The organism is Mesorhizobium sp. P3_A10, assembly GCF_056403175.1.
Genome location: NZ_JBFUFZ010000010.1, coordinates 1 through 57,671 on the forward strand (window position 1 = coordinate 1; position 57,671 = coordinate 57,671).

The following is a 57,671-nucleotide window of genomic DNA, read 5'->3' on the forward strand; positions in this document are numbered from 1 at the left end:
ATCCTTGGCCACATCGATGCCGACACGAAGCGCGATTTGTGTCATCTTCTGATCCCTTCCTTGCTGGTGCGGGGTCGAACCCTGGCAACCGTTCGGGCTATGGAAGATGCGGTCGGAGCTCCTTGCTCACCTGCGGACTCAAACCAAGGGGCACGCGGGCTTCCGCCGCAGCGAGTGACCCGGTCGTGACCCGGGTCACTCGCCAACCCGATCCTGCATGATTCGAAAGACACAAGGGGCAGCGCCGACGCTCGAAAGTCTTACTTCTTCAAGCTCGCCCCGATCAGCAGGTCGGCATTACGCGCCACCGACTGTGCCGGGCCACCGAGCCCGAACAACTGGCCGCTGATGTAGGCGCCCTCGATCAAAAGCAGCAGCCCGTCGCCTAAAGTGTCGGCGTCCTGCGCGCCCATCGCACCCGCCATGGCGCGCAAGCGGCGACGCAATTCCTGCTTGTTGGCCTCGCTCACCACGCGAGCCGGGTGGCCGTGCTCGGGATACTCCACCGCCGCATTGGTCATGCCGCAGCCGCGATAGTCGGGTCTTTGCGTGCGTTTGCCGACGCGGGTCAAGAAAGCCTTGATCTGCGCGCGCGGGTCGCCGGGATGGGCGGCTACCGCCTCGTCGAAGCGATCCCAGAATTCGAGGTCGTATTGCCTGAGATAGGAGGCTGCCAGCTCGTCCTTGGAGGGAAAGCTGCGGTAGAGGCTGGGCTTGGTGACGCCGGCGCGTTTGACGATCTCGTCGACGCCGATTGCTCTGATGCCGCGCCGGTAGAACAGATCGTATGCCACGTCGAGGATCTTGTCAGCAGCCTTCGGCGCCGATGCGTGAGCGTCCTTGATGGGTGGTTCAATATTTTTGTCCGATGGCATCCGAAGACTCGCTTGACAGTGTTACCGATCGGTACGTATACCTTCGCCTCAACTGCAACGTACCGGTCAGTAACATGATAACTCAATCTCGTCCCTTTGGCCAGCGCTACGCTTTCGTCGTGGTCGGTGTCATCTTCCTCTGCCTGCTGATTGCGGCCGGCCTGCGCTCGGCGCCCGCCGTCATGATGTTGCCACTGGAGGAAAGTTTTGGCTGGCGGCGCGATGTGGTTTCGCTGGCCGCTGCCGTTGGCATTTTCCTCTATGGCATGACCGGGCCATTTGCCGCGGCGTTGATGGAGCGGATCGGCTTGCGCCGCACGCTGCTTGCCTCGCTGGTGGTGATGTCGGGCTCGACGGCGCTCAGCCTGCTGATGACCAAGCCGTGGCATCTGCTCATCACCTGGGGTGTGTTTTCCGGCATCGGTTCAGGCGCGGTCGCCACGGTGCTTGGCGCCACCATCGTCAATCGCTGGTTCAAGACCAATCGCGGCCTGGTGATGGGGCTGATGTCGGCCTCCAGCGCCACCGGCCTGCTGGTGTTCCTGCCGCTGCTGGCCGCGCTTGCCCAGTCGGGCGGCTGGAAGCCGGTCGCCATCGCCATTTCCGTCGCCACCGCTTGCCTACTGCCGCTGGTCTGGCTGCTGGTGCCGGAGCGTCCGGCCTCGATCGGCATGGTGCGCTACGGCGCCGAGCTCGACGACGTGCCGCCGGTGCCACCGGCATCGCAAGGCAATTTCCTCGCGCATACGCTGAACACGCTGCGCCGCGCCGCCGGCACCCGCGTCTTCTGGTATCTGTTTGCCACCTTCTTCATCTGCGGTTTCACGACCAACGGGCTGGTCGGCACGCATCTGATTTCCTTCTGCAGCGATATGGGCATCGGTGAGGTGCAGGCCGCCGGCCTGCTGTCGCTGATGGGCATATTCGACCTGATCGGCACGACGCTGTCGGGCTGGCTGACCGACCGTTTCGATCCGCGCAAGCTGCTCGGCGTCTATTACGGGATACGCGGTCTGGCACTGATCTACCTGCCCTATTCCGGCTTTTCGGCGATGAGCCTGATCATCTTCGCCGTGCTCTACGGTCTGGACTGGATCGCCACCGTGCCGCCGACTTTGCGGCTCGCCAACGAGGCGTTCGGCGATCGCAGCGGGCCGATCGTGTTCGGCTGGATCGTTGCCGGCCACCAGATCGGGGCGGCGTCCGCGGCTTTCTTCGGCGGCACCATGCGCGAGCTGCAGGGCAACTACGAACTGGCCTTCCTGATCGCCGGCATGACGGCGATCGCGGCTGCGTGTATCTCGTTGCTGATCAACACCAGCCAGCCGGCGTTTGATCCGGAACCGCAGGCGGCTTAAGGCGCGGCGGCGGAACTGCCAATCTCCCCCCCCTCGTGGGGGAGATGCCCGGCAGGGCAGAGGGGGGCGTGAAGGATCGCCAGCCTTTGGTCCTACCTACCGTTCTGCCGCAAAGGCTGCGCTCCGTGAATTGCTACGTCGGCGGGACAGCGCCCCCCTCTGGCCTGCCGGCCATCTCCCCCACGAGGGGGGAGATTGGCAGCTTGCCTGTCCGTTGTTATCAAACCTTCATCATCCCGAGATGCGCCTGAAACATTGAAGCTGGACTCTGGTGGCACCGTTCGAAGCCATCCAGGAGACAGCCATGAACAAGATTTCCCGCCGCGCTTTCGTCACCTCCGCCAGCGCCGTAGGCCTGGTCGGCGTCTCGGGGCTGGCGATGCCCTATTATTCGCGCGCCAACCAGCGGCCGGCTTTCACCCACGGCATCCAGTCCGGCGACGTCGACGCCACCAGCGGTGTGGTGTGGACGCGCACGGATCGGCCGTCGCGGGTCATGTTCGAGGTGTCGTCGACCGAAAATTTCGCCAATGCCACCCGGCTGGCGCCGCTCGATACGTCGCCGGCCAGCGATTACACGGTGAAGCGGCTGCTCACCGACCTCGCTTCCGACCAGGACATTTTCTACCGCATGGTCGCGGCCGATCTCTCTGACATCAATGCGGTGTCCGAGCCGATCGTTGGCCGCTTCCGCACAGCACCAGCCTCCAAGCGCGACATCAAGTTCGCCTGGTCGGGCGATACCGCGGGCCAGGGCTGGGGCATCGACGAGACCGGCATGAAGACCTACGCCACGATCGGCAAGCATACGCCCGACTTCTTCCTGCATTCGGGCGACACCATCTATGCCGACGGCGCCATGAAGGACGAGGTCGACCTGCCCGGCGGCGGCAAGTGGAAGAACGTCGTGCTCATCGACGGCAAGCGCAAGGTTGCCGAGACGCTGGACGAGTACCGCGACCAGTGGAAATACAACATGATGGACAAGAACGTGCTCGGTTTGAGCGCCATCTGCCCGACCTTCTACCAGTGGGACGACCATGAGGTGCTGAACAACTGGTCGGATTCAAAGGACCTGAGCGCCGACGACCGCTACAAGGAAAAATCCATCCATGTGCTGGCGGCCCGCGCGGCCCGCGCCTTCCATGAGATGACGACGATCCGCTACGAGCCGTCCGAGCCCGGCCGCGTTTACCGCAAGATCGCCTACGGGCCGCTGCTCGACGTGTTCTTCCTCGATATGCGCTCCTATCGCGGTCCCAACGGTCCGGACATGCAGGATACGATGACGCCGGAATCGCGCATGCTGGGCGAACAGCAGACGAAATGGCTGAAGCGCGAATTGGCAAACTCGAAGGCGACCTGGAAGATCATCGCCGCCGACATGCCGCTCGGCCTCGTCGTCTGGAACGACGGCGCCAAGAAGGTCGGGGCCGAGGCGGTCAGCAATGGCGACAACGGCTTGCCCAAGGGCCGCGAGCTCGAGATCGCAGATCTGCTGCGCTACATCAAGAATGCCGGCATCAGCAACACCGTCTGGTTGACGGCCGACGTGCACTACACGGCGGCGCACTACTACAGTCCCGAAAAGGCGCAGTTCCAGGATTTCAATCCATTCTGGGAATTCGTCTCGGGTCCGATCCACGCCGGCACGTTCGGTCCGAACGATTTCGACATGACCTTCGGTCCGGAACTGAAATTCATCAAGGCGCCGACCGCCGAGCAGGGCCAGAACCTGCCGCCATCAGCCGGCTTGCAGTTCTTCGGCCTCGTCGACATTTCCGGCGCCACCGAGCAGCTGACGGTGCGGCTGATGGATCGCGACGACAACGAGCTCTACAAGGTGACGCTGGATCCGGTGCGGTCGGCGTAAGAGCCGAGGCTAGTTCGGATAGCAAACCGTCGGAATGTTGGGCCAGACCGCGTTATCGCAGTTGGCGGCTTCCTGCCGCTGCTTGAAGGCGGCGCTGACCGGCCCGGTCACCATCGGGTCGACGCCATCGGGGGCGTCGGCAAAAAGCTGCTCTGCGGTCGGCGTATCGGACGCTAGCGCGGGCTGCGTCTGTTTCAGCGTCGCGGCCGACTGGGCGGCGCCAGCGGCAAGGACGACCGCGAGGGCGGTCCACACGAAGATTTGCCGGAATCTGATGACTTGATCGGTCATAGAGGTCGAACTGCCCGGGCCCCGAAAGGTTCCCGCCTTGGTTAATGAAATCATTTCACACGCGGATGTTTAAGATTTGATGAGTATTTGGTGACGAGCCGCCTCTTTCGCAATTGCGAAAAACCCTGTATGAGCCGCCCAACCGAAAGAGGCAGCGCCTTTTGGCCTGCTGCCTGCAACGCTCCCGAGACCACAACATGAAAATTCGTAACATCGCGATCATCGCGCACGTCGACCATGGAAAAACCACCCTGGTTGATCAATTGCTCCGGCAATCCGGCTCCTTCCGCGACAATCAACGCGTCGCCGAGCGCGCCATGGATTCCAACGACCTCGAAAAGGAACGCGGCATCACCATCCTGGCCAAGGCGACCTCGGTCGACTGGAAGGATACCCGCATCAACATCGTCGATACCCCCGGCCACGCCGATTTCGGCGGCGAGGTCGAGCGCATCCTGTCGATGGTCGATTCGGCCATCGTGCTGGTCGATGCGGCAGAAGGGCCGATGCCGCAGACCAAGTTCGTCGTCGGCAAGGCGCTCAAGGTCGGCCTGAAGCCGATCGTCGTCATCAACAAGATCGACCGGCCGGACGCCCGCCACGTCGAGGTGGTCAACGAAGTGTTCGACCTGTTTGCCGCACTCGATGCCACCGACGACCAGCTCGATTTCCCGATTCTCTACGGCTCAGGCCGCGACGGCTGGGTTTCGGAAAGCCCCGAGGGACCGAAGGACCAGGGCCTGGCGCCGCTGTTCGACCTCGTCATCAAGCATGTGCCGGCACCGACCGTTCATCCCGGCCCGTTCCGCATGATCGGCACCATCCTGGAAGCCAATCCGTTCCTTGGCCGCATCATCACCGGCCGCATCGAATCCGGCACGCTGAAGTCCAACCAACCGGTCAAGGTGCTGCACCATGACGGCACGCTGGTCGAAACCGGCCGCATTTCCAAGATCCTCGCCTTCCGCGGCCTCGAGCGCCAGCCGATCGAAGAGGCGCAGGCGGGCGACATCGTCGCCATTGCCGGCCTGTCGAAAGGCACCGTCGCCGACACGTTCTGCGACCCGGCAGTGACCGAGCCGCTGCATGCGCAGCCGATCGATCCGCCGACGGTAACGATGTCGTTCCTGGTCAACGATTCGCCGCTAGCCGGCACCGAGGGCGATAAGGTGACCAGCCGCGTCATCCGCGACCGCCTGCTGCGCGAAGCCGAAGGCAATGTCGCGCTGAAGATCGAGGAATCGCCGGACAGGGATTCGTTCTTCGTCTCCGGCCGCGGCGAATTGCAGCTGGCCGTGCTGATCGAGACGATGCGCCGCGAAGGTTTTGAAATCGCCGTCTCGCGGCCGCGCGTCGTCATGCAGAAGGCCGAAAATGGCGACCTGCTGGAGCCGGTCGAGGAAGTCGTCATCGACGTCGACGAGGAGCATGCCGGCATCGTCGTGCAAAAAATGTCGGAGCGCAAAGCCGAGATGGTCGAGCTGCGCCCGTCGGGCGGCAATCGCCAGCGCATCGTCTTCCATGCGCCGACGCGTGGCCTGATCGGCTACCAGTCGGAACTGTTGACCGACACGCGCGGCACCGCCGTCATGAACCGGCTGTTCCATGCCTACGAGCCCTACAAAGGCGAATTGCCGGGCCGCACCAACGGCGTGCTGATCTCCAACGAGCAAGGCGAAGCGGTGGCCTATGCCATGTGGAACCTGGAAGACCGCGGCCCGATGGTTATCGATCCGGGCGTCAAGGTCTATCAGGGCATGATCATCGGCATCCACTCCAGAGACAACGACCTTGAGGTCAATGTCCTCAAGGGCAAAAAACTGACCAACATCCGCGCCGCCGGCAAGGACGAGGCGGTGAAGCTGACGCCGCCGATCCGCATGACGCTGGAGAAGGCTCTGGCCTGGATCCAGGACGACGAGCTGGTCGAGGTGACGCCGAAGACCATCCGCCTGCGCAAGCTCTATCTCGACCCGAACGAACGCAAGCGTTTCGAGAAATCGGCCAAGGTGGTTGGCGCGGCGTAATCATTTAATTTTCCAGACTTTTGAGGGGCGAAGCACCGATGTGCTTTGCCCCTTTTCGTTTATCCGCCGGCCGCTGAGATGATGGCCACATGGTCGGCTTCGCCGGCGAGATCGATGTGGATCGTCGTGCTGTCGCGGGCCGACTTGCGCAAAGCTCTGGCGCCGTCGGGAACGACAACCAGCAATCCTTTCTCGTCCAGCGCCTGAAGGCGCGACCGCGAGATGCCGAGTTCGCCGGCGAGCAGCCGGTCGAGCCGCAGTGATGTTGGTGCCTCAAGCGCGAGCCGGATTTCAAGCGCGGTTGCGCCTTCGTCGCCGAGCCGGTGCTTGTGAACGGCAACGTCCGAAAATTCCTGGACGCGCCCGACCCGGTTTCGCAGTGCCACGACATCGAAGGCGTGGCGGCGGGCGAGCATGGGATCGTTGCTTTCGAGGGATGCTAGCAGCGTCGGTCCGATGTCGCGGCGATTGCAGCGCTCGAGAATGCCGAAATTCCAGGAATTGTCGCAATCGACGCAGCGATAGATCAGCCAGACGTCGATGCGTTTGCCGTTGGCGTTGACGCGGAATTTCGAGCTGCAGCGATAGGCTTTCACCGTACCGCAGCGGTTGCAGTTGATCAGGGGGCTAGGTGCGGTGACGGGCGCGACCGTCCAGCGAACAGCGAGATGTTGAGACAAGCCGAAAACCTTCCAATGTGGAAGTTCTTCAGGCCGGCAATGACGAGATGCCCATGCGGGCACGGCGTGGCGAGAGCTAGCTATGTCGGAAGTCAGGTGTCACGGGCGACAGCCACGCGACAGCGGTTCAGCAGTGCCAAACCGGTCTCGAACCGCCGCCTGAGGAACACATGAAAATAGAGCAGACACCGCTTATGCGGCGCCCTGCCAAGTGTGATCAGGGGAGTTGGCGAGACCGGCGGTTACTGGGGCAAAGTGAAGCTCGAAATTGTTTCGCGGCGGCATTTCTAGCTGGGACCGATGAGGACGACAAGGGTGGCAATTGTCGAGGTCGGCGCTGCCCCTCATCCGCCTGCGGCACCTTCTCCCCGTATAGTGACGGGGAGAAGGGGGCTAACCGCAACGCCGCGCCTATCTGCGGAGATTGGCGAAACCATTCGTGCAGCGCTTTTTTCTCCCCGTCACTATACGGGGAGAAATGTCCGGCAGGACAATGAGGGGCGGGGCTGACCAAAGCGATTGTCGTTCCGTCTTTGCCAGCGCCGCCGCCGCTGGTTAGTATGCCTGCCAAACCTCAAATCTGAGATCACCCATGCACCTCACCTCGCTTCTGATCTTCGCCGCCGCCCTTTTCGTCGCCGCCGGTTCGCCCGGCCCGTCGATCGCGGCGCTCGTAGCGCGCGTGATCTCAAAGGGCTTTCGCGACGTGTTCCCGTTCCTGCTCGCCATGTGGATCGGCGAGGGCATCTGGCTGTCGCTGGCAGTGTTCGGGCTGGCCGTGGTGGCGCAGACCTTTCACTTCGCCTTCGTCGCGGTGAAATGGGTGGGCGTCGCCTATCTCGCGTACCTCGCCTGGAAGATGTGGACGGCGCCGGTCGAGGCAAAAGAAGGCGAGATGCCGCGCGAAGATTCGCCGGCGAAGCTGTTCTTCGCCGGCATGGCGGTGACGCTCGGCAATCCCAAGATCATGATGTTCTATCTGGCGCTCCTGCCGACGATCATTGACCTCGCATCGGTCAGCCTCATCGGCTGGGTCGAGTTGACGGCGACAATGGCGGTGGTCCTGGTCGCCATCGATCTCGCCTGGGTGCTGGCCGCATCGCAGGCGCGCAAGCTTCTCAGGAGTAAGCGGGCGATGAAGATCGCCAACCGCATCAGCGCCGGCACCATGGCCGGCGCCGCGGCAGCGATCGCGGCGCGGTCGTAGAGCGTTTCACCGTTTCACGGAAACGGCGAACCGCTCTATCTCTTTGTTTTTTTCGCAATTTCGGACGGAAAACCGATTACACTTTTCCTGAAATTGCTCTAACGGCGCGTTACATCATTTCTATGATCGGCGCGATTTCGACGGTAAACGCCGGGTCCATCAGGATCGGGCAATCCTTGGCCTTGGCGACGGCATCGTCGATGTCCTTCGCCTCGATGATCGTGTAGCCGGCGGTCGGATTGCTGCCGCCATTGTTCTCGACCTTGCCGCCGGGCAGCACCATCTTCGACCTGCCGACGGGATTGCCGCCGTCGACGACGGACTTGCCGAGCTTGCCGTACCAGCCGGTCCAGGCATCGGTTGCGGCCTTCCGCTCGGCCTCGCCGGTCGGCATCTTGCCTGAGCCGTGATAGACGTAGAGAAACTTTGCCATGTTCTCCTCCCTTGATCAGCGGCATCGAACCGGCATGCGGTCATGCCGCCCGGCGATCATCGGACCAAATCGGCAAACAAGCAACGAGAATGCGCAGTAGCTAATATACGGACGCAACGGGGATCGCTATCGCGCCATGGCGTGATATTCATGGTTCGGGCGCATGTCGATTGCCGCCGCCACCCGGTTCGACATGTTGAAAAAGGCGGCGGTGGAGGCGATGTCCCAGATGTCGCGGTCGGAAAAGCCGGCCTGACGCAAAGCTGCCCGGTCGGCCTCGATGATCTTTGCCGGCTCTTCCGTCAGCTTCACGGCGAATTCGAGCATCGCCGTCTGTCTCGCCGACAGATTGGCGGCACGGAAATTCATCACCATCATCTCGCCGAGCGACGGGTCGCCGGACAGCTGGCGCACCGCCGCGCCATGCGCGGTCAGGCAATAATAGCAATGGTTGATCGAGGAGACGGCGACCGCGATCATCTCGCGCTCCAGCTTCGACAGGCCGGATTCCCCCAGCATCAGCTCGTTGTACATGTCGGTGAAGGCGCGCAGCTTCTTCTCGTCGAAGGCGTAGGCCTTGAGCACATTGGGAACGAGGCCGAGCTTTTCCTCGCATTTGGCAAAATAGGCTTTTGTTGCGTCGCTGAGCTCCGCCTGGGCGAGGTCAAGCGCGGAAACCTTGCCGGACATGGGGCATTTCTCCTCGTTGGGCGGCGATCTGTCGCGGAATGCCGATATTTCTTCGCAAGCCGTCAAACCTTTGTCGCCAAATACCGGTCATCTGCTACCATAGTCGCAAAAGCATGTGACGGGAGGGAATTAGCGTCATGGCCAGCCTGAAATCCGCAAGCAGCCCGAAAAAGACCAGTCCGATAAAGGGAGGTGCGGCAAAGGCGGGCGAAAAGCCCGGCAGGCTCGCCGACTATCTGCTGGCCCGCGCGCCGGCCGAAGATGTCGCCGCCTATGATGCCACCGATCTCGAACGTGCCGCCGATCTGGCCGGCCGGGCCGTCGCCAGGCACAAAAAGGGCGATTGCGTCGTTGCCATAGACGTCGATTCCGGTGTCGTGCGAGAAGGCCGGCCGATGACCGTCATCACCGTCGTCAACGACAACATGCCGTTCCTGTTCGATTCCATCCTCGGCGAGATCACCGAGAGTGCCGGCGAGCCGCTGCTCGTCACCCACCCGGTCATCGTCGTCAAGCACGGCAAGGGCGGCGTCGATGAAATCCTCGGCGATGGCGGTTTCGCCAAGGGCGACCACAGCCACGACCGGCTGAGCGTCATCCACGTCCATATCGGCCGCCTGTCGGTCGATCAGGCCGAGGCCATGGCCGGGCGGCTAAAGAAGATGCTGGGCCAGGTGCGCGCCGCGGTTACCGACTGGAAGCCGATGCTGGCCCGTCTCGACCAGGCGATCTCGGAGTTCCGTTACGCGCCGGTGCCGCTCGACAAGGCCAGCGTCACCGAGGCGATCGCCTTCCTCGAATGGCTGCGCGACGACAATTTCACCTTCCTCGGCATGCGCGAGTTCAAATACACTGGCGGCGAGAAGAGCGGCACGCTGGAGCGCGCCGACAAGCCCGGCCTCGGCATCCTGTCCGATCCCGATGTGCTGGTGCTCAGGCGCGGCACCGAAGCGGTGACGACGACGCCGGAAATCCGCGCCTTCCTGCATGGGCCGGAGCCGCTGATCGTCACCAAAGCCAACGCCAAGTCTTCCGTGCACCGCCGCATCTATCTCGATTACATCGGCGTCAAGACCTACACCGCCAAGGGCGTGCTGTCGGGCGAACTGCGCATCGTCGGCCTGTTCACCTCGACCGCCTACACGCGCTCGGTGATGAAGATCCCCTATCTCAGGTCGAAGGCCGAAACCATCATCGCCAAGTCCGGCTTCAATCCCGGCGATCACTCCGGCAAGGCGTTGATCAACGTGCTGGAGAGCTATCCGCGCGACGAGCTTTTCCAGGTCCCGGTGCCGATCCTGCGCAAGCACGCCGAAGCCATTCTGGGACTGGTCGAGCGGCCGCGCGTGCGCGCTTTGGTGCGCGTCGACCAGTTCGACCGCTTCGTCTCCATCCTCGTCTTCGTGCCGCGCGACCGCTACGACAGCGTCGTGCGCGAGAAGGTCGGCGCCTATTTGAAGACGGTGTTCGAGGGCCGGCTGTCGGCCTATTACCCGGCTTTCCCGGAAGGCGGGCTGGCGCGCGTGCATTTCATCATCGGCCGTTCCGGCGGCAAGACGCCGAAGGTCGAGCAAGCGACGATCGAAGCGGCGATCCGCGACATCGTGCGCACCTGGGAAGACGCGCTGCGCGAAACCGCGGCAGAAACCGGCGCCGACGCGGCGTTGACGGCAATTGCTTCGCGCTTTTCGGAAAGCTACCGCGACAGTTTCCCGCCGGCGGTGGCACTGGCCGACGCCGGTCGCATCGCCAAAATTGCCGAGGCCAATCCGATCGCCATCGACTATTACCGGCATGCCGACCAAAAACCGCATCAGGCGGCGCTGAAGATCTATCACCACGCCAGTCCGGTGGCATTGTCGCGGCGGGTGCCGGTGCTGGAAAACATCGGTTTCCGCGTCATCAGCGAGCGCACTTTCGAGGTCGGCGACGAAGCTTCCGGCATGGTCTTCGTCCACGACATGGAGCTGGAGAACAGCTACGGCAAGCCGATCGACCTTGCCGATGGTGGCGCGCTGTTCGAGGACGCCTTCCTGTCGGTGTGGCGCGGCGATGTCGACAATGACGGCTATAACGGCCTTGCCCAGACCGCCGGCCTGTGGTCGGGCGAGATCACCATCCTGCGCGCCTATGGCCGCTATCTGCAGCAGGTCGGCATCCCCCAGAGCCAGGATTTCATCGCCGCAGCACTCAACCGTTATCCCGAGATCGCGCGCGGCCTGCATGCGCTGTTCATCGCCCGCCTCGGCCCGACGGCCGAAGGGGAAGGCTTGGTGGCGGCAAAGCATCTGAAGGCCAAGATCAAGGATGCGCTGGAAGACGTCCCCAACATCGACGACGACACCATCATCCGCCGCTATCTCAATCTGATCGAAGCCTCACTGCGCACCAATCATTTCGTCGCCGAAACGAAAGCGAAGGGCCAGTCGCTGGCGATCAAGCTCGATTCGCACGCGGTCGACGGTTTGCCGGCGCCGCGGCCGTGGCGCGAGATCTTCGTCTACGGCTCCGAGGTCGAGGGCGTGCATCTGCGCTTCGGTCCGGTCGCGCGTGGCGGCCTGCGCTGGTCGGACCGCGCCCAGGATTACCGCACCGAGGTGCTCGGCCTGGTCAAGGCGCAGCAGGTCAAGAACGCCGTCATCGTGCCGGTCGGCGCCAAGGGCGGTTTCTTCCCCAAGCGTCTGCCGGTGGGTGGCAGCCGCGACGCGATCTTCGAAGCCGGCACGTCGGCCTACAAGAACTACGTCTCCAGCCTGCTGTCGATCACCGACAATATCGGCCTGGACGGCATCATTCCGCCGGCCGGCGTGGTGCGGCGCGACCCGGACGATCCCTATTTCGTCGTTGCCGCCGACAAGGGCACGGCGACCTTCTCCGACACCGCCAACGCCATTTCGGAAAAGCACGGCTTCTGGCTCGACGATGCCTTCGCCAGCGGCGGCTCGGCTGGCTACGACCACAAGAAGATGGGCATCACCGCCAAGGGCGCCTGGGAAGCGGTGAAGCGGCATTTCCGCGAGATCAACCGCGACATCCAGACCACGCCGTTCACCGTCGTCGGTGTCGGCGACATGTCGGGCGATGTGTTCGGCAATGGCATGCTGCTGTCGCCGCAGACGCGGCTGATCGCCGCCTTCGACCATCGCGACATCTTCATCGATCCCGATCCGGACATGGTGGCGTCGATGGTCGAGCGCGAGCGCATGTTCACCCTGCCGCGCTCAAGCTGGCAGGACTACGACAAGGCCAAGCTGTCAGAAGGCGGCGTCATCGTCTCGCGCAGCCAGAAGTCGATCACGCTGCCGGCGGCGGCGGCAGCGGCAATCGGGCTTGGCAAGACGACCGCGACACCGGTCGAGATCATGAACGCCATCCTCAAGGCGCCGGTCGACCTTTTGTGGTTCGGCGGCATCGGCACGTATCTCAGGGCATCGACCGAAACCAATAGCGATGTCGGCGACCGCGCCAATGACGCCATCCGCGTCACCGCGCTCGACGTGCGCGCCAAGGTGATCGGCGAGGGCGCCAATCTCGGCGTGACGCAGCGCGCCCGCATCGAGTTCGGGCTGAATGGCGGCCGCTGCAACTCCGACGCCATCGACAATTCGGGTGGCGTCAACTGCTCCGACGTCGAGGTCAACATCAAGATCGCGCTGGCCTCCGCCATGCGCAAGGGATCGCTGACCCGCCCGGCGCGCAACAAATTGCTGGCCGAGATGACCGGCGAGGTCGGCGGCCTGGTGCTGTCCAACAATTACGAGCAGACGCTGGCGCTCTCCATCGCCCGCAAGCGCGGCCTCGCCGACATCGCGCACCAGAGCCGCTTCATGGCGGCGCTGGAGGCGCGCGGTCTGCTCGACCGTGCGGTCGAGACGTTGCCGTCGCCGGCAGCCCTTGCCGAGCGCGAAGCGCGCGGCGAGCCGCTGACCAGGGCCGAACTTGGCGTGCTGCTCGCCTATGCCAAGATCGTGCTGTTTTCCGACATCGTTGCCAGCGACGTGCCTGATGACGCTCATTTCGACCGCGATCTGATGGGCTATTTCCCCGATCGCATGGCGAAGAAGTATGGCGACGAAATCCGCAACCATCGCCTGCGCCGCGAGATCATCGCCCGTGTCGTCGCCAATGATCTGGTCAACCGCGGCGGCCCGTCCTTCGTCAACCGGCTGCAGGAAGCCACCGGCCGCAGTGCCGCAGACGTGGTGCGCACTTTTGCCGTGGTGCGCGACGGCTTCGCGCTGCCGGCGCTCTATCGCGAGATCGATGCGCTCGACAACCAGATCGACGGCCAGGTGCAGCTCGATCTCTACCAGTCGGTTAGCCGGCTTATCTTTATGACGAGCGGCTGGTATCTGAAGAACGATGCCGGCACCGCGCCGCTCGGCCAGCGCATCGCCGAATTGCAGGAGGCACGCAAGGCGCTGGAGCCGAAACTCGGCTCGCTGCTGCCGGCCTTCTCGCGCGAGCGGATCGAGGAAAGGCGGCATGGCCTGTTCAAGGGCGGCGCGCCGGAGAAACTGGCCGAGCAGCTGGCGCTGGCTGACATGGCAGAACTCATCCCCGACATCGCGCTGACGGCGCGGATGGCGAATGCCGATATCGTCGCTGCGGCGAAGGCCTTCTTTGCGGTCAGCGATGCCTTCCGCATTCCACGCGTCGAGGACGCGGCGCGCTCGATCACGCCGTCGGACTATTACGACCAGTTGGCGCTGTCGCGCGCCACCGACACGATCGGTGCGGCCCGGCGCGGCATCGCGGTGGCAGCACTCACCGGCCACGCCAAGGCGGCGGGCCCGGTGGCGGCATGGCTTGAGGCCGGCGGTGAAAGGGTGGCGCGCATCCGCGAGCGGCTGCAGGCGCTGACCGAAGGCGGCGACATCACCGTATCGCGGCTGTCGGTGGCATCGGGCCTGATGAGCGATCTCACGGGGATGTGATCATCTTCGCAAGGCTGGCGCCGCCCCTCCTCCGGCTGTGCACCTTACCCTCCCCCTTGTGGGGAGGGTCGCTGCGAAGCAGCGGGGTGGGGGTGCGGCACCGACCCCACCCGGACCTGCGGTCCGACCTCCCCACAAGGGGGAGGTAGGGGTTGGCGCTTGTTATTTGCATGAGCATTCGAAACATGCAGACATGGCGCCCGATACGGGCGGAGCAGGGACTTTCAGCATGGCGGCGGTAGAAACAGTGCAGCGGGCATCGGGACGCGGCATTTGGGGATGGATGTTCTTCGACTGGGCGGCGCAGCCGTTTTTCACCGTCGTCACCACCTTCATCTTCGGCCCGTATTTCGCCTCGCGCATGGTCAGTGATCCGGTCATGGGCCAGGCAATCTGGGCCTGGGGCATCGCCGCCGCCGGACTGGTCATTGCCGTTTTGTCGCCCATTCTCGGCTCGATCGCCGACCAGACCGGGCCGCGCAAGCCGTGGATCGCTTTTTTCGCAACGATCAAGATCACCAGCCTTTGCCTGTTGTGGTTGGCTGCGCCCGGCTCGAATGCATTCCTGATCGTGGCGTTGTTCTCGCTGGCCTCCGTCGCGGCGGAGTTCTCAACCGTATTCAACGATTCGATGATGCCGCGCCTGGTGCCGAAGAGCGAGATCGGCCGTATCTCCAACATCGCCTGGGGGTTGGGCTATCTCGGCGGCATGGTCGCGCTGATCTTTGTCATTGCCTGCATGGCCGGCTCGCCGGAAACCGGCAAGACGATCATCGGCCTCAATCCCATCTTCGGGCTCGACCCGAAGCTCGGCGAGGATGCGCGCGCCACCGGGCCGCTGTCGGCTGGTTGGTATTTCCTGTTCATCCTGCCGATGTTCTTTTTCACCCCGGATGCCGTCAAAGGCATCCCGATCGGACCGGCCGTACGCCAGGGCCTGTCTGAACTGAAGTCGACACTGGCCGAAGCCCGCAAGCGCGTCGGCATTTTCCGCTTTCTTGTCGCCCGCATGATCTATCAGGACGGCGTCAACGCGCTGTTGACGCAGGGCGGCGTGTTTGCCGCGGCGATGTTCGGCTGGTCGATCACCGAGATCGGCATTTTCGGCATCATCCTCAATGTCGTCGCCATCTTCGGCTGCTGGATTGCCGCCCGCGTGGACACCGCCTTCGGCTCCAAAGTGGTGGTCATGATCGCGCTCGTGATGCTGACGGTGGCCACCGCCGGCATCGTTTCGACCGGGCCGGGGTTCACCCTGCTTGGCCTCATACAGCTCTCGACCACCGATTCGGGCGGCCTGTTCGGCACGGCGGCGGAGAAGGCCTATATTCTCTACGGGCTTTTGATCGGACTGGCCTTCGGGCCGGTGCAGGCGTCGTCGCGCTCCTACATGGCGCGCAGCGTGACCGCTGCCGAATCAGGCCGCTATTTCGGCATCTATGCTCTGTCCGGACGGGCGACCAGTTTCCTGGCGCCGTTCCTGTTGGCAACGATCAGCTGGGCCACCGACTCGGCGCGGCTCGGCATGGCGGTGATCATCCTCTTCCTGGGCATTGGCATCGCGATATTGATCAAGACGCCTTATCCGGCGGACCAGCCGGTGGAGTGACTTACCCTCCCCCTTGTGGGGGTAAGAAGCGGTTCGCGCAGCGAACGAAAAGCCAATTGCTTGGCTTTTCGAGCTTCGAACGCCCTGAGCCATGCGAAGGGCTAGCGATACGCATACGTCCTGCCGGGTCCCCGCTGCTTCGCAGCGTCCCAGCGTTCGCCGGCCTTTCATCGTGCCACTGGCACGATGAATTCGCCTTCGGCGAACCGGCTGCTCACCCCCACGAGGGGGAGGTAAAAGGCGCTAGTGCCTAAAATGCCTCACGCCGGTAAACACCATGGCGATGCCATGCGCGTCGGCGGCGGCGATGACGTCGTCGTCGCGCATCGAGCCGCCGGGCTGGATGACGGCGGTGGCGCCGGCTTCGATCGCCGACAGCAGCCCGTCGGCAAAGGGGAAGAAAGCGTCGGAGGCGATGACCGAACCCTTGGTCAGCGGCTCGGCCAATCCCGCGGCCTCGGCCGCATCGAGCGCCTTGCGGGCGGCAATGCGCGAGGAATCGACGCGGCTCATCTGGCCGGCGCCGATGCCGACGGTGGCGCCGTCTTTTGCGTAGACGATGGCGTTCGATTTCACGTGCTTGGCGATGCGGAAGGCAAACTCGAGATCGGCCATCTCAGCCGCCGTCGGCGCGCGCTTCGTCACCACTTTCAGGTCGAGGTCGTCGACGACGGCATTGTCGCGGCCCTGGACGAGCAATCCGCCGGCGACGGATTTGACGGTGGTGCCGGCGGTGCGCGGGTCTGGCAGGCCGCCGGTGACCAGCAGGCGCAGATTCTTCCGGGCGGCGACGATGCGGATCGCTTCTTCGCTGGCGTCCGGCGCGATGATGACCTCGGTGAAGGTTTTGACGATTTCCTCCGCCGCCTCGGCATCGAGGATGCGGTTCATGGCGACGATGCCGCCGAAGGCGGAGACCGGGTCGCAGGCCAGCGCCTTGGCATAGGCTGCCGCCAGCGACGCGCCCTCGGCGACGCCGCACGGGTTGGCATGCTTGATGATGGCGACGGCGGCGGAGCGCGCCGGATCGAACTCGCCGACCAGTTCGAAGGCGGCGTCGGTGTCGTTGATGTTGTTGTAGGAGAGCTGCTTGCCCTGCAACTGGCGCACGGTGGCGACGCCCGGCCGCTTGTCGCCATTGACGTAGAAGCCGGCGCTCTGGTGCGGGTTCTCGCCATAGCGCATGACGCTCTCCAGCCTGCCGCCGAAGGCGCGCCAGGTCGGATGCTCGATCTCCAGCGCCTCGGCGAACCAGCCGGAGATCGCGGCGTCATAGGTGGCGGTGCGGGCAAAGGCCTTGGCGGCCAGCTTCTTGCGGAAATCCAGCGAGAGGGAACCGATGTTCATCTCCAGCGCATTGAGCACCGAGGCGTAGTCGCCGGGATCGGTGACGATGGCGACATAGGCGTGGTTCTTGGCCGAGGCGCGGATCATTGCCGGGCCGCCAATGTCGATGTTCTCGACGATCGAGGCGTAGTCGGCGCCGGAGCGGCGCACCTCCTCGAACGGGTAGAGGTTGGAAACCAACAGATCGATCGGCTCTATCTTGTGGTCTCGCATCGCCTTGGCATGGTCGGGATCGTCGCGCACGCCCAGCAGCGCGCCATGCACCGACGGGTGCAGCGTCTTGACGCGGCCATCCATGATCTCGGGAAAGCCGGTCAACTCCGAGACGTCACGCACCGCCAGGCCCGCTTCGGCGATCGCCTTCGCCGTGCCGCCGGTCGAGACAAGCTCGACGCCTGCGGCGGCCAATCCCCTGGCGAAGTCGATCAGGCCGGTCTTGTCGAAAACGGAAAGCAGTGCGCGGCGGACGGGAACGAGGTCGGGCGCGGGAATGTTCTTGGCGGCGACGGCCATGGGCTGGCGGCCTTTCAAGGCTTGATTTGAAGCGTCCGCGGGCCGTAGCACATGAGATCAGGAAATCAAGCGCCGCACGCCACTCCAAGGTTTCGTATTTGCTCACCTGGGGTGTAGGCTTGACCATCTCGGAGGAGCAAAATCATGGCATTTGTGCGTATTGGCCAGTTCAAGGCGTTGCCGGACACGACCGAGCAATTGCGGGCGATCTACGAAACCGAGGCGATTCCCGCCATCCGCGCCGCAGACGGCAACATCAGCGCCGTGCTGCTGCAGCAGCATCAGGCGCGCGACACATTCATGGCGATCACCGTGTGGAGCACTGTCGAGGACGCCGAGCGCTATGACCGAAGCGGCCAGGCGGCGATGGTGGACAAGATCCGCTTCGCCTTCGCCGGTCCGCCGTCGCTGAGCACCTACGACGCCTTCGGTGTTTCGCAACAGGCCTGAGCTGACCGACTGATTGCCCGCAGAGCAGCGGTCAGTTGTTTTCCGGGTAGCCGGCGATGGTCGTGCGCGTCAGCTGCCAGTGGACCTCCGATATCTCCGAGGCCTTGAAGGCAATCACGATCTGGCGGCTGCGGCGCGGGCCGCCCAGGCCGGCGAAGTAGATCGATTCGTCGACTTCCGGCACCACTTCGGCGCAGGTGAACACCCAGGTGTCGGCACCGTCGGCGGCCAGCACCAGCCGGTCGTGTTCGTCCTGAAGCACGTTGATGTCGGGATGGATGTGGAAGCGCAGCGTGACGAAATCGCGGCCGTTGTTGCGGATCGCTGCATTGCCGGGCCGCTGAATGCGGTCCCTGCCGGCAAGCACATTGCCGTCCGACGACAATTTCAGTTCGCGTTCATGCAGGAAGCCGAAGCGTGCGACATAGCCGTCGTGGCGGGCGATGAAGCCCTGCATGCCCTTCTGGTCGATGCGCTTGCACGGCACGTGCTGCGGGCCGCCGATCAAGGGTGTGCCGAGCAGATCGTTGACGCGCAGCGAATGGCTGAAGCGCGCCGACGACGTGTCGTTGATGGTGGCGGTCGAATGCGCCGCGGTGGCACGCGCCAGCGGCCGGAATTCAGCGGCGCCATAGGTGTCGATGCCGGCATTGACGACATAGTGCTGGCGGCCCGAGGACATTTCGAAGGCGAGGCAGCCGGCATGCGCCGCGTTGGACACGTCGACAGGCGGCGGCAGGCCGGTATCGGCGATCACCGTCACACCGCCCATGGACAGGCGCTCATAACCTGAATGCGGGGCGTGCAGCAGCGGCGCGCCCGCGGTGTCGTCATGGCGCAGAATGGTGGCGATACGATCATGGATGGTCGCGCCCATGCCGTTGAAGCGGGCGAGGCTGCCGTCCTGGTGGCGAAAGAAGCGCAGCGCCGGCAGCATGCGGTCGATGGCGCCCATCAGGGCGGCAGGCGGTGTCTCCGCCTGGTTGGCATAGGTCTGGCGCAAGGGAAGAAGGTCGGCGAGCAGCTCGAGAACCGTCATCGGATTGCGGGAGATATGGCCGCCGTCGGCAAGGATCTGGCGGTCGAGCTCCTCGGCGAGATTGCGGGTGGCGCCGCGCAGCGCCGATGCCGGCGCCGGCAGCGACAGAGCGGCAAAGGCCAGCGCAATGCGGGCGCGCAGCCTGTCCTTGCCGTCCGGCATTTCGCGCGCCATCGACCTGAGATAGCGGATCTGGACGGCAAGCGATTTCAGGAAGGCGCGGTAGAAGGGAAACTCGGCGCCCTGCAGCACAACCGAGGAATGCTGCAACCAGGCGATGACGCGCTTGGCCGTGGTGCCCGGCTCCCAGGCGACGCCGGAAATATTGCCGCCATGGATAGCGATCCAGTCGGAAACCAGCGCGCGGGCGTTGGCGGCGGCAAGCTCAGTGCCGGCGGCGCGCATATGGCGCAGCCAGCGAAAGCCGTGCAGCGTCTTCAGCCAGCCGCGGTTGGAGACCCCGATCTGGAACGGCGACTTGCCGCCGGTCTCGACCAGATGTCCCGACAGCGGATAGCGGCCATAGTAAATCTCGAGCGCAATTTGCGGGTCGGCGAGGCGCAGATCCGGCGGCGCGATCAGGACGCGTTCGGGCGTGCGGCCGGAATAACGCCAGCGATAGACAGGCCCGGCACGCAGGCGCCGGCGCGCCTTGCGCCAGAACTCCTTCGCGACAAGTGTCCAAAGACGCGTCGTGCTGCCGGCAGCCAGTGCCAAAACCCCTCCTGATCGTCATTTGCCCCGATACAAGTTTATATGATTCAAGAACTTATGCGAAGGCGAATTCCACCGGCGTGAAGGAGTTCACGCTGTTGCCGCCGGATCAACCCCAAAAAAGTCAGCACATTTCGGAGATCAAGTCCCTGATCTCCCGATACTCATACCCGCCTGTGGCGACCACGGAACGCGCTGGGCGAACAATTCTCGCGATCGCGAAAGAGCCGGGAAAAATAAAACGCATCGTGGATACCGACCGCAGTCGCAACAGTTTCCACTGGGGAATCGGAGGCGACCAGCAATTGCTTGGCAAGGTCGAGCCGTATGCGCAGCTGGAATGCCTTGGGCGACATGCCGGTGGCCAGCGCAAACTTGCGGCGCAGCGTCGCCGGCGACATGCCGAATTTTGCTGCGAACGCGTTGAGGTCGAGTGGATCGAGCGCGCAATTGCGCAAGTTGTCCACGACGTGCTGAAAATCGGGGGCGCGCCGAAAATCGGGACCTCGTTTGCGGTTGTTCCATTGGGCCGCCTGCCGGGCGGCCCGTACAACGATTGCGTGCATGGTGGCAGCGGCTTCCGACTGGCTGAGCACGGTATCCAGCGACAGTTCGGCATGCAGCCTGTCGAACAGGCGCTGCATTTCGCCAAGGTCGTGCAAGGCAATGACAGGTTCGTCTTCGACGATGAGCCGCAGCCGCGTGAAATCGCGCGTCATGGCGCCGTCGAAGAGCGCCCAGCGTTCGGTCCATCCCGACGCGTCCGGTCCGTAGGAATGTGTCTTGCCGGGAAACAGCCAAAACAAGGCCGGCGCCGCGATCGCCTGCGGGCCGCCAGCCCTGGTTTCAAGCCAGCCTTGCCCCTCCTCGACGAGCACGACGGCAAAATCCGGCAGCCTGCGATTGGTGATTGCCTGGGTGACGCGATGCCGGCCGACGCCCGTTGCCGACAGGCCGCCGGCAGCGGCCGGCGGCGATCTGTATAGCGCGAAGTCCCGGTCTGGCATGAGCGAAAAGTCCAGCTTTGCTTTCTGTCCATGGGCAAAGTGAGGAACCTCATGGCACCATTCGTCAAAATGACACGCCATGGATGATCGAAATGTCAAGCCTTGCCGCCGGCGGACAACGCGAAGCCGCCGTCCTTCCTGTCGATCTGATCGCCAACGGCAAGGTGTTGTCGACAGCGCAAAACCGGCTGGGATATCTCACCCCGACCGATCCTTCGGTCGGCATCGAGACGATCCGCAAGCTCTTTGCGGCGCAGGGTTACGTCTGGCTGAAGGGTCTGCTGCCGCGCAGCGACGTGGTCGATTTTCGCGGCTTTGTGTTTTCGCATATGGCGGATACCGGTCTGCTCAAACCCGGGCTCGATCCGTCGCTCGGCATAGCGGCAGCCAACGCCTTTGACCGCCAGCTCACCGACCGCCGCCTGATGTCGCTGGTTCGCTCTGCCGCCTATGAAGGTTTTTGCGCGCAGCCGCCTCTGTCCCGCTTCATGGACAAATTCCTGGATGGGCTGTCCTACCTGCACAAACGGAAGATCATGCGCTTCACCCAGCCAGGATCGCCGGTCGCGACGCCGGCGCATTACGATCTTGTCTATCTGCGTGGCGGCACCAGCCGCATCGTCACGGCCTGGATACCGCTGGGCGATATTTCAGTCGACATGGGCGGCCTGGTTTACCTCGAGGGGTCGCATGCGATCGGCGCTGGCATGGAAGCCCGGTTCAACAGGGACAATGCCGGCATGGACGCCCAGGAGCGCATCAGCGCCTACAACCGCAACATGGCCGAGGGCGGCTGGGTGTCGAAGGATCTGCCCGAAATGGCGGAGCGTTTCGATGCGCGCTGGCTAATCGCCGATTTCGAGGCCGGCGATGTCGTGCTTCACTCGCCCTACATGATCCATGCCTCGACGACCAACCGGAGCATGGACGGGCGCATCCGGCTTTCCACCGATATCCGCTTTCAGAACGTCGACGATGAAATCGATGCGCGGTGGGGCAATCATTGGTCGCTGGACGACATGCTCTAGGATGTATCGATATTCAGGTGAGGCCGGCCTGCGAGTGCCGGTTTCCTGCGCTTCCGGTGCTCACGTACTTAAGTACGCTCCGCTCCGGTTCTCGGAAACCGACGCTCTCGGCTCGGTCTGACCTGAATCTCGACACATCCTGACGGCGCGTTGCACCTTAGACTAAGCGCCGCATGCGGGCGGCGAAGAAGCCGTCGAGACCGGAAATCCCGGGCGAGCCGAGGTCGAGGTCGGCGGGCGTGGTGCGCAGCGTGCCTTGCGGTGTCAGGAAGGCATCGAGGCCGGCGATCTCGCCTGGCTGCAGTGGATCGTCGGTGACGCTCTTGTTGCCGGCCAGGAAGCCTCGATGAAGCTCCTCGCCTTCGAGCGGGTCGAGCGAACAGTTGGAAAAGACGATGCGTCCGCCCGGCTTGACCAAAGTGACGGCGCGGGCGAGCAGCTTTCGCTGCAGGTCGGCGAGTTTCTCGACATCGGCCGCCGTTTTGGTCCAGGGCACGTCGGGGTGCCGACGCACAGTGCCGGTGGAGGAGCAGGGCGCGTCGAGCAGCACGGCGTCGAACAGTTCCGCCGGCTGGTATTTCAGCAGGTCGGCCTGGACAATCTCGGCGGCGAGGCCGAGGCGTTCGAGGTTTTGCGTCAGCCGCGCCAGCCGGTTCTTGGAAGTGTCGACGGCAGTGACTTTGGCGCCGGCAAGGATCAGCTGCGCGGTCTTGCCGCCGGGTGCGGCGCAGAGATCGGCAACGCGAAGCCCTTGCACATCGCCGAACAGGCGCGCGGGAAAGCTGGCTGCCGCATCCTGCACCCACCAGGCGCCGTCCGCGAAGCCGGGCAGTTCGGTGACCGAGGCACTGAGCTTTTCCACGCGCACGGTGCCGGTCGGCAGCACGATGCCGCCGAGCTTTTCAGCCCACAGCGAGGGGTCGGATTTGACCGAGAAGTCGACCGGCGCCTCGACACGGTGGGCCGCGAGAATCTGCCTGGTCTTGTCGGCGCCATAGGCGGCCTTCAGCCGGTCGGAAAACCATTTTGGCGCCTCGTCGGTGGCGGCAAGGGCGGCAGTCAGTTCGGCTTCCTTGGCGCGTGCCAGCGTGCGCAGCACACCGTTGACGAGGCCGGAGAAACGCTGCGTGCGTGGATCGGACTTGGCGTGGGTCACGGCAAGGTCGACGGCGGCGCTGTCGGGAATGTCGAGGAAAAGGATCTGCGCCGCCGCCACGTGCAGTATGTGCGACAGCGCCGTGGCGTTGGGCGGCAGCGGCTTTTCCAGACGCCGCGCCAGCAGCCCCGAAATGGTCATGCGGTAGCGCAGTGCGGTGACCAGTATGGCGCGCACCAGGCCACGGTCGCGCAGGTCGAGCGCCTTGTATTGCGGATGGCCGTTCTCGTGATCGGTCAGCCCGTCGAGCGGCGTCCTGGCGTCGATGACGGCGGCAAGCAGACGCGCGGCGGCCTTGCGGGCGGCGAGGCCGGCCACCGGTCCGTCGGCGTCGCCTGTTTCACGATCGGCTGAAATTGCGGGCCGGGGTCTGGCTCCGCTCACGACCACGGACCTTTTGGTCCGGTCGGATTGCGGCCCCAGGGATTGGATTTCGACCTGGCCGGTTCAGTTGGCTGCTCGGGCTGCGCTGCCTTCTCCCATGGGCCGGACGGCCGCTGCTCGTCCGCCTGCCGTGGTGCTGGCCGTGGCGCCGCGGCCGTCTCAGTTATCTCCCGCGCCATGGCCTGCAGAGCGGCGATACGGTTGTCGGTGTTCGGGTGGGTGGAGAACAGACTGTCCATGCGCTCGCCGGAAAGGGGATTGATGATGAAGAGGTGGGCGGTCGCCGGATTGCGCTCGGCATCCGGGTTGCGGATGCGTTCTGCGCCGCGGGCGATTTTGTCAAGGGCAGACGCCAGCCATAGCGGGTTGCCGACGATCTCGGCGCCGCGCCGGTCGGCCTCGTATTCGCGGGTGCGGCTCACCGCCATCTGCACGATCATGGCGGCGAAAGGCGCCACGATCATCGCCACCAGCACGCCGACAAAGCCGAACGGGTTGTTGTTGTCGCGGTTGCCGCCGAAGAAGAAGGCGAAATTGCCGAGCATCGAGATCGCGCCGGCAAGCGTGGCAACGATGGTCATGGTCAATGTGTCGCGGTGCTCCACATGGGCCAGTTCATGCGCCATGACGGCGGCGACTTCCTCACGCGTCAGGGCCTGCAACAGGCCGGTGGAGGCGGCGACCGCGGCATTTTGCGGATTGCGGCCGGCGGCGAAGGCATTGGGTTGCGGGTTGTCGATCAGATAGGTTTTCGGCATCGGCAGGCCGGCCCGATTGGCGAGGTCGCGCACAATGGCGTAATATTCAGGCGCGTTCTTCTCGTCGACCTCGACGGCGCGGTTCATCGACAGCACCATCTTGTCGGCGTTCCAGTAGCTGAACAGATTGGTGCCGGCGGCGAACAGCAGCGCGATCACCATGCCGCCGGTCCCGCCGATCAGAAAGCCGACGCCCATGAACAGTGCCGTCATCGCGGCGAGAAGCATGGCGGTGCGCAAAGTGTTCATCGTCTGCTCCGTCTTTGCTCGTGGCTAGGTTTGGGGCGGCGGTAAAAAGGGGTCGATCCTCGTGGGCTCATCGCTATATGATGGGAAACGCCTGTGCTCGTTTCAATCCGCCGGACATATCGCATGATCGACGAAACCAGTAAAACCGACGCCGTTCTGGGTAGCGATACGCCAGAAAAACCACTGTCGCCGGCAGCCAGCCGCGCGCTGGCCGAAGCCAAGGCGCGCCGCGAAGCCTATCGCGAAAATGAGGCCGCGCTGCCTAAGGAAATCGGCGGCCGTGGCGGCAAGGAACCCGGCCGCTATGGCGACTGGGAGGTCAAAGGCCTGACCAGCGACTTCTAAGGATATGCCGGGATTCAGGTGATGCCGGCCTGCGAACAACCGATTCCTGCGCTTCCGGTACTCACGGACCCAAAAGTCCGCTCCGATCCGGTTCTCGGCATCGATTATTCTCGACTCGGCCTGACCTGAATCGCGACCTATCCTAGGCGGCGCTACGTTGCGGCTCGAGCGCGACCCAGCCGTTTTCTTCAACGGTGATGCCGACCCCCTCGTAGCCGCCTATCGACGCGTGCTGCGTCGGCAGTGGGTGCTGGTGGGTGGCGCTGATCACCATCACCGGGGCGCCCGCGGCCTCTGCTGCCGCGATACCGGCCGGGGCATCCTCGAAGATCAGGCAGTCGCCGATATCGACGCCGAGCTGTTTTGCCGCCAGCAGGAAACAGTCGGGCGCCGGCTTGCCGTGGGAAACGTCCTCGCCCGCGACCATCAAGGCGGGAACCGGGATGCCGGCCGCCTGCATACGCAACAGCGCCAGCGAGCGCGGCGCCGAGGTGACGATCGCCCAGCGCTCGGGCGGCAGCGACGCCAGGAACGCCGCGGCGCCGGCGATTGGAACAATGCCATCCAGATCGGCCGCCTCGGCCTGTAGCAGCAAATAGGCTTCGTGGGCGGCATCGACGCCGGGAAGCGCCAGCCGGCCGATGGTCTCGATCGCCCGCACGCCATGGATCGTCGGCAGGAATTTCACGACGTCGAGACCTTGCCGAAGCGCCCACGCGGCCCAGACCCTTTCCGCTGCGGCAATCGAGTTGATCACCGTGCCGTCCATATCGAACAGGAAGGCCGCGAATTTTCTGCCTGCAAACATCTGAAATCCTGGGAGCGCTTGGGGAGGGAGAGGTGTCACTGACCGTAACGGTGCGGCAGCCGGATGGGAAGGCGCGCGGCTGTCTTTTCGATCAACCCCGGGGAACCACTGCCCGCCTCTTGCGTTTGACCAACTGTTTTCCACGATGACCAAAGGGGGGACTGCGATGCTGATCCGGCTCGGCTATGAAATCGCCATCGACTGTGTTGCAGCCACGCCGGTCGTCTCGCTGCTCGAGATCCACAAGGACAGGCAGGCCGACATCAAGCGGCAGACGCGGGTGCTGACCTCGCCATCGGTGCCGACCAAGGTCTATCACGACCTTCATGGCAATGCCTGCCGGCGGTTCACAGCGCCTGCCGGCAATTTTCGCATCCTCTACGACGCCGTCGTCGAGGACAGCGGCGAGACCGACGCGGTCAACACGCTGGCCAAAGAAGTGCCGGTGGCGGAGTTGCCGGACGAGGTGCTCTTCTATCTCCTGGGCAGCCGCTACTGCGAGACCGATCATCTCAGCGGACTGGCCTGGCAGCGCTTCGGTTCGCTTCCATCCGGCTGGGCGCGGGTGCAGGCGATCGTCGACTATGTCCACAACCGTCTGTCCTTCGGCTACGGCTATGCGCGCTCGACCCGCACGGCGGCGCAGGCGCATGAGGAGCGCGTCGGCGTTTGCCGCGATTTTGCGCATCTGGCGATCACGCTGTGCCGCTGCATGAACATTCCGGCCCGCTACGTGAATGGCTATCTTGGCGACATCGGTGTGCCACTTGACCCGGCGCCGATGGACTTTTCTGCCTGGATGGAAGTGTTCCTCGACGGCAAATGGTACACGTTCGACCCGCGCCACAATCGCCCGAGGATCGGCCGCGTCGTCATTGCGCGCGGACGCGACGCCACCGATGTGCCGCTGTTGCACAGTTTCGGCCAGCACCAGCTCTCATTGTTCAAGGTGTGGACCTACGAGCAGGAAGGCAATCTGTTCAACCCGCCCTATCACGGCATCGACAGGACGGTCAGCGCACAGATGCTGGCCTGAAGGGCCGAAAACGGAAAAGGCCGCCGCTTCTTGCGAAGCCGGCGGCCTTCCGTGTTTCCGTCCGTGGCGCGGCCCATGGCGGTGACCGAAGTCACCCGCCGCGCATTTCGCGCCTTAACGGGAAGACTGCTTCCCGAAAGTGCAATCCGCTGAGGCCACGTTCTGGAAAACGAAATCACTCGACATCGGATCACCTCCTTTCGATTTGTTGAACACACCATGATGATGGGGTGCGTCGCAGCAAAAGACAAGGGGCGGCTGAAAGCAGACAAGGGGCTGCTTCAAAAACCAGCTACGCCGCGTCAGACAAACCGCATCGCTGCGCCGATCTCGACGCGGGCGGGCTGGTCGACCGTGCAGTAGACGCCGAGATTGTGGGCGTTGTGGCGGACCAGGTTGCGCAGGATGGCCGGATCGTGGTCGAAGCCATCCTGGGCGATGATGGTGAAGCCGCAGCGACGGCACGGCTCGGAAATGGTCAGCTTGAGGTCGCCGATGGCCAGCTTCTTGCCGATCCATTCCGTCTCGGGGAACGATCCCTCAACCGCCGCCATGTCGACGACGATGTTGGGGCGGAAGCGGCGCGGGTCGGCGGCACCTTCCGGATGCAACGCCTTCAGGCGCGCCAGCGACGCCGTGGTCAGGAGATGGATGGGCGCCTTGCGGTAGCGCGCCGCGGTCAGCGGGCCGGAATAGCCGGGCGCGGCATTTTCAGGGTCGAACGGCCGGATCGAGGCTTCGAAGCCGAGATAGGCTGATACGGCGCGGTCGCTTTCGGCGCCGGGTGCCGCCAGCCAGTCGCCGCCGGGAATGGCGACCTCAAGCTGGCGAGCTTGCGAAAGCCGGGTGCGGATGCGCGGCACCTTGTGCCATTTCACATCGCGATCGGGCCGCGCGATCTCGTTGTCGGAGACATCGACGAGGCCGAACATACGGTCGCCGTCGATGCTTTCCTCGCCGACCGAAATCGCATCCAGCCGTTCGCCGGCGAGCGAACTCGCCGGATAACGCCAAAGCTCGGTGACGGACCCGACTGTCGGCTGCATCAGCTCTTCTTGTTCTGCCGGTTGGCGACGAGGTCGTCGACGACTGCCGGGTCGGCCAGCGTCGAGGTGTCGCCGAGCGCGCCGAAATCGTCCTCGGCGATCTTGCGCAGGATGCGGCGCATGATCTTGCCCGAGCGGGTCTTCGGCAGGCCGGGGGCGAACTGGATCTTGTCGGGGGTCGCGATGGCGCCGATCTCCTTGCGGACATGGCCGACCAGTTCCTTGCGCAGTTCCTCGCTGGGCTCGACACCTTTCATCAAGGTGACATAGCTGTAGATGCCCTGGCCCTTGATGTCGTGCGGATAGCCGACGACCGCGGCCTCGGAAACCTTGTCATGGCTGACCAGTGCTGATTCGACTTCCGCCGTGCCCATGCGGTGGCCGGAGACATTGATGACGTCGTCGACGCGGCCGGTGATCCAGTAATAGCCGTCGGCGTCGCGGCGGCAGCCGTCACCGGTGAAGTATTTTCCCTTGTAGGTGGAGAAATAGGTCTGGATGAAGCGCTCGTGGTCGCCATAGACGGTGCGCATTTGGCCCGGCCATGAATCGGTGATGCAGAGATTGCCGTCGGCCGCCCCTTCCAGCACCTTGCCTTCGCTGTCGACCAGCTGCGGCTTGACGCCGAAGAAGGGCCGCGTCGCCGAACCGGGCTTGAGGTCGGTGGCGCCCGGCAGCGGCGTGATCAGGATGCCGCCGGTCTCGGTCTGCCACCAGGTATCGACGATCGGCACCTTGCCGTTGCCGACGACGTTGAAATACCACTGCCAGGCTTCGGGATTGATCGGCTCACCGACCGAGCCCAGCACGCGCAGCGACTTGCGCGATGTCTTCTTCACCGGCTCATCGCCGGCGCCCATCAGGGCGCGCAGCGCTGTCGGCGCGGTGTAGAAGATGTTGACCTTGTGCTTGTCGATGACTTCCCAGAAGCGCGACTGCGACGGGTAGTTCGGCACGCCCTCGAACATCAGCGTCGTGGCGCCGTTGGCCAGCGGCCCGTAGACGATGTAGCTGTGCCCGGTGACCCAGCCGACATCGGCGGTGCACCAGTAGATGTCACCATCATGGTAGTCGAAGACATACTGGTGCGTCATCGAAGCATAGACGAGATAGCCGGCGGTGGTGTGCAACACGCCCTTCGGCTTGCCGGTCGAGCCCGAGGTGTAGAGGATGAACAGCGGATCCTCGGCCTTCATCTTCTCGGGCTTGCAGTCGGCTTTCACCGAAGCGACTTCGTCGTGGTACCAGACGTCGCGGCCCGGCGCCCAGCCGACCTTGCCGCCGGTGCGGCGCACGACGACAACCTTGTTGACCATGACGAAGTTCTTGGCGGCGATATCGATCGCCTTGTCGGTGTTTTCCTTCAAGGGAATGGCCTTGCCGCCGCGCAGGCCTTCGTCGGCAGTGATGACGAAGGTCGATTCGCAATCGACAATGCGCCCGGCCAGCGCATCCGGCGAAAAGCCGCCGAAGACGATCGAATGGATGGCGCCGATGCGCGTGCAGGCGAGCATCGCGTAGGCCGCTTCCGGGATCATCGGCATGTAGATGGTAACACGGTCGCCCTTCTTGACGCCGTGCTTCTTCATCACATTGGCGAGGCGGCAGACATGCTCGTAGAGCTCATTGTAGGTGATCTTCTTGTCGTCATAGGGGTTGTCGCCTTCCCAGATGATGGCGGTCTGATTGCCACGCTTCTTCAGGTGCCGGTCGATGCAATTGTACGAGACGTTGGTCAGGCCGTCCTCGAACCATTTGATCGAGACCTTGCCGTCGAAGGAGGTGTTCTTGACCTTGGTGAAAGGCTTGAACCAGTCGATGCGCTTGCCGTGCTTGCCCCAGAACCTGTCCGGATTTTTCACGCTGTCGGCGTACCATTTGAGATAGGTGTCGTTGTCGATCAGTGCGTTTTTCTTCCACGCCGGCTGGACGCGATGGACATGAACCTCGGACATTTCTTCATTTCCTCCCAAACCAATCCGCCGGCTTGAAACGCCAGCGGGATCGCGGCGACGCGGCCGCGAATTCGGCGGCATTATTACCAGTTCCGCGGTGACGGCAATATTAGACGTTGGGTTTGCGTGGCGGGATGACGCAGGGGTACTACCCATCGCTGTCAGCACTCGATCAAGCTCGCTGCTAACTACATGTTTTCGCGAGGAAAAGCCTGCTTCGATCAGGAAAAATCAATAGACAGTTAAGCAACGGCGCGCACAATGTTGCGTGGGAGGCGAGGTTAATCAACCTGGGGGCTGCAATGCGCGACCATGCCGAAATGGACCTGATGCTCAGGGGTTATGGCCTGACGACGGCCAAGATTCTCTATCACTTTCCCGACCACCCGCATCTCCTGCAGAGCTTCATCTGGCAGGACTATGACCTGGCGCCGAAGTTCCCGGTGCTGGTCCGCTTCATCGAGTTCTGGAAGGCCAAGCTCGACGGGCCGCTGCATTCGGTCGTCTACACGCACCAGAAGCTGATCGCGCCGAATGAGTGGCGGAAGGTGGATGGCGAGTTCGTGCTGCACTAGGGGCGCGGCTGAGGCATTTTTGTCGACCGCCAGTGATTGGCGGAAGCGCCCATCGCTTCGTCATCCACGGGCGAAGCAAAGAGCGTAGCGACGCGGCGCAGACCCGAGGATGACGAAGCTGAGAGGCTTCGGCTACTCCCTAATGTCTATGATGATCCGAAACGTAGGATCACGACTTAATCACACCGCCGGCGGGTTCAGCCTGGCAAAACCTTCCTGGCGGCGATAGGGGAAATACGGGTAGGGCGCGGTGACCTCGCTTGCGGCGTCGAGCTTTTTCATCTGCTCCGGCGTCAGCGACCAGCCGATGGCGCCGAGGTTCTGGCGCAGTTGTTCCTCGTTGCGGGCGCCGATGATGACGGAGGATACGGTCGGCCGCTGCAGCAGCCAGTTGATGGCGATTTGCGGCACGGTCTTGCCGGTTTCCTGCGCCACTGCATCGAGCGCATCCATGACGCGGTAGAGATGTTCGTCCTCGACCGGCGGTCCGAAGCTTGCCGTATCGTGCAGCCGGCTCTTTTCCGGCAGCTCTTGGCCGCGGCGGATTTTGCCGGTCAGGCGCCCCCAGCCGAGCGGGCTCCACACCAGCGCGCCGACACCCTGGTCGAGGCCGAGTGGCATCAGATCCCATTCATAGTCGCGGCCGAGCAGCGAATAATAGACCTGATGCGCGACATAGCGCGGGTAGCCATGCTTGTCGGCGAGGCCAAGCGACTTCATCACTTGCCAGCCGGAAAAATTGGAGACGCCGACATAGCGCAGCTTGCCGGCGCGCACGAGGTCGTCGAGCGCCGACAGCACCTCCTCGATCGGCGTCGCGGCATCGAAGGCGTGCAGCTGCAGAAGGTCGATATAGTCGGTGCCGAGACGCCTGAGCGCATCTTCCACGGCCTTGGTCAGCCGCGACCGGGAAGAGCCGAAATCGTTCGGCCCGTCGCCCATCGGCAAAGACGTCTTGGTCGAGATCAGTACGGCATCGCGGCGGCCATTGATGGCTGCGCCCAGCACTTCTTCGGACGCGCCGTTCGAATAGACGTCCGCCGTGTCGAACAGATTGACGCCGGCTTCGAGGCAGATGTCGATCAGTCGCCGTGCTTCATTGGCACCGCTGGTGCCCCAAGCGCCGAACAATGGCCCCGAACCGCCAAAGGTCCCAGTGCCGAATGAGAGTGCCGGGACCTTGAGGCCCGATGCGCCGAGACGTCGATAGTCCATCTTTTTTCTCCTGTGATGTCGAAAGGATTAGGGCTCGCTAGGACCGGGCAGGCGTTGGTTCGCCGAGCGCCGGGTTGCGATCCAAGCGCAGTGCCAGCCCAGCCACGGCGAGCGCCGAGAGCGGCAGCAAGGCCGCGATCCAGCTGACGGCGCCAAGGCCGGGGCCGTGCGCAATGACCATGCCGCCGAGCCAGGCGCCGCCGGCATTGCCGAGATTGAAGGCGGCGATGTTGAAGGACGAGGCCAGGCTCTGGCCGGCGCCTTGCGCCTTTTCCAGCACCCACATCTGCAATGGTGCCACGGTGGCGAAGGCGGCGGCGCCGAGCAGGCCGACATAGATGACGGCCATCACCTGGCTGTGCAGGGCGAAGGTCATGGTGCCGAGCACCAGTGCCAGCACCACAAGGCTGCCGAGAACGGACGGCACCAGCCATCGATCGGCGAACTTGCCGCCAAGCAGATTGCCGGCGATCAAGCCACCGCCGAAGACCAGCAGGATTGGCGACACGGCGGCTTCGCCAAAGCCGCTGATCTCGGTCAGCAGCGGTGCGATATAGGTGAAGACGGCGAAGACACCGGCATAGCCAAGCACGGTGGTGGCGAGGCCAAGCAAGACCGGCGTGCGGCCAAGCACGGCAAGGTCGCTGCGCAGGTCGCTCTTCTCCGGTGCCGCCTGGCTGCGCGGCACCAGCAGAAGAATGATGGCGAAGGCTGCGAGCCCGACCAGGGTTACCGCCCAGAAGGTCGCGCGCCAGCCAAAAGCCTGGCCGAGCCAGGAGCCGAAGGGCACGCCTGCTATGTTGGCGATGGTCAGGCCGGTGAACATCAGCGCGATCGCCGAGGCCTTCCTGTTGGGCGCAACCAGTCCGGTGGCGACGACCGAGCCGACGCCGAAGAAGGTGCCGTGGGCGAAGGCGGTGAGCACGCGGGCGCCCATCAGCGTCCAGTAGTCGGGGGCCAGCGCACAGGCGAAATTGCCCAGCGTGAAGATCGCCATCAGCGCCAAGAGAACGGTCTTGCGCGGCCAGCGGCCGGTGGCGATCGTCAGCAAGGGCGCGCCGATAACGACGCCCAACGCATAGCCTGAGATCAGCTGGCCGGCGGCCGAGATCGAGACGCCGAGGTCGGTGCTGACGTCGAGCAGCAGGCCCATGATGACGAATTCGGTGACGCCGATGCCGAAGGCACCGGCGGCGAGAGCATAGAGAGCAAGAGGCAATGGCGGTCGTCCTGTTGGTCACGGAAGGGCGCTTGTCCCCGCGCCCCGACCTGGAAGATCGTGTCGCAACCAGCTGTGAGCCAGCCTTGTCTAAGGCATACTTTCTGTGAAATAGATTCACGAATGGCGAGACCAGAGATAAACCGCTCCGGCGAGATCGAAGTGTTCGTCCGCGTCGTCGAGACCGGCAGCTTTTCGGCGGCGGCACGCGCTTTGCGCACGACGCCTTCGGCGGTGAGCAAGCTGATCGCGCGGCTCGAAGGCCGGCTCGGCGCGCGGCTGGTCAGCCGCTCGACCCGCAAGCTGCAACTCTCTCCGGAAGGCTTGGCCTTCTACGACAGCGGCGTGCGCATCCTTGCCGACATGGCAGCGGCCGAGCGTGAGGCGGCGGCTGGGGCGGCACCGCGCGGGCGGCTGCGCGTCAACAGCTATGTGCCTTTCGGGCAGCACCGGCTGATCCCGCTCCTGCCGCGCTTCCTCGAACGCTACCCCGAAATATCGGTCGATCTGGTTTTGACCGACAGTGTCATTGACCTGATGCAGGAGCGCGCCGATGTCGCCATACGCGCCGGCCCGCTCAACGAATCACGGCTGGTGGCGCGCAAGCTTGGGCAAAGCCGGACCGTCGTCGTCGCAGCACCTTCCTACCTTGAGACGCATGGCACCCCGCTGATGCCGGCCGATCTCGAGCGCCACAACCGGATGAGTTTCGGCTTCGTGCGGCATATGGACGGCTGGCCATTCCTCGACGGCGCCGGCGGAAGCGTGATTGTCCCGACGACTGGCAACGCGCTGGTCAGCGACGGCGAGGCGATGCGGCTGATGGCGCTTTCCGGAGCGGGCATCGCCCGGCTGGCGCGCTGGCATGTGGAGGCCGACATCGCCAGCCGGCAGCTGCTGCCATTGCTGGAAGCGTTCAACCCCGGCGATCTGGAACCGACACACGCCGTCTATGTCGGCCAGGGCAAGCATCTGCCGGCGCGCGTGCGCGCCTTTCTCGATTTCCTCGCCGAGACCGTGCGGCTCTGAACAATAGCAAAAGGCCGCGTCCCGACGGCACGCGGCCTTCGCGAAACTGTCCTTGAAGAGCCCTATTTCTTCGCCGCGAACGGTGCCGGGCGCCGGCCCGCCGCCTGGCGCTCCAGCATCCAGCCGGGGTATTCGGCGGGCAGTGCGCTCACCTCATCCAGCTTCGCCAGATCGTCGGCGTCGAGCTTCAGCTCAGTCGCGGCGAGATTCTGCTCGAGCTGCTCCATGCGGCTGGCGCCGATGAGGACGCTCATCACGAAGGGTTTGGCAAGGATATAGCCGAGCGCTACGGTAGCGACGCTGACATCATGCTTCCTGCCGATCTCGCGCATGACGGCCACCGCGGCCCAGGCGCGGTCCTCGTTAACCGGCGGAAAGTTGAAGGAAGCGCGGCGCCCCTCGCCATTGCCAGGCGCGCCCGGCCCGTATTTGCCGGACAGCAGCCCGCCGGCCATCGGCGACCAAACCATCAGGCCGAGCTTCTCCTCATTGATGAGCGGTACGATCTCGCGCTCGAGATCGCGGCCGGCGATCGAATAATAGGACTGCACGGCCTCGAAGCGGGCGAAGCCCTTGCGCTCTGCGATGCCCAAGGCCTTGGCGATGCGCCAGGCCTGCCAGTTGGAAACGCCGACATAGCGCACCTTGCCGCTGGACACGAGATCGTCGAGCGCCCGCAGAGTCTCGTCGATCGGGCTCACCGTATCGGTGCCGTGCAACAGGTAGAGATCGATATGGTCGAGCTGCAGCCGCTCGAGGCTGGCATCGACCGAATCCATGATGTGGCCGCGCGAGGAACCGCGCTGGTTCGGACCGCTGCCCATCGCGCCGTGCACCTTGGTAGCGATGACCACGTCCGACCTTTTGACGCCGAGATCCCGCAGCGATTGGCCGAGCAGTTTCTCGGACTCGCCGAAGGAATAGACGTCGGCCGTGTCGAAGAAATTGACGCCGCCGGCGATCGAACGGCCGACGATCTCGTTGACGCCCTTCTGGTCGAGGCTGGCGATAAGGCCCCATTGGGCGTTCTCGCCGGCGGCGCCGAAAGTCATGGTGCCGAGGCAAAGTTCGGAGACAAACATCCCCGTGTTTCCAAGTTGATTGTAGCGCATGGCATGGCTCCAGCAGATGTGGTGATAACACCGATCATATAGGAACGATACGTTTCGTTTCAAGCGTTGAAGCAGTGGACCTGTCGAACTGGGGGCATCAATCACCGTCTTCGCGTTGCGGACGGTGTTGATCGAATTGATAGTCACAAGTGATCTTCTGCGCCGCAAACCCGGTTCAGCGTTGAGTGTTCCTCAAAAGGAGAACCCGCGCGGGATGAGGCGGTGCTCGTAGGCTTGGCGCTCGAGGTCCTCGCGGAAATCGGGGCTGGCTATGGAAATCAGAGCCTTGGCGCGTTCGGGAACCGACTTCCCCTTGAGATTGACCATGCCATATTCGGTCACGACGTACATCACGTCCGTGCGCGGTGTTGTGACGATGTTCCCAGAGGTGAGATCAAGGACGATGCGGCTGCGCCGCTCCCCCCGCTTGTCGTAGGTAGAGGAGAGACAAATGAAAGACTTGCCACCCTTCGAGGCATAGGACCCGCGCACGAACTGCAGCTGTCCTCCTGTCCCGCTGATGTGCCGATGGCCGTCGGACTCCGACGCCGCTTGTCCCTGCAGGTCTATTTGCGTGGTGTTGTTGATCGAAACGACGCGGTCGTTCTGCATGATGTTGTGGGGCAGATTGGTGAAGTCGACAGGACAGCACTGAAAGTCTGGATTGCGGTCGATGGTATCGTAGAGGCCTTTCGATCCCAGTCCGAAGGTGCAAACGATCTTGCCGGGTTGGACCTTCTTGCGAGTACCGGAAGCGAGGCCCGCCTTATAGAGTTCGACGATCCCGTCGGTCAGCATTTCCGTGTGAATGCCGAGATCGCGGGGGCTGCTTTCGAGAAGCTGGGTGCACACTGCATTCGGCATCCCTCCGATGCCGATTTGAAGGCATGAGCCATCCTCGATCTCAGCGCAAATAAGTCTCCCCACGGCACGGTCGATGTCGGTCGGCGGGGGATTAGGAAGTTCGGCTGCTGGCTGGTTGTTGCCTTCGATGATGTAGTCGACCTCGCTGACATGCACGCCGTTCTGGTCACCATGCAAATAGGGATTGCCGTCGGTGATCTCGACTATCACCAGCTTCGCCCGCTCGATGACTGCCCGGTGCCACAGGTTTGCGGCACTGAAATTGAAGTATCCATTCTCGTCTATAGGGCATGTCTTGAAGATGACGATGTCGATCGGCTCCATGAAGCGCCGATAGTAGTCAGGGATTTCACCGAGATTGACGGGCATGTAGTTGCAGCGGCCAGCGTCGTGCTTTCGGCGGTCATAGCCGGTGAAGTGCTGGCTAATCCAGCAGAAGTGTTCGCCTTCAGGATCCGCTTCCAGAACGGCGCGGGGCCGCATGGAAAGACAAGAGCGAATTTTGACGTTTGCAAGTTCCTCTGCGCGGGCGGCCAGAGCCGTGTCGAACACGTCCGGCTGGCATAGCGACGTGCCATAGTCCAGCCACATGCCAGACTTCACAAAGCTGGCCGCCTGCTCGGCCGAAATCCGTGTTGCCGCAGTGCCCGCAGCCCTCAATGTCATTCTCTCCCCTTCCGCCTCTCCCGGCGGTTGTAGGCAGGCGCGCTCACCGTCGTCTGCATGGACTGCCGCGACGTTGAGGCCGATCTCAGATAATGCAACGAGCCAGCATCGGCTTTTAAGGGTCAGCTAAACTATCATACTCCGGAAAGGCTGGACCGCAACCATTCGAATGGACGCCCCATCCGTCCAACCCCACATACCATTCAGCTACGATGTTCCGATCGCGGGGGGTGAGCGCCGTCTTCGCGAGCGAAGCCACTCCGAGGCACGCGAGGTCCGCTTCGTGCCAAACCCTGCCGTCCCTCGGGGGTACCAAGCGTCAGGTTTTCACCACTAGCTGTTACCGGCTGCCGAAGATCGCCGACCCGACCCTGACGCTGGTGGCGCCGAAGGCGATTGCGGTCTCGTAATCGCCGGACATGCCCATCGACAGTTTTGCGACGCCGGCTTCGCGGGCGAGTTTTTCCAGCAGCGCGAAATGCGGGCCGGGGTTCTCGTCGGCGGGCGGGATGCACATCAGGCCTTCGATGGCGAGGCCATGGACGTCGCGGCAGCGGGTGACGAAAGCGACGGCGTCGCGTGGCTCGATGCCGGCCTTCTGCGGTTCCGAGCCGGTGTTGACCTGCACGTAGAGTCTTGGTGCGCGGCCCTGCCGGGCGATTTCCCTGGCGAGTTCGGCGGCGATCTTTTCGCGATCGACGGTCTCGATGACGTCGGCGAGCGCAACGGCTTCCTTCGCCTTGTTCGACTGCAGCGGGCCGATGAGATGAAGCTCGATGTCGGGGAATTCCTGTTTCAGCGCCGGCCATTTGGCCTGCGCCTCCTGCACCCGGTTTTCGCCGAAGACGCGCTGGCCGGCCTCGATCACAGGGCGGATGGCGTCGGCCTCAAAAGTCTTCGACACGGCAACCAGCGTCACGGAACCGGCGGCGCGGCCGGCCTCGCGCTCGGCAGCGCCGATCCTCGTCTTGACGGCGAAAAACTGTTCGACGGCGCTGGCCATGCCTATATCCTGCCTGTCTTTAATCGTCCTGGCCGGCTCGCCGCAGTTGACGGGTCCGGCAATCCATGGTGAACACCGCGACGACATTTACCTTGGCCACCGGGCCTTGTCCGGCGGTCTGCGCCTGCTTTTAAGTGAAAATCATCCGATGGCAACCGAACGATACAATCCGCGCGCGTCAGAGCCCAAATGGCAGAAAGCCTGGGCCGAAAAGAAGCTGTTCGAAGCGCAGAACGACGACCCGAAGCCGAAATACTATGTGCTGGAGATGTTCCCCTATCCGTCGGGGAAGATCCATATCGGCCACACCCGCAACTACACTATGGGTGATGTGGTGGCGCGCTACAAGCGGGCCAAGGGTTTTAACGTACTGCACCCGATGGGCTGGGATGCCTTTGGCATGCCGGCCGAAAACGCGGCCATGCAGAACAAGGTCCATCCCAAGGAGTGGACCTACGCCAACATCGCCGCCATGCGCGAGCAGCTCAAGATGATGGGCCTGTCGCTGGACTGGGCGCGCGAATTCGCCACCTGCGATGTCGACTATTACCACCGCCAGCAGATGCTGTTCCTCGATTTCGTCGCGAAGGGGCTGGTGACGCGCAAATCTTCCAAGGTCAACTGGGACCCGGAGGACATGACGGTGCTCGCCAACGAGCAGGTCATCGACGGCCGCGGCTGGCGCTCCGGCGCGCTGGTCGAACAGCGCGAGCTGACGCAGTGGTTCTTCAAGATCACCGACTTTGCCCAGGACCTGCTGGAGTCGCTCGACGGCCTCGGCGAATGGCCGGAAAAGGTCAAGCTGATGCAGCAGAACTGGATCGGGCGCTCGGAAGGGCTGCTGATCCGCTGGCCGCTGGCGGCACCCGTTGGCGACGCGCATGAGCTGGAAGTTTACACGACCAGGCCCGACACCATCTTCGGCGCCTCCTTCATGGCGGTCGCCGCCGACCATCCGCTGGCCAAAAAGGCCGCCGAGACCAATGTCGAGCTGGCCAAGTTCATCGAAGAGGTCCGCCACATGGGCACTTCGGTGGCGGCGCTGGAAACGGCTGAGAAGAAGGGCTTCGACACCGGCATTCGAGTCGTCCATCCGTTCGACGACAGCTGGACGCTGCCGGTCTATGTCGCCAACTTCGTTTTGATGGAATATGGCACCGGCGCCATTTTCGGCTGCCCGTCGGGCGACCAGCGCGACCTCGACTTCGCCAACAAATACGGCCTGCCGGTCATCCCGGTGGTGATGCCGGAGGGCGCCGACGCCAAGACCTTCCAGGTCACCGAAGAAGCCTATGTCGATGACGGCGTGATGATCAATTCGCGCTTCCTCGACGGCATGAAGCCGGAGCAGGCGTTCGACGAAGTGGCGAAGCTGCTTGAGCAGACGAGCATTGGCGGCCGGCCGATGGCCGAGCGCAAGGTGAATTTCCGCCTGCGCGACTGGGGCATTTCGCGCCAGCGCTACTGGGGCTGCCCGATCCCGATGATCCATTGCGAGGATTGCGGCGTGGTGCCGGTGCCGAAAGCCGACCTGCCGGTCAAGCTGCCCGACGACATCGAGTTCGACCGCCCCGGCAATCCGCTCGATCGTCATCCGACCTGGCGGCATGTCAAATGCCCGCAATGCGGCAAGGACGCGCGGCGCGAGACCGACACGATGGATACGTTCGTCGATTCGTCCTGGTATTTCGCGCGCTTCACCGCGCCCTGGGCCAACGAGCCGACCGAGCCGAAGGCTGCCGACGACTGGCTGGCCGTCGACCAGTATATTGGCGGCATCGAGCACGCGATCCTGCATCTGCTCTATTCGCGCTTCTTCACCCGCGCCATGCGCGAGACCGGACATCTCGACCTCGCCGAGCCGTTCAAGGGCCTGTTCACGCAAGGCATGGTGGTGCACGAGACATATCGGGTCGGCGGTGCGTCGAACAATGGCCGCTGGCTGTCGCCGGGCGAGGTCAAGATCGAGGATGTCGGCGGCAAGCGCCGCGCCATCGAGATCGCCACCGGCGAAGAGGCTGCGATCGGCTCGCTCGAAAAGATGTCGAAGTCGAAGAAGAACACGGTGAGCCCGGAAGACATCACCGACGGCTACGGCGCCGACACCGCGCGCTGGTTCATGCTGTCGGATTCGCCGCCCGAGCGCGATGTCGAATGGACCGACGATGGCGCTGCCGGCGCGCATCGCTTCATCCAGCGCGTCTGGCGCCTGGTGTCGATCGCCGCCGAGACGCTCGACGGCGTCAAGCCGCAGGCGGCCAGTGACGGCGAGGCCGGTGCTGTTTCCAAGGCCGCGCACAAGATCCTGAAGGCGATCGGCGAGGACATCGAGAAGCTCGGCTTCAACCGCGCCATCGCCCGCATCTACGAACTGGCCAATGCCTTGACCACACCGCTCAACGACGTTGCCGAGGGCAAGGCCGATGCGGCGCTCAAGGGCGCCTGCCGCGAAGCGGTGGAGATCTTGGTGCATGTGGTCGCGCCGGTCATGCCGCATCTGGCCGAGGAGTGCTGGCACACGCTGGGCGGTACCGATCTTGTCGCCGAACGGCCGTGGCCGGTCTACGATCCGGCGCTGGTCGTCGACAACGAGATCGTGCTGCCGGTCCAGGTCAACGGCAAGAAGCGCGGGGATTTGACAATTGCCCGCGACGCGGACCAAGGTGCTGTCGAAAAAGCCGTGTTGGCCCTCGACTTCGTGCAGAAAGCGCTCGAAGGTAAGGCGCCGCGCAAGGTCATCATCGTCCCGCAAAGGATCGTCAATGTCGTTGCCTGACCTGGGGAAGACAGAAGTGACGCGTTTGCTGCGCCGTACCGCGCTTTTCGGCCTGATCGCCTCGGTCGCGCTGGTTTCCGCCTGCACGGTGCGCCCGCTCTATTCGAGCGCGCCGCTGACGGCCGGCTCCACGGTCGGCGCTTCGGCCGAACTGGCGTCGATCTCGGTCAAGCCGGTCAAGACCCGCTACGCCCAGCAGGTCCGCAACAATCTGATCTTCGCGCTTGGCCAGGGTGCTGGCGAGCCGGCCGCGCCGGTTTATATGCTTGATCTTGGCGTTACCGAACTGGTCGAATCGGCGGCGCAGGTGCAGATTCAGACCGACGAGGACGAGCCGACCGCGGGTACGGTGACGCTAACCGCGAACTACGTGCTGACCGACGCCAAGACCGGCGTGGTCATCGCCACGGGCAAGCGCTCGATCCCATCGTCGTTCGACAAGCCGACCCAGGAGTTCGCCTCCTACCGGGCGCAGATCGACGCCGAGAACCGCGCTGCGCGCGAACTGGCCGAAATGGTGACCCTGTCCGTCGCCCAGGACCTGGTCAAGCATGGAAGGGCCTCGAGCTAGAGGCTTTCCCGCTTAGATTCCCGGCAACAAAAAAAGGCCGATCGCTCGGCCTTTTTTTGTTGCGCGATGCGCCTTGGCCTCAGCCGATCGTCTGGCCGGTCTTTGCCCAGTCGGCGAGGAACTGTTCCAGGCCCTTGTCGGTCAGCGGGTGTTTGACCAGCGCCTTCAGCGTCGCCGGCGGCGCGGTGACAACATCGGCGCCGATCAGGGCTGCCTGCTTGACATGGTTTACGGTGCGCGCCGAGGCAACGAGGATCTCGGTCTGGAAATCGTAATTGTCGTAGATCTGCCGGATCTCCTGGATCAGCTCCATGCCGTCGAGGCCGATGTCGTCAAGGCGGCCGACGAAAGGCGAGATAAACGAGGCGCCGGCCTTGGCTGCCAGCAAAGCCTGGTTGGCCGAGAAGCAGAGCGTGACGTTGACCAGGCGGTTCATCTCGGTGCGGATGGTCTTGCAGGCCTTCAGGCCGTCCAGCGTCAGCGGCACCTTGATGCAGACATTGTCGGCGATCTTGGCCAGAACCTTGGCCTGCTGCATCATCTCGGAATATTCAGTTGCGGTGACTTCGGCCGAGACCGGGCCCTTGACGATGTCGCAGATCTGCTTGGTGACTTCAGCGATCTTGCCGCCGGATTTCAGGATCAGCGACGGATTGGTGGTGACGCCGTCGAGCAGCCCCAGATCGTTCAGCTCACGAATGTCCTTGATATCGGCGGTGTCGACAAAAAATTTCATGGGGGGTCTCCTGAAGATTTTCATGTGCATGCAATGCACATTCGGGGTTGCCCTTTGATCTAGACCAAAGTCGGGGCAAGGTCACGCCTCATGATCGAAGATTCGCCCTTTGCCGCAGCCGCACCGGTGCTGGTGCCGATGCCTGCCGAACGCCCCTACACCTACGCCGTGCCTGCCGGCATGCGGGTGGTGCCGGGCTCGATCGTGCGCGTGCCGCTCGGTCCGCGCCAGGTTGCCGGCATCGTCTGGGATGGCGTTGTCGAAAAGGTCGATGCGAAGAAACTGCGGCCGATCGAGCAGGTCTTCGACTGCCCGCCGATCGATCGTGCGATGCGCCAATTCGTCGACTGGATCGCGCAATACACGCTGTCGCCGCCCGGTATGGTGGCGCGCATGCTGCTCCGGGCGCCGGAGGCCTTTGACCCGGAACCGTGGATCGAGGGCTTGCTGCGCACCTTGAACGAGCCCGACCGGATGACGGCTGCGAGAACGCGAGTGCTGGAGACAGCCGAAGGCGGGCTTGCCTGGACGCGCTCCGGGCTGGCGCATGCGGCTGGCGTGTCGTCGACAGTCATCGACGGGTTGAAAGCGCAAGGCGTGTTCGAGACGGTGATGATCCCGCCGCGACCGGTGGTCGCAGCACCCGATGCGAGCTATGCCGTGCCGGAGTTGATGCCGGATCAGGCCGATGCCGCCGCCACGCTGCGCAGCAATGTGATGGCCGGCGCCTTCGGCGTTACGCTGCTCGACGGCGTCACCGGATCGGGCAAGACGGAAGTCTATTTCGAAGCGGTGGCGGCCGCGCTCGACCAGGGCAAGCAGGTGCTGATCCTGCTGCCGGAGATCGCGCTGACGCACGCCTTTCTCGAGCGCTTCCAGCAACGCTTCGGCGCCAAGCCGGCGGAATGGCATTCGGACCTGCCGCCAAAAATGCGCGAACGGGTCTGGCGGCAAGTGGCGGAAGGCGGCGTGCGTGTCGTCGCCGGCGCGCGCTCGGCGCTGTTCCTGCCGTTCAGGCAACTAGGGCTGATCGTCGTCGACGAAGAGCACGACCCCGCCTACAAGCAGGAGGACCGCGTCTTCTACAATGCGCGCGACATGGCGGTGGTGCGCGGCCATATTGGCGGTTTTCCAGTGGTGCTGGCTTCGGCGACACCATCGGTCGAGAGCCGGGTGAACGCCCTGCAAGGCCGCTACGGCAGGGCGGTGCTTTCAGCGCGCTTTGCCGAGGCCGCCCTTCCCGACCTGAAGACGATCGACATGCGCCGCGCCCCGCCGGCGCGCGGCCGTTTCCTGTCGCCGGTGCTGATCGACCATATGCGGCGCACGCTGGAGAAACGGGAGCAGTCGCTGCTGTTCCTCAACCGGCGAGGCTATGCGCCGCTGACGCTGTGCCGGGTTTGCGGCCACCGTTTCGGCTGCCCGGTGTGCTCGGCCTGGCTGGTCGAGCACCGTTTTCGCGGGCAGCTCGTCTGTCACCATTGCGGGCACAATGAGCGCCGTCCCGAGGCCTGCCCGGAATGCGGCACGCTCGACCATCTGGTGGCTTGCGGTCCGGGCGTCGAGCGCATCGCCGAGGAGGTCGTCACGCACTTTCCCGATGCCCGCACCATCGTGCTCTCGTCGGACCTGATGGGCGGCGTGCGGCGGCTGAGACTCGAGCTGGAAGCCATCGCCGATGGCGAGGCCGACATCGTCATCGGCACGCAGCTGGTCGCCAAGGGGCACAACTTCCCCAACATGACTTTGGTCGGCGTCGTCGATGCCGATCTCGGTCTCGCCAATGGCGATCCGCGCGCCGCCGAGCGCACGTTTCAGCTGCTCAGCCAGGTGACCGGCCGCGCCGGCCGCACCGGCAAGAAAAGCCTTGGCCTGCTGCAGACATTTCAGCCGGAGCATCCGGTGATGCGGGCGATCGTCTCCGGCGATGCCGATGCTTTTTACGAGCGCGAGATCGCCGAGCGCGAGCGGGCGGCCCTGCCGCCTTTCGGCCGGCTCGCTGGCGTCATCGTCAGTGCCGCGTCGCGGGCGGAAGCCGAGGGCCATGCGCGTGGCCTGCGCCGTGCCGCACCCCAGGCCACCGACCTGTTCGTGCTCGGCCCGGCGGAAGCGCCGTTGTCCTTGCTTGGCGGACGCCATCGCTTCCGCCTGCTGATCCAGGGCGAGCGGCGCGCCGACATGCAAGGCTTCATCCGCACCATGCTGGCCGAGGGGCCGAAGCAGCGCGGCTCGGTGCGGGTGCAGGTCGACATCGACCCGCAGAGCTTTTTGTGAGATCGACCATGCAATTTCCACCGGAGCCATGAGCGCATGAAAACCCTTGGCCTGATCGGCGGCATGAGTTGGGAATCGACGGCGATCTATTATCGCCTGCTCAACGAGATCGTTCGCGAGCGTTTGGGCGGGCTGCATTCGGCAGAGCTTTTGCTGTGGTCGTTCGATTTCGCCGAGATTGCCGAGCGGCAGCATGAAGGGGACTGGCAAGGCGCCGGCGTGCTGTTGGTCGAAGCGGCGCGCAAACTGGAAGCCGCAGGCGCCGAAGGGTTGCTGATCTGCACCAACACCATGCACAAACTGGCTGACGCCGTGCAGGCGGCGGTGTCGATCCCGATCATTCATATTGCCGATGCCACGGCCGTCGCGGTCAAGGCTGCCGGCGTCAGCCGGCCGGCACTGCTGGCGACGCGCTTCACAATGGAACAGGATTTCTACAAGGGCCGGCTCATCGAGAAGTATGGGCTGCAGCCCGTGGTGCCGGATCAGGCCGGGCGCGACATGGTGCATCGGGTGATTTACGAGGAGCTCTGCCAGGGCATCGTCACAACAGAGTCGAAGGCCGCATACATCGATGAACTCGCCCGCATGCGGCGCGACGAAAAGATCGACAGCGTCATCATGGGCTGCACCGAGATCACCATGCTGATCGGCCAGCCGGATTTCGACATTCCGGTCTTCGACACGACGCGCATCCATGCCGAGGCGGCGGTCGCGTTCATGCTGCCATAGCCTCCTGCCCCTGACTCAGGGCTGGGCGGCCACGGCGATATTTCCGCTGCCGACCACTTTCAGCTTCCATCCGTCTGCTTCCGTGCCGGCCAGGTTGAGATGCCCGGTGAGGAAATACAGACGATCGGTGTCGGGCCCCTTGGCGGTGCAGAAGCGATCCTGCAGATAAGAGGGAGGCGTCGCCTGGTAGTACAGGTTCGCCACGATGCTGGCCGGACGCGTGCCCTTCGGCAGATCGGCAAGCGGGATCGAGTAGGTCAGCGTGTCGCTGCCGCCTGAGACGTAGTCGGGATCGTTTTCGACGGCGGTCGTGCCGACATCGACCGCAAGCTCTTCATCCGCGCCAAGGGCCTTGGCAATCTCGAGACGGCCTGAAAGTGGCAGGAAGCCCGAGGGCAATATGCGGTTGTCCTTCACCTCCGTGCAGATCGACAGGAAGCTGGTGGTCAGTTCGCCTTCCGGCTTCGAATGCGCATTGCAGACCGGATTGGGCGTATTGGCGGGCGGCGTGGAAACCAGTTCCTGATAGATCTGAACCTGATCCTGCCGCGTGATCTTCTGGTAGTGCGGCTGATGCGGCCGCTCGCCGGGGTGGATCCGGCCGGAGCAGTCGTCCTTCCACCACAGCTCGCCATCGAGCGGTTTGCCGTCCGCGTCGGTGATCACGCCGGCGGCGTTGGTTCGGCCGGAGACCCAGAGCTGCTCGCCGTTCTGGTCGAGCACGCTGAAGGTGAGAAATGCACGCCGGAAACCCACTCCGGAGGGAAACTTGTGACCGGCGAAGTTCTTCACCGTCACTTTGGCGTCAAGCGCATCTCCAGTCATGGCGATATCACTGATAGCGACGGCGGCGGTTGTCTGCGACGCCATGTCCAGCATTGACTGTTCGGTGAGAACGAGCGGATCGAGCGCCTTCTTGCCCATCATCGGATCACGCGTCCTGATGCCGAAGACATCGGGAAACTGCTGCGCCATCTTGACCAGGAAGACGTTGAGACCGACGAGCGTGTGGCGCGCAAATCCCTCGCGAGCCGAAAGATCAGGGGCGTTGCTGGACTCGGTCTCCGGGAAATTCAGATTTTCCTGGATGCTGGCGATCTTGCTCATCGTCGGCGATCCGTCCTGTTCCGTCGACGGCATGTGGCAGCCCTGACAGCTTCGCGGCGTGGCGCCGGCGCCGAGCGGCAGCGGACCATCGGGCGTGCTGCCGGTTCGATAGGCGCTGAACGCCCACTCCGGATAGGTTGTCTGTTCGTAGATATGCGCCAGGGTGTTGGTGCCTTGCAGGACCGGCAAGTGAACCGTGTGGCATGTGCCGCAAACCTCGGAGCTCATGATCGTGGCATCGTGGACCGGCTTGATGCCAAGCGCGGTGTGCATCGGCCCGACTTCCGGCTTTTCGAAGGGGCCGATGAGCGCATCCGGCGAACCGACCATGAAACTGCCGGTGAAGGTCTTGGCAAAGCCGCTGGCGTGCGGATTGAGCAGGGCCTGCCGCTCATCCACGCAGGCGTTTTGCGGTTTGTCGGCCAGCGGCTCGCTGGCCTTGCTGTTGAGCACCATGCGGTGGCAGGAGGTGCAGGTGATGCCGTCGCGGGCAAGCATGCCATAATTGGCGAGTGCCGAACTCGGATTGTCGGCCGGCCATGGCGTCGCGTCGACCATGTCGCGCAGGAACAGTTCGCATTTGCCCGAGCGCGCCTTCTCGTCGATATGAAATTGCCGTTCCCCGGCTATGCCATGGCAGCCGAGGCAAACGTCCTGCACGACACCAGACATTTTGGGGTGAAAGCTTTGCGTTTCGCTCGCCAACTGCGCGAAGAAAATCGGGTCCCGGCCGCCGAGCCCCATCGGCGAGGTTCGCCAGGTGGCCAGCGGAGACAGGTTGATCAGGCCATCGCCATGCGGGTTCGGTTTGGTCATGTCGAACTGCAGCCCGGTGCTGCCGGCGTCGTGACAGCCAAGGCATTGGCTCGAGGTCAGGAAGGTGTCGGACGCATCGGGGCCTTTGGCTCCGACCCAGGTGTTGTCGTAGGTTTCGGAAGGCATTCGCGACACGGTGTCATAGGTCGGCATTTCGCGGACATAGGCCCGCAGCGCCGCGATCACGCCGGCGTTCGGGCTGTAGAGCGGTTCGCCAAGCCGCGGCTTGGCATTGACCGGCAGAACGACGGCCTGGTGCAAGGTCGGCGCCGGCGACCCCTGGAAAAAATCCTGGGCGAGATAGTTGAGCGGCTTGCCGGGTTCACCCGCGATGTTCTTGGGAGATGCGAAGGTCAGATTGTCGGTCGCCGAGGCATGGCAGTTCATGCAGTACTGGGCAAAGCCCATATTCGGCAGGCTGTTGTTGTCGGCCGGCAGCGCCGGCCAGTCCGGAGTCCAGCCGCTCTGGCTGCCAAAGCCGTACCAGCCCCAGAACCAGCCGTCATAGGAGGCGGCGGCATCGCGGATCATGATGGCGGCGCCGCTGGTCGGGAACAGTTTGCGCGGATCGACGGCGTGGCAATCCGAGGCCGGTTCGGAAAACATCTCCTTGACCATGATAGCGCCGTCGGGAACCGGCGGCGGATGATCGACCTCGCCTTCGGCCGGGCGGTTCTTGCGAAGCCAATCCGTCATCTCCGGTGAATACCAGATCATCACAGGCGCATGGGTTCCGAAATCCTTGCCCTGCCACGCGCCGTTGACCAGGGTGGCGATGCTCGGTCCGGCCGGGCGCACGAATTTGTCGTGCACCCATCCGGCGGCCTCGCCGCGATAGCAGTAATTGCCCAGATACTGATTGAGCTTGTTCTCGTAGTCCCCCAAGGACAGCGCCGAAGGCTTGCGGATCGTCGCCTCGAGCTGCTGGCAGGCCAAAGGATCGGCAGGAACCATGGCCGTCGGTCGTTCGGCGATACAGTCTGCGCGTGCGCCCTGCGCGATCACCGCAAGGGCTGCCGCAGCAACCCAGATCCCGGCCAGATGCAACGTCCGACAAAGACCTGGCATGATCCTCTCCGAATTTTCAGATCCTGCCTGCCGCAATTCATCGGCACAGATTTCACAAGTGATTGTGAAAAATGCGAAATTGGCGAAGCAAACAAGAAATCGGCTAAAAGAACATTCGAAGCATAGTACTGACTTTACGTGAGGGCAAGACAGGCAGCCTATACTGTAGAAGAAATCAGGCTGGATTTTCTTGTTTAAGAGTTTTCTTACATACCGGTCGAGTTGGCGGCAAACCGATCATGCGTGCGGACGAAGCAGGTCAGCGCCCTGGTGCCGAAACTTCGGCTGGCCCGCTGCACGCTTGACTTCCTTTCCCAGCGACATTCAATGCATCCATTGCTGTGAGGGGACCCAAAAAATGGAATTTGCATTTCCGTGGCCGACGAGCCAGGGCGAGTGGCTGGCATGGTCGAGCGCAGTTGTCACGCTCGCCTTCGGCCTGCTGCTGTTTCTGGCGCCCAGAATTGGTTTCAGGATTCTTCGGCTGCAGCCCAAGCCCGAAAAACTCGCCGCCATCGCCGAAGGGCGCGGCCGCATGTCGGGCTTCTATCTCGGCGTCAGCCTGTGCTGCCTCCTGCTGGCGCAGCCCTTGCTCTACATGGCGCTCGGCTTTTCCTGGCTGTTCACCGCCTTCGGCCGCTTGCTGTCGATGATGTCGGACGGCGCCAACACGCCCTTCAACTGGGTTTCCATCGTTGTGGAACTGGCGCTGGCCGGGCTGCCGCTCGCCTTCGCCTTCGGCTTTTTGCCTTGAATCCAACGGCTTCGGTTGAACTCAGCCGCAGGATGCGACAATAGTGCCTGAAAAGCATGCGGAACGACGCATTGCGGTCTTAAAATGCCTGTGCTAGACGGCAATCGACTTTCGGCCGGGGATAGCGGAAGCCGCGCCTCCGTGCTTGGAAAAACGTAGTAAGGTCAAAGATTTAGCCAGAGTTTTTGCTCGCGCCAACAATCTGCGGCCTGTCAGACAAGAGAAAAGACGGTCCGTGGCCCAATCGTCATCGCCAATCTCAGGTGTCGCAGAACGCTATGCGGGTTCGCTGTTCGAACTCGCGCTGCAGGCAAATTCGATCGCCAAGGTCGAGACCGACCTCAACAGTTTCGCCAAGATGCTCGATGACAGCGCCGACCTTACGCGCCTCATCAACAGCCCGGTGTTCTCCAGCGAGGACCAGGCCAAGGCGATCGCGGCAATCGCCGACAAGGCTGAAATCACCGGGCTGACCGGAAATTTCCTGCGTGTCGTTGCGCGCAATCGCCGTCTCTTCGCTGTCCCCGGCATGATCAAGGCTTTCCGCCAGATCGCCGCCGAACATCGCGGCGAGACCGCTGCTGAAGTCACCTCGGCTCATGAGCTGACGGCGCCCCAGCAGGCTGAACTGAAGGCGGCGCTGAAAAGCGTTGCCGGCAAGGACGTGGCCATCACCGTCACCGTCGACCCGTCGCTGCTCGGCGGGCTGGTGGTCAAGATGGGCTCGCGCCAGATCGATACGTCGCTCAAAACCAAACTCAATTCGCTCAAGCTTGCACTGAAAGAGGTCGGCTGATGGACATCCGCGCCGCGGAAATTTCCGCAATTCTGAAAGACCAGATCAAGAATTTCGGCAAGGAGGCCGAGGTCTCCGAAGTCGGCCAGGTGCTGTCCGTCGGTGACGGTATCGCCCGCGTCTACGGCCTCGACAATGTCCAGGCCGGCGAGATGGTCGAGTTCCCCGGCGGCATCCGCGGAATGGCGCTCAACCTCGAAGCCGACAATGTCGGCGTCGTCATCTTCGGCGCCGACCGCGACATCAAGGAAGGCGACATCGTTAAGCGCACCGGCGCCATCGTCGATACGCCTGTCGGAATGGGCCTGCTCGGCCGCGTCGTCGACGCGCTCGGCAATCCGATCGACGGCAAGGGCCCGATCAAGGCGACCGAGCGCAAGCGAGTCGACGTCAAGGCGCCCGGCATCATCCCGCGCAAGTCGGTGAACGAGCCGATGTCGACCGGCCTCAAGGCCATCGATGCGCTGATCCCGGTCGGCCGCGGCCAGCGCGAGCTGGTCATCGGCGACCGTCAGACCGGCAAGACCGCGATCATCCTCGACACGATGCTCAACCAGAAATCGGTGCACGACAACGGGCCGGAGAAGGAAAAGCTCTACTGCGTCTACGTCGCTATCGGCCAGAAGCGCTCGACGGTTGCGCAGTTCGTCAAGGTTCTCGAAGAGCGCGGCGCGCTCGAATATTCGATCATCGTCGCCGCGACCGCTTCCGACCCGGCGCCGATGCAGTTCCTGGCGCCGTTCACCGCCTGCACCATGGGCGAATATTTCCGCGACAATGGCATGCATGCGCTGATCAGCTATGACGATCTGTCGAAGCAGGCCGTCGCCTACCGCCAGATGTCGCTCCTGCTGCGCCGCCCGCCGGGCCGCGAAGCCTATCCGGGCGACGTGTTCTACCTGCATTCGCGTCTTCTCGAGCGGGCTGCCAAGCTCAATGACGACAATGGCGGCGGTTCGCTGACCGCGCTGCCGATCATCGAGACGCAGGCCAACGACGTCTCGGCCTACATCCCGACCAACGTCATCTCGATCACCGACGGCCAGATCTTCCTGGAAACCAACCTGTTCTTCCAGGGCGTTCGCCCGGCCGTCAACGTCGGCCTGTCGGTGTCGCGCGTCGGTTCCTCGGCGCAGATCAAGGCGATGAAGCAGGTCGCCGGCTCGATCAAGGGCGAGCTCGCGCAGTACCGCGAAATGGCGGCCTTTGCGCAGTTCGGTTCCGATCTCGACGCCGCCACGCAGCGCCTGCTCAATCGCGGCGCGCGCCTGACCGAGCTGTTGAAGCAGCCGCAGTTCTCGCCGCTCAAGGTCGAGGAGCAGGTCACGGTGATCTTCGCCGGCGTCAACGGCTATCTCGACAAGCTGACGATCAACCAGGTCGGCAAGTTCGAGCATGGCCTGCTGTCGCATATGCGTGCAGCCGGCAAGGACGTGCTCGACGCCATCCGCAAGGAGAAGGCGCTGTCGGACGATCTGCGCGCCAAGCTGAAGGCGGAAATCGACGCCTTCGCCAAGACCTTTGCTTGAGATAAGCCGGACGCACGGGATCAGGTTTGAAGCATGCCTTCATTAAAAGACCTTCGTAACCGTATCGCCTCGGTCAAGGCGACGCAGAAGATCACCAAGGCGATGCAGATGGTCGCCGCGGCGAAGCTGCGTCGCGCGCAGGAAGCGGCGGAAGCCGCACGGCCCTATTCGGAACGGATGGGCGCGGTGCTGGCCAACATCACGCAGGCGATCGGCGGCGGCGGCGATGCCCCGGCGCTGATGACCGGCACCGGCAAGGATGACGTGCATCTGCTCGTCGTCTGCACCGCCGAGCGCGGCCTGTGCGGCGGCTTCAATTCGCAGATTGCCCGCCTCGCCCGCGATCATATCCGCAAGCTCCTGGCCGACGGCAAGCAGGTCAAGATCATCTGCGTCGGCAAGAAGGGCTTTGACATATTGCGTCGCGACTACGCGTCGCTGGTGATTGACCGCGTCGATCTGCGCGAGGTCAAGACGCTCGGCTTCGTCAATGCCGATGCGATTGCCCGCAAGGTCATCCACCTGTTCAACGAGGGTGGCTTCGACATCTGCACGCTGTTCTATTCGCAGTTCAAGTCGGTGATCAGCCAGATCCCGACCACGCAGCAGATCATTCCGGCGGGTGTGGCTTCCGCTCCGGCCGCGGCTGCGGACGGTGGCAATGCCGTCTATGAATATGAGCCGGAGCCGGGCGAAATCCTCTCCGATCTCATCCCGCGCAACATCTCTGTTCAGGTTTTCCGTGCGCTGCTCGAAAACGCAGCCGGCGAAATGGGCGCCAAGATGAGCGCCATGGACAATGCGACGCGCAATGCCGGCGACATGATCAACAAGCTGTCGATCACCTACAACCGCCAGCGGCAGGCGCAGATCACCAAGGAACTGATCGAAATCATTTCGGGCGCCGAAGCGCTCTAGGCGCGACCGCCAGAGGGTCATCGGCCTTCTGATGGAGCGTGAGAAACAAAGGACGAAAAGGGTAAAGACGATGGCGAAAGCAGCGACCCCGAAGACTGCCGCAAAGGCGGCACCAGCGAAGGCTCCGGCAGCAGCGGCGAAGGCCGCTCCGGTCAAGAAGGCAGCTGCGCCCGCCAAGGCGGCAGCTCCCGTCAAGGCAGCTGCAGCCAAGACGCCGGTGGTTTCGGTCAAGAAGACGGGTGTTGTCGGCAAGGTTCGCCAGGTCATCGGCGCCGTCGTCGACGTGCAGTTCGGCGATCACCTGCCGGCCATCCTGAACGCGATCGAGACAGTCAATGTCGGCAACCGCCTGGTGCTCGAGGTTGCCCAGCATCTCGGCGAAAACACCGTGCGCTGCATCGCCATGGACTCGACTGAAGGTCTGGTTCGCGGCCAGGAGGTCTATGACACCGGCGCGCCGATCACCGTTCCGGTCGGCCCGGGCATGCTCGGCCGCATCATCAACGTCATCGGCGAGCCGGTCGACGAAGAAGGCCCGGTCGACGGCATCGAGATGCGCTCCATCCACCAGCCTGCCCCGTCCTATGTCGAGCAGTCGACGGAAGCGCAGATCCTGATCACCGGCATCAAGGTTCTCGACCTTTTGGCGCCATACGCCCGCGGCGGCAAGATCGGCCTGTTCGGCGGCGCCGGCGTCGGCAAGACGGTGCTGATCCAGGAACTGATCAACAACGTCGCCAAGGCGCATGGCGGCTTCTCGGTGTTCGCCGGCGTTGGCGAGCGCACCCGCGAAGGCAACGATCTCTATCACGAGTTCATCGAGTCCGGCGTCAACAAGAAGGGCGGCGGCGAAGGCTCCAAGGCGGCACTGGTCTATGGCCAGATGAACGAGCCGCCGGGCGCGCGTGCCCGCGTCGGCCTGACCGGACTGACGGTCGCCGAATATTTCCGCGACCAGGGCCAGGACGTGCTGTTCTTCGTCGACAACATCTTCCGCTTCACGCAGGCAGGTTCCGAAGTGTCGGCGCTGCTCGGCCGTATTCCTTCGGCCGTGGGCTATCAGCCGACGCTGGCCACCGACATGGGCGCGCTGCAGGAACGCATCACGACGACCACCAAGGGCTCGATCACTTCGGTGCAGGCGATTTACGTGCCTGCCGACGATTTGACCGATCCGGCGCCGGCGACCTCGTTTGCCCACCTTGACGCGACGACCGTGCTCAACCGCGCGATCTCGGAAAAGGGCATCTACCCGGCCGTCGACCCGTTGGACTCGACCTCGCGCATGCTCGACCCGCTGGTCGTCGGCGACGAGCACTACAGCGTCGCGCGCCAGGTGCAGTCGATCCTCCAGCGCTACAAGTCGCTGCAGGACATCATCGCCATCCTGGGCATGGACGAATTGTCGGAAGAGGACAAGCAGACGGTGGCTCGCGCCCGCAAGATCGAGCGCTTCCTGTCGCAGCCCTTCTTCGTCGCCGAAGTGTTCACCGGCGCGCCGGGCAAGCTGGTCGACCTCGCCGACACCATCAAGGGCTTCAAGGGCCTCTGCAACGGTGACTATGACCACCTTCCGGAAGCTGCCTTCTACATGGTCGGCGGCATCGAGGAAGCGGTCGAGAAGGCACAGCGCCTGGCGGCCGAAGCAGCATAAGAAGCGAATAGCGAATAGGGAGTAGCGAATAGGGATTGATGGGTTGAGCGCGTGTTCTTTCACTACTCGCTACTCACTATTCCCTACTCGCTAAAATGATCATGGCTGAAGCTTTCAAATTCGAACTGGTTTCGCCGGAGCGCCTGCTGGTTTCCGAGCAGGTCGAGTCCGTCGTCATTCCGGGCGCCGAAGGCGAGATGACCGTGATGGCGCATCACGCACCGGTGATGACGACGATCAAGCCGGGCGTTGTCACGCTGAAGACAGCGGCAGGCCAGGAAGAGCGCTATGTGGTGTTCGGCGGGTTCGCCGACATCGTGCCGTCAGGCTGCACGCTGCTGGCAGAATCGGCCGTGGCCGTGAAGGATGTCGATCGCACCGATCTCGCCCGCCGCATCCAGGAAGCCAAGGAAGACGCTGCCGACGCCAAGGACGACCAGACCCGCAGCAAGGCAGAGCAGTTCCTTAGCCAGCTCACCACTCTGGAAAGCGCCATTCTGCCGGCGTAAGGGCCGGCTATCTCCTCGTCATTCCAAGCGGAGCGAACGCGAAGCGGAGCGCAGGCTTGGGACTCATGCCGCGACATTAGTAGCGCCGAATGAGTGTTCGGTAGCGATCCTTCGCGCCCCCTCTGTCCTACCGGACATCTCCCCACAGGTGGGGAGATCGGCTGTCATTGCGGGGCTTGCGCCATCTCCAACGTTGCAGGACCAGCACCGGCATCCGGGCTGCCTATCTCCCTCCTTGTGGGGGAGATGTCCGGCAGGACAGAGGGGGGCGCTGTCCCGCCAACGTCAGAGTTCGGTCCTCAACGCTTTATTGTTGCGGCACTGATCCCAGCGCATAGCTCAGGATTGTTCACTCTGTATGCCGAGTGCGGCGAAGGCCAGAGCCGGACCGCCCCGCCGCAGGTGGACGAGATGGACGGCGACGAGTTCAATCAGCGTCTGGCGCTCGGCGTGGTCCCTGGCGAAGCCGGCGAGGTCGAACACCGCCGCCACGGTTTCGTTCGCCGGCAGCTGCTGGCTCAAAAGTGCCGTCAACGCCGTGTCGAGCGGATCGGTGAAATGGCTTTCGGGCAAGGTTGTTCCGCGCGCACCGCAAGCGGCAATCCAGGCCGCCACCACAAGCGTGAGATGAACGAACTCAGTACCGGCTTCGAGGCACTCGATGGCCGACGCGACAATCCGCTGCGGCAGTTTCTGGCTGCCGTCATTGGCGATCTGCGCCGTGCGGTGGGCGAGCGCGGTGTTGGAAAAACGCTCAGTGAGCTCGGCCGTGTAGGCTGATGTATCGAGCCCGGCATCCTCCGGCAGCGTCGAAGCGGCCTCGGCCCACAAGGCATCGACGAACTGTCGGATTGCCGGATCGGCGAAGGCGCGGTCGACCGTGGCGTGCCCGCTGAGCAAGCCGAGATAGGCGATCCCCGAATGCGAGCCGTTGAGCAACCTCAGCTTCATGTCTTCAAAGGGGCCGACATCACTGACCATGGTGACACCGAACTTTTCCCAGGCCGGCCGGCCCGCCGGGAAATTGTCTTCGACCACCCATTGGCAGAATGGCTCGGTCATCACCGGCCAGGCGTCGTTGAACCCAAGCTCAACAGCGATGCGCGCCCGGTCGGCGTCGGTGGTCGCCGGCACGATGCGGTCGACCATGCTCGAGGGGAAGGCCACTTCGTCGGCGATGTGCCGGGCAAGGTCGGCATCGCCAGAAGTGGCGAGCCGGGCATCGCCTGTGGCGAGCCGGGGGTCACGCTGCTTGGCAAATTCGACCAGCAGCCGGTGCAACGTGGCGCCATTGGCCGGGAGATTGTCGCAGCAGAGCACGGTGAAAGGCGGGGTGCCGGCGGCGCGGCGCCGCGCCAGCGACTCGGCGAGAAAACCATGCGCCGTCTTCGGGCTTTGCGGGTTCGCCAGATCATGGACGATGTCGGGATGGGATGTATCGAGACTGCCGTCGGCGGCCCTGAGATAGGCCTTTTCGGTGATCGTCAGCGTGACGATGCGGGTGCGCGGATCGGTCAGCACGGCCAGCACCGCGCCCGGGTCTTCCGGCGCCACCAGCAGCGACTGGATCGAGCCGACGACCCGCAGGCTCTCACCGTCGCTGCTTCTCACCGCCAGCGTGTAGAGACCGTCCTGCGGCGCCAGCGCGTCACGCGTGTCGGTGCTGCGCAAGGACACGCCGACAATGCCCCAGCCGGTCTCGCCGGCCGCCAGGCAGTCGTCGACATAGGCCGCCTGATGGGCGCGATGGAAAGCGCCGACGCCGAGATGGACGATGCCCGGCGCGACACTGCCGCGGTCATACGAGGGAACGGCGACCTGTTTCGGTAATGACTTTAGCTTGCTGACGGAGAGATGGCCGTGCGTCATGACATGCAAAAGGGTTGAGGGGTGGAGTGCATGGCGGGGTTCCTGCGCGGCAAATCACAAGCGGCGTAACACCTGTTTCCCGATGCCGCAAGGATGCCGATGTCCGGCAGCGGCGTTGACATCGTTCCGGCCCGACCGTACCGATACCGGGCCTGGGAGGAGCCGCCTTTCGATGATCGCGCTGACCGATCCGGATCTGCTGTTTCCGCCCGAAGCGCAGTCGCGTTCGTTGGCCCGCGACCTTTACGCCGGCGTAAAGGATCTGCCGATCGTCAGCCCGCACGGCCATACCGATCCGCGCTGGTATGCGCTCAACGAGCCGTTTCCCGACCCGGCGCAATTGCTCATTGTGCCGGACCACTACATTTTCCGCATGCTGTTCAGCCAGGGCGTTCGTCTGGAGGATCTCGGCGTGCCGACGCTCGACGGCGCGCCGGCGGAGACCGACGGCAGGATCATCTGGCGGCGCTTTGCCGAGCACTACTATCTGTTTCGCGGCACGCCGACTCGGCTGTGGCTCGACCACGTGCTCGCCCATCTGTTCGGCATCGACGAGCCGCTGAATCCGGCAACAGCCGACCGCCACTACGACACCATCGCTGCACTGCTGCAGCGCGACGAGTTTCGCCCGCGTGCTTTGTTCGAGCGCTTCAACATCGAGGTGATCGCGACGACCGAGGGCGCGCTCGACGATCTCAAATGGCACGAGGCGATCCGCGACAGTGGGTGGCAAGGGCGTGTCGTTACCGCCTATCGGCCGGACGCTGTCGTCGATCCCGATTTCGAGGGGTTTTCCGCCAATCTCGATCGGCTTGGCGAGATCACCGGCTGCGACACTGGTGGTTGGGCCGGCTATCTCGATGCGCATCGCCAGCGGCGCGCCTTCTTCAAAGGTTTCGGCGCAACGTCATCCGATCACGGCCATCCGACGGCCGACACCGCCAATCTTTCGGATGCCGCCGCCGCCGAACTGTACAGCCGCATCCGCGGCGGCTCGGACGATGAGCGCGAGCGCAAACTGTTTCGCGCCCAGATGCTTACCGAGATGGCCAAGATGAGCCGCGATGACGGGCTGGTGCTGCAGATCCATCCCGGTTCCCTGCGCAATCATTCGCCGGCTATTTTTCGAAAATACGGCCGGGACAAGGGCTTTGATATCCCGACCCAAACCGACTATGTGACGGCGCTGAAGCCGCTGCTCGACTGTGTCGGGCTGGAGCGCGATCTCACCATCATCCTCTTCACGCTCGATGAAGCCAGTTATGCGCGCGAACTGGCGCCGCTGGCCGGCGTCTATCCGGCGCTGAAACTCGGGCCGGCCTGGTGGTTTCACGACAGCCCGGAGGGCATGCGCCGGTTCCGCGAGATGACCACCGAGACCGCCGGCTTCTACAACACCGTCGGTTTCAACGACGACACCCGCGCCTTTCCGTCGATACCGGCTCGCCACGATGTGGCGCGTCGGGTCGACTGCGCCTTTCTCGCGCGCCTCGTCGCCGAGCACCGGCTGCGCGAAGACGAGGCGCATGAGCTAGCGCGGGAATTGGCCTACACGCTGGCAAAAAAGGCCTATCGACTCTGAGCTGACGCTTGCGCTTTTTCAGCGCCTTGGGGGTCGCGGGCCATGGAATACACGCAAACGGTGGACACGATGAGCATGACCAGGATCGATCTCTCCGCCTTCAGCCTTGCTGGCAAGCGCATCCTCGTCACCGGCGCCAACACCGGCATCGGGCAGGGCATAACCTTGTCGATCGCGCGCGCCGGCGGCGCAGTCATCGGCGTCGGCCGTTCGGCGATGGACGATACAGCTGAGAAAGTCGCCGCAGCGGGCGGACAGTTCGAGGCGGTAGGCTGCGATCTCGCCGACCATGCCGCCGCACAAGCGATGCTCGACCGCGTCTGTGAGGAAACCGGGCCGCTCGACGGCCTGGTCAACAATGCCGGCATCATCCGCCGTGCCGATGCGGTCGATCTCACCGAAGCCGATTGGGATGACGTCACCGACGTCAATTTGAAGACGGTGTTTTTTCTCAGCCAGAGTTTTGCCAGGCGCGTGCTTGC

Annotated in this window: 45 protein-coding genes (1 of these 45 running past the window's edge); 24 read left to right on the top strand and 21 right to left on the bottom strand. The window is 63.7% G+C overall.

What is annotated here, in order from left to right; all coding sequences use genetic code 11:
• Positions 1–260: 260 nt before the first annotated feature.
• Positions 261–875, bottom strand: coding sequence for a TetR/AcrR family transcriptional regulator (locus AC1DXU_RS27795; protein ID WP_477374153.1), 615 nt, complete (start codon positions 873–875; stop codon positions 261–263).
• Between the two features lie 74 nt (positions 876–949).
• Between AC1DXU_RS27795 and AC1DXU_RS27800 the strand changes: the two genes are divergently transcribed.
• Positions 950–2,233, top strand: a complete 1,284-nt coding sequence (locus tag AC1DXU_RS27800) for an MFS transporter (protein ID WP_477374155.1) — start codon at positions 950–952, stop codon at positions 2,231–2,233.
• Positions 2,234–2,537: 304 nt separating this feature from the next.
• Positions 2,538–4,106, top strand: coding sequence for an alkaline phosphatase D family protein (locus AC1DXU_RS27805; RefSeq protein WP_477374157.1), 1,569 nt, complete (start codon positions 2,538–2,540; stop codon positions 4,104–4,106).
• A gap of 9 nt (positions 4,107–4,115) precedes the next feature.
• On the opposite strand, the gene AC1DXU_RS27810 is transcribed toward AC1DXU_RS27805, so the two are convergent.
• Positions 4,116–4,397, bottom strand: a complete 282-nt coding sequence (locus AC1DXU_RS27810) for a hypothetical protein (RefSeq protein WP_477374159.1) — start codon at positions 4,395–4,397, stop codon at positions 4,116–4,118.
• A 197-nt stretch (positions 4,398–4,594) separates the two neighbouring features.
• Between AC1DXU_RS27810 and typA the strand changes: the two genes are divergently transcribed.
• Entirely contained in the window at positions 4,595–6,424 is a 1,830-nt protein-coding gene (typA, locus tag AC1DXU_RS27815; RefSeq protein WP_477374161.1) for a translational GTPase TypA, read from the top strand.
• Between the two features lie 59 nt (positions 6,425–6,483).
• On the opposite strand, the gene AC1DXU_RS27820 is transcribed toward typA, so the two are convergent.
• The gene (locus AC1DXU_RS27820; protein WP_477374162.1) at positions 6,484–7,104 is read right to left on the bottom strand and encodes a DUF1062 domain-containing protein; all 621 of its coding nucleotides are present in this window, start codon (positions 7,102–7,104) and stop codon (positions 6,484–6,486) included.
• A 592-nt stretch (positions 7,105–7,696) separates the two neighbouring features.
• Between AC1DXU_RS27820 and AC1DXU_RS27825 the strand changes: the two genes are divergently transcribed.
• Positions 7,697–8,311 carry a LysE family translocator gene (locus AC1DXU_RS27825; protein WP_477374164.1) on the top strand — a complete coding sequence of 205 codons (615 nt, stop codon included), beginning with the start codon at positions 7,697–7,699 and terminating at the stop codon, positions 8,309–8,311.
• 109 nt (positions 8,312–8,420) lie between these two features.
• Here the strand turns inward: AC1DXU_RS27825 and AC1DXU_RS27830 are convergent, their stop codons facing one another.
• Positions 8,421–8,744, bottom strand: a complete 324-nt coding sequence (locus tag AC1DXU_RS27830; RefSeq protein ID WP_477319621.1) for a hypothetical protein — start codon at positions 8,742–8,744, stop codon at positions 8,421–8,423.
• A 126-nt stretch (positions 8,745–8,870) separates the two neighbouring features.
• Positions 8,871–9,434 carry a peroxidase-related enzyme gene (locus tag AC1DXU_RS27835; RefSeq protein WP_477374166.1) on the bottom strand — a complete coding sequence of 188 codons (564 nt, stop codon included), beginning with the start codon at positions 9,432–9,434 and terminating at the stop codon, positions 8,871–8,873.
• 137 nt (positions 9,435–9,571) lie between these two features.
• On the opposite strand from AC1DXU_RS27835, the gene AC1DXU_RS27840 reads away from it, so the two are divergent.
• Both AC1DXU_RS27840 and AC1DXU_RS27845 read left to right on the top strand, forming a co-directional pair.
• Entirely contained in the window at positions 9,572–14,371 is a 4,800-nt protein-coding gene (locus AC1DXU_RS27840) for an NAD-glutamate dehydrogenase (RefSeq protein WP_477374168.1), read from the top strand.
• Between the two features lie 229 nt (positions 14,372–14,600).
• Positions 14,601–15,980 carry an MFS transporter gene (locus AC1DXU_RS27845; RefSeq protein WP_477374170.1) on the top strand — a complete coding sequence of 460 codons (1,380 nt, stop codon included), beginning with the start codon at positions 14,601–14,603 and terminating at the stop codon, positions 15,978–15,980.
• Positions 15,981–16,223: 243 nt separating this feature from the next.
• Here the strand turns inward: AC1DXU_RS27845 and purH are convergent, their stop codons facing one another.
• Positions 16,224–17,840: a bifunctional phosphoribosylaminoimidazolecarboxamide formyltransferase/IMP cyclohydrolase gene (gene purH, locus AC1DXU_RS27850; RefSeq protein ID WP_477374172.1), complete on the bottom strand. Its 1,617-nt coding sequence runs from the start codon at positions 17,838–17,840 to the stop codon at positions 16,224–16,226.
• A 144-nt stretch (positions 17,841–17,984) separates the two neighbouring features.
• Between purH and AC1DXU_RS27855 the strand changes: the two genes are divergently transcribed.
• Positions 17,985–18,290, top strand: coding sequence for a putative quinol monooxygenase (locus tag AC1DXU_RS27855; protein ID WP_477374174.1), 306 nt, complete (start codon positions 17,985–17,987; stop codon positions 18,288–18,290).
• Between the two features lie 31 nt (positions 18,291–18,321).
• On the opposite strand, the gene AC1DXU_RS27860 is transcribed toward AC1DXU_RS27855, so the two are convergent.
• Positions 18,322–20,046: a heparinase II/III family protein gene (locus AC1DXU_RS27860; RefSeq protein ID WP_477374176.1), complete on the bottom strand. Its 1,725-nt coding sequence runs from the start codon at positions 20,044–20,046 to the stop codon at positions 18,322–18,324.
• A gap of 161 nt (positions 20,047–20,207) precedes the next feature.
• Entirely contained in the window at positions 20,208–21,050 is an 843-nt protein-coding gene (locus AC1DXU_RS27865; protein ID WP_477374178.1) for a helix-turn-helix transcriptional regulator, read from the bottom strand.
• A gap of 92 nt (positions 21,051–21,142) precedes the next feature.
• Between AC1DXU_RS27865 and AC1DXU_RS27870 the strand changes: the two genes are divergently transcribed.
• A complete protein-coding gene (locus tag AC1DXU_RS27870; protein WP_477374180.1) occupies positions 21,143–22,078 on the top strand; it encodes a phytanoyl-CoA dioxygenase family protein in 936 nt (311 codons plus the stop codon).
• A gap of 157 nt (positions 22,079–22,235) precedes the next feature.
• On the opposite strand, the gene AC1DXU_RS27875 is transcribed toward AC1DXU_RS27870, so the two are convergent.
• Positions 22,236–23,624: an RsmB/NOP family class I SAM-dependent RNA methyltransferase gene (locus AC1DXU_RS27875; RefSeq protein ID WP_477374182.1), complete on the bottom strand. Its 1,389-nt coding sequence runs from the start codon at positions 23,622–23,624 to the stop codon at positions 22,236–22,238.
• A complete protein-coding gene (gene htpX, locus AC1DXU_RS27880) occupies positions 23,615–24,625 on the bottom strand; it encodes a zinc metalloprotease HtpX (protein ID WP_477374183.1) in 1,011 nt (336 codons plus the stop codon). The genes AC1DXU_RS27875 and htpX overlap by 10 nt, the downstream gene beginning before the upstream one ends.
• A 123-nt stretch (positions 24,626–24,748) precedes the next feature.
• Here htpX and AC1DXU_RS27885 point away from each other — a divergent pair, with 123 nt between their 5' ends.
• Entirely contained in the window at positions 24,749–24,970 is a 222-nt protein-coding gene (locus AC1DXU_RS27885) for a DUF1674 domain-containing protein (RefSeq protein WP_477374185.1), read from the top strand.
• Positions 24,971–25,112: 142 nt separating this feature from the next.
• Here AC1DXU_RS27885 and AC1DXU_RS27890 read toward each other — a convergent pair whose 3' ends face one another.
• Entirely contained in the window at positions 25,113–25,778 is a 666-nt protein-coding gene (locus AC1DXU_RS27890; RefSeq protein WP_477374187.1) for an HAD-IA family hydrolase, read from the bottom strand.
• Between the two features lie 166 nt (positions 25,779–25,944).
• On the opposite strand from AC1DXU_RS27890, the gene AC1DXU_RS27895 reads away from it, so the two are divergent.
• Entirely contained in the window at positions 25,945–26,814 is an 870-nt protein-coding gene (locus tag AC1DXU_RS27895; protein ID WP_477374189.1) for a transglutaminase-like domain-containing protein, read from the top strand.
• Positions 26,815–27,116: 302 nt separating this feature from the next.
• On the opposite strand, the gene AC1DXU_RS27900 is transcribed toward AC1DXU_RS27895, so the two are convergent.
• Both AC1DXU_RS27900 and acs read right to left on the bottom strand, forming a co-directional pair.
• Complete coding sequence (locus tag AC1DXU_RS27900) at positions 27,117–27,860, bottom strand: MOSC domain-containing protein (protein WP_477374191.1); 744 nt, start codon at positions 27,858–27,860, stop codon at positions 27,117–27,119.
• Positions 27,860–29,815: an acetate--CoA ligase gene (acs, locus tag AC1DXU_RS27905; protein WP_477374193.1), complete on the bottom strand. Its 1,956-nt coding sequence runs from the start codon at positions 29,813–29,815 to the stop codon at positions 27,860–27,862. The genes AC1DXU_RS27900 and acs overlap by 1 nt, the downstream gene beginning before the upstream one ends.
• A gap of 302 nt (positions 29,816–30,117) precedes the next feature.
• On the opposite strand from acs, the gene AC1DXU_RS27910 reads away from it, so the two are divergent.
• Positions 30,118–30,390: an usg protein gene (locus AC1DXU_RS27910; protein WP_477319588.1), complete on the top strand. Its 273-nt coding sequence runs from the start codon at positions 30,118–30,120 to the stop codon at positions 30,388–30,390.
• Between the two features lie 180 nt (positions 30,391–30,570).
• Here AC1DXU_RS27910 and AC1DXU_RS27915 read toward each other — a convergent pair whose 3' ends face one another.
• Complete coding sequence (locus AC1DXU_RS27915) at positions 30,571–31,605, bottom strand: aldo/keto reductase (protein WP_477374195.1); 1,035 nt, start codon at positions 31,603–31,605, stop codon at positions 30,571–30,573.
• Positions 31,606–31,642: 37 nt separating this feature from the next.
• Positions 31,643–32,824, bottom strand: coding sequence for an MFS transporter (locus AC1DXU_RS27920; protein ID WP_477374197.1), 1,182 nt, complete (start codon positions 32,822–32,824; stop codon positions 31,643–31,645).
• Positions 32,825–32,947: 123 nt separating this feature from the next.
• On the opposite strand from AC1DXU_RS27920, the gene AC1DXU_RS27925 reads away from it, so the two are divergent.
• Positions 32,948–33,853 carry a LysR family transcriptional regulator gene (locus AC1DXU_RS27925; protein WP_477374199.1) on the top strand — a complete coding sequence of 302 codons (906 nt, stop codon included), beginning with the start codon at positions 32,948–32,950 and terminating at the stop codon, positions 33,851–33,853.
• A 62-nt stretch (positions 33,854–33,915) separates the two neighbouring features.
• Here the strand turns inward: AC1DXU_RS27925 and AC1DXU_RS27930 are convergent, their stop codons facing one another.
• The 3 genes from AC1DXU_RS27930 to AC1DXU_RS27940 form a co-directional block, all read right to left on the bottom strand.
• Positions 33,916–34,965 carry an aldo/keto reductase gene (locus tag AC1DXU_RS27930; protein ID WP_477374200.1) on the bottom strand — a complete coding sequence of 350 codons (1,050 nt, stop codon included), beginning with the start codon at positions 34,963–34,965 and terminating at the stop codon, positions 33,916–33,918.
• 192 nt (positions 34,966–35,157) lie between these two features.
• Complete coding sequence (locus AC1DXU_RS27935; protein ID WP_477374202.1) at positions 35,158–36,495, bottom strand: acetyl-CoA hydrolase/transferase family protein; 1,338 nt, start codon at positions 36,493–36,495, stop codon at positions 35,158–35,160.
• 340 nt (positions 36,496–36,835) lie between these two features.
• The gene (locus tag AC1DXU_RS27940; RefSeq protein WP_477374204.1) at positions 36,836–37,498 is read right to left on the bottom strand and encodes a YggS family pyridoxal phosphate-dependent enzyme; all 663 of its coding nucleotides are present in this window, start codon (positions 37,496–37,498) and stop codon (positions 36,836–36,838) included.
• Positions 37,499–37,646: 148 nt separating this feature from the next.
• Between AC1DXU_RS27940 and leuS the strand changes: the two genes are divergently transcribed.
• Both leuS and lptE read left to right on the top strand, forming a co-directional pair.
• Complete coding sequence (leuS, locus tag AC1DXU_RS27945; protein WP_477374206.1) at positions 37,647–40,274, top strand: leucine--tRNA ligase; 2,628 nt, start codon at positions 37,647–37,649, stop codon at positions 40,272–40,274.
• Entirely contained in the window at positions 40,261–40,845 is a 585-nt protein-coding gene (gene lptE / locus AC1DXU_RS27950; protein ID WP_477374208.1) for an LPS assembly lipoprotein LptE, read from the top strand. The genes leuS and lptE overlap by 14 nt, the downstream gene beginning before the upstream one ends.
• 79 nt (positions 40,846–40,924) lie before the next feature.
• On the opposite strand, the gene fsa is transcribed toward lptE, so the two are convergent.
• Positions 40,925–41,581 carry a fructose-6-phosphate aldolase gene (gene fsa / locus AC1DXU_RS27955; protein ID WP_477245957.1) on the bottom strand — a complete coding sequence of 219 codons (657 nt, stop codon included), beginning with the start codon at positions 41,579–41,581 and terminating at the stop codon, positions 40,925–40,927.
• A 90-nt stretch (positions 41,582–41,671) separates the two neighbouring features.
• Between fsa and AC1DXU_RS27960 the strand changes: the two genes are divergently transcribed.
• Positions 41,672–43,855, top strand: coding sequence for a primosomal protein N' (locus AC1DXU_RS27960; protein ID WP_477374210.1), 2,184 nt, complete (start codon positions 41,672–41,674; stop codon positions 43,853–43,855).
• Between the two features lie 36 nt (positions 43,856–43,891).
• Positions 43,892–44,587 carry an aspartate/glutamate racemase family protein gene (locus AC1DXU_RS27965; RefSeq protein WP_477374212.1) on the top strand — a complete coding sequence of 232 codons (696 nt, stop codon included), beginning with the start codon at positions 43,892–43,894 and terminating at the stop codon, positions 44,585–44,587.
• 15 nt (positions 44,588–44,602) lie between these two features.
• Here AC1DXU_RS27965 and AC1DXU_RS27970 read toward each other — a convergent pair whose 3' ends face one another.
• The gene (locus AC1DXU_RS27970; protein WP_477374214.1) at positions 44,603–47,578 is read right to left on the bottom strand and encodes a hypothetical protein; all 2,976 of its coding nucleotides are present in this window, start codon (positions 47,576–47,578) and stop codon (positions 44,603–44,605) included.
• A 358-nt stretch (positions 47,579–47,936) separates the two neighbouring features.
• On the opposite strand from AC1DXU_RS27970, the gene AC1DXU_RS27975 reads away from it, so the two are divergent.
• The 6 genes from AC1DXU_RS27975 to AC1DXU_RS28000 all read left to right on the top strand — a co-directional run bounded on the left by AC1DXU_RS27975 (position 47,937) and on the right by AC1DXU_RS28000 (position 53,738).
• Entirely contained in the window at positions 47,937–48,332 is a 396-nt protein-coding gene (locus AC1DXU_RS27975) for an AGROH133_08824 family phage infection protein (RefSeq protein WP_477374216.1), read from the top strand.
• A 235-nt stretch (positions 48,333–48,567) separates the two neighbouring features.
• Positions 48,568–49,128 (top strand): F0F1 ATP synthase subunit delta, encoded by a 561-nt coding sequence (locus AC1DXU_RS27980; protein WP_477374218.1) that lies wholly within the window; start codon positions 48,568–48,570, stop codon positions 49,126–49,128.
• On the top strand, positions 49,128–50,657 hold the full coding sequence (gene atpA, locus AC1DXU_RS27985; RefSeq protein ID WP_477374220.1) for a F0F1 ATP synthase subunit alpha: 1,530 nt from the start codon (positions 49,128–49,130) through the stop codon (positions 50,655–50,657). Before AC1DXU_RS27980 ends, atpA begins: the two co-directional genes overlap by 1 nt.
• Positions 50,658–50,690: 33 nt before the next feature.
• Positions 50,691–51,575, top strand: a complete 885-nt coding sequence (locus AC1DXU_RS27990; RefSeq protein WP_477374222.1) for a F0F1 ATP synthase subunit gamma — start codon at positions 50,691–50,693, stop codon at positions 51,573–51,575.
• 70 nt (positions 51,576–51,645) lie between these two features.
• Positions 51,646–53,229 (top strand): F0F1 ATP synthase subunit beta, encoded by a 1,584-nt coding sequence (atpD, locus tag AC1DXU_RS27995; protein WP_477374224.1) that lies wholly within the window; start codon positions 51,646–51,648, stop codon positions 53,227–53,229.
• A gap of 101 nt (positions 53,230–53,330) precedes the next feature.
• Complete coding sequence (locus tag AC1DXU_RS28000) at positions 53,331–53,738, top strand: F0F1 ATP synthase subunit epsilon (protein ID WP_477374226.1); 408 nt, start codon at positions 53,331–53,333, stop codon at positions 53,736–53,738.
• Positions 53,739–54,077: 339 nt separating this feature from the next.
• Here AC1DXU_RS28000 and AC1DXU_RS28005 read toward each other — a convergent pair whose 3' ends face one another.
• Positions 54,078–55,607 (bottom strand): mannitol dehydrogenase family protein, encoded by a 1,530-nt coding sequence (locus AC1DXU_RS28005; protein ID WP_477374228.1) that lies wholly within the window; start codon positions 55,605–55,607, stop codon positions 54,078–54,080.
• A gap of 172 nt (positions 55,608–55,779) precedes the next feature.
• On the opposite strand from AC1DXU_RS28005, the gene uxaC reads away from it, so the two are divergent.
• Positions 55,780–57,189: a glucuronate isomerase gene (gene uxaC / locus AC1DXU_RS28010; protein ID WP_477374229.1), complete on the top strand. Its 1,410-nt coding sequence runs from the start codon at positions 55,780–55,782 to the stop codon at positions 57,187–57,189.
• A 69-nt stretch (positions 57,190–57,258) separates the two neighbouring features.
• Positions 57,259–57,671: the 5' portion of a 2-dehydro-3-deoxy-D-gluconate 5-dehydrogenase KduD gene (kduD, locus tag AC1DXU_RS28015; RefSeq protein WP_477374370.1), read on the top strand. The gene runs 367 nt beyond the window's last position; only the first 413 of its 780 coding nucleotides appear in the window; it begins with the start codon at positions 57,259–57,261; the stop codon falls past the right edge of the window.

Bases quoted from the DNA above. Each gene is read 5' to 3' on its own strand.
- AC1DXU_RS27795 (WP_477374153.1), bottom strand. From the start codon at position 875: ATGCCATCGGACAAAAATATTGAACCACCCATCAAGGACGCTCACGCA.
- AC1DXU_RS27800 (WP_477374155.1), top strand. From the start codon at position 950: ATGATAACTCAATCTCGTCCCTTTGGCCAGCGCTACGCTTTCGTCGTG.
- AC1DXU_RS27805 (WP_477374157.1), top strand. From the start codon at position 2,538: ATGAACAAGATTTCCCGCCGCGCTTTCGTCACCTCCGCCAGCGCCGTA.
- AC1DXU_RS27810 (WP_477374159.1), bottom strand. From the start codon at position 4,397: ATGACCGATCAAGTCATCAGATTCCGGCAAATCTTCGTGTGGACCGCC.
- typA (WP_477374161.1), top strand. From the start codon at position 4,595: ATGAAAATTCGTAACATCGCGATCATCGCGCACGTCGACCATGGAAAA.
- AC1DXU_RS27825 (WP_477374164.1), top strand. From the start codon at position 7,697: ATGCACCTCACCTCGCTTCTGATCTTCGCCGCCGCCCTTTTCGTCGCC.
- AC1DXU_RS27830 (WP_477319621.1), bottom strand. From the start codon at position 8,744: ATGGCAAAGTTTCTCTACGTCTATCACGGCTCAGGCAAGATGCCGACC.
- AC1DXU_RS27835 (WP_477374166.1), bottom strand. From the start codon at position 9,434: ATGTCCGGCAAGGTTTCCGCGCTTGACCTCGCCCAGGCGGAGCTCAGC.
- AC1DXU_RS27840 (WP_477374168.1), top strand. From the start codon at position 9,572: ATGGCCAGCCTGAAATCCGCAAGCAGCCCGAAAAAGACCAGTCCGATA.
- AC1DXU_RS27845 (WP_477374170.1), top strand. From the start codon at position 14,601: ATGGCGGCGGTAGAAACAGTGCAGCGGGCATCGGGACGCGGCATTTGG.
- purH (WP_477374172.1), bottom strand. From the start codon at position 17,840: ATGGCCGTCGCCGCCAAGAACATTCCCGCGCCCGACCTCGTTCCCGTC.
- AC1DXU_RS27855 (WP_477374174.1), top strand. From the start codon at position 17,985: ATGGCATTTGTGCGTATTGGCCAGTTCAAGGCGTTGCCGGACACGACC.
- AC1DXU_RS27865 (WP_477374178.1), bottom strand. From the start codon at position 21,050: ATGCCAGACCGGGACTTCGCGCTATACAGATCGCCGCCGGCCGCTGCC.
- AC1DXU_RS27870 (WP_477374180.1), top strand. From the start codon at position 21,143: ATGTCAAGCCTTGCCGCCGGCGGACAACGCGAAGCCGCCGTCCTTCCT.
- htpX (WP_477374183.1), bottom strand. From the start codon at position 24,625: ATGAACACTTTGCGCACCGCCATGCTTCTCGCCGCGATGACGGCACTG.
- AC1DXU_RS27885 (WP_477374185.1), top strand. From the start codon at position 24,749: ATGATCGACGAAACCAGTAAAACCGACGCCGTTCTGGGTAGCGATACG.
- AC1DXU_RS27890 (WP_477374187.1), bottom strand. From the start codon at position 25,778: ATGTTTGCAGGCAGAAAATTCGCGGCCTTCCTGTTCGATATGGACGGC.
- AC1DXU_RS27895 (WP_477374189.1), top strand. From the start codon at position 25,945: ATGCTGATCCGGCTCGGCTATGAAATCGCCATCGACTGTGTTGCAGCC.
- AC1DXU_RS27900 (WP_477374191.1), bottom strand. From the start codon at position 27,860: ATGCAGCCGACAGTCGGGTCCGTCACCGAGCTTTGGCGTTATCCGGCG.
- acs (WP_477374193.1), bottom strand. From the start codon at position 29,815: ATGTCCGAGGTTCATGTCCATCGCGTCCAGCCGGCGTGGAAGAAAAAC.
- AC1DXU_RS27910 (WP_477319588.1), top strand. From the start codon at position 30,118: ATGCGCGACCATGCCGAAATGGACCTGATGCTCAGGGGTTATGGCCTG.
- AC1DXU_RS27915 (WP_477374195.1), bottom strand. From the start codon at position 31,605: ATGGACTATCGACGTCTCGGCGCATCGGGCCTCAAGGTCCCGGCACTC.
- AC1DXU_RS27925 (WP_477374199.1), top strand. From the start codon at position 32,948: ATGGCGAGACCAGAGATAAACCGCTCCGGCGAGATCGAAGTGTTCGTC.
- AC1DXU_RS27930 (WP_477374200.1), bottom strand. From the start codon at position 34,965: ATGCGCTACAATCAACTTGGAAACACGGGGATGTTTGTCTCCGAACTT.
- AC1DXU_RS27935 (WP_477374202.1), bottom strand. From the start codon at position 36,495: ATGACATTGAGGGCTGCGGGCACTGCGGCAACACGGATTTCGGCCGAG.
- AC1DXU_RS27940 (WP_477374204.1), bottom strand. From the start codon at position 37,498: ATGGCCAGCGCCGTCGAACAGTTTTTCGCCGTCAAGACGAGGATCGGC.
- leuS (WP_477374206.1), top strand. From the start codon at position 37,647: ATGGCAACCGAACGATACAATCCGCGCGCGTCAGAGCCCAAATGGCAG.
- lptE (WP_477374208.1), top strand. From the start codon at position 40,261: ATGTCGTTGCCTGACCTGGGGAAGACAGAAGTGACGCGTTTGCTGCGC.
- fsa (WP_477245957.1), bottom strand. From the start codon at position 41,581: ATGAAATTTTTTGTCGACACCGCCGATATCAAGGACATTCGTGAGCTG.
- AC1DXU_RS27960 (WP_477374210.1), top strand. From the start codon at position 41,672: ATGATCGAAGATTCGCCCTTTGCCGCAGCCGCACCGGTGCTGGTGCCG.
- AC1DXU_RS27965 (WP_477374212.1), top strand. From the start codon at position 43,892: ATGAAAACCCTTGGCCTGATCGGCGGCATGAGTTGGGAATCGACGGCG.
- AC1DXU_RS27970 (WP_477374214.1), bottom strand. From the start codon at position 47,578: ATGCCAGGTCTTTGTCGGACGTTGCATCTGGCCGGGATCTGGGTTGCT.
- AC1DXU_RS27975 (WP_477374216.1), top strand. From the start codon at position 47,937: ATGGAATTTGCATTTCCGTGGCCGACGAGCCAGGGCGAGTGGCTGGCA.
- atpA (WP_477374220.1), top strand. From the start codon at position 49,128: ATGGACATCCGCGCCGCGGAAATTTCCGCAATTCTGAAAGACCAGATC.
- AC1DXU_RS27990 (WP_477374222.1), top strand. From the start codon at position 50,691: ATGCCTTCATTAAAAGACCTTCGTAACCGTATCGCCTCGGTCAAGGCG.
- atpD (WP_477374224.1), top strand. From the start codon at position 51,646: ATGGCGAAAGCAGCGACCCCGAAGACTGCCGCAAAGGCGGCACCAGCG.
- AC1DXU_RS28000 (WP_477374226.1), top strand. From the start codon at position 53,331: ATGGCTGAAGCTTTCAAATTCGAACTGGTTTCGCCGGAGCGCCTGCTG.
- AC1DXU_RS28005 (WP_477374228.1), bottom strand. From the start codon at position 55,607: ATGACGCACGGCCATCTCTCCGTCAGCAAGCTAAAGTCATTACCGAAA.
- uxaC (WP_477374229.1), top strand. From the start codon at position 55,780: ATGATCGCGCTGACCGATCCGGATCTGCTGTTTCCGCCCGAAGCGCAG.